This is a genomic window from Lentihominibacter sp. (assembly GCF_046951855.1).
Classification (GTDB): Bacteria; Bacillota; Clostridia; order Peptostreptococcales; family Anaerovoracaceae; genus Lentihominibacter; species Lentihominibacter hominis.
This window is the reverse complement of the sequence record NZ_JBKTXS010000009.1, coordinates 1-57671: the sequence shown is the minus strand read 5'-3', so window position 1 is coordinate 57671 and position 57671 is coordinate 1. Positions and strand designations below refer to the sequence as shown.

General features: G+C 40.0%; 56 protein-coding genes, 1 tRNA gene and 1 pseudogene. 22 read left to right on the top strand and 36 right to left on the bottom strand.

Features of this window, described 5'->3' with window-relative positions:
• Positions 1-14: 14 nt before the first annotated feature.
• The 5 genes from ACLR96_RS04040 to ACLR96_RS04020 form a co-directional block, all read right to left on the bottom strand.
• On the bottom strand, positions 15-1232 hold the full coding sequence (locus ACLR96_RS04040; protein WP_177269311.1) for a CoA transferase: 1218 nt from the start codon (positions 1230-1232) through the stop codon (positions 15-17).
• Positions 1232-2461 (bottom strand): CaiB/BaiF CoA transferase family protein, encoded by a 1230-nt coding sequence (locus tag ACLR96_RS04035; RefSeq protein ID WP_187524897.1) that lies wholly within the window; start codon positions 2459-2461, stop codon positions 1232-1234. Before ACLR96_RS04035 ends, ACLR96_RS04040 begins: the two co-directional genes overlap by 1 nt.
• A 30-nt stretch (positions 2462-2491) precedes the next feature.
• Complete coding sequence (locus tag ACLR96_RS04030) at positions 2492-2920, bottom strand: hypothetical protein (protein WP_177269315.1); 429 nt, start codon at positions 2918-2920, stop codon at positions 2492-2494.
• 15 nt (positions 2921-2935) lie between these two features.
• Positions 2936-4570, bottom strand: a complete 1635-nt coding sequence (locus ACLR96_RS04025) for an APC family permease (protein WP_177269317.1) — start codon at positions 4568-4570, stop codon at positions 2936-2938.
• Positions 4571-4793: 223 nt separating this feature from the next.
• Positions 4794-6164 carry a sigma 54-interacting transcriptional regulator gene (locus tag ACLR96_RS04020; RefSeq protein WP_177267614.1) on the bottom strand — a complete coding sequence of 457 codons (1371 nt, stop codon included), beginning with the start codon at positions 6162-6164 and terminating at the stop codon, positions 4794-4796.
• A gap of 199 nt (positions 6165-6363) precedes the next feature.
• On the opposite strand from ACLR96_RS04020, the gene ACLR96_RS04015 reads away from it, so the two are divergent.
• From ACLR96_RS04015 to ACLR96_RS04005, 3 genes are all read left to right on the top strand, one after another.
• Positions 6364-6912 carry a hypothetical protein gene (locus ACLR96_RS04015; protein WP_177267613.1) on the top strand — a complete coding sequence of 183 codons (549 nt, stop codon included), beginning with the start codon at positions 6364-6366 and terminating at the stop codon, positions 6910-6912.
• Positions 6913-6933: 21 nt separating this feature from the next.
• Entirely contained in the window at positions 6934-7530 is a 597-nt protein-coding gene (locus ACLR96_RS04010; RefSeq protein ID WP_177267612.1) for a flavin reductase, read from the top strand.
• 139 nt (positions 7531-7669) lie between these two features.
• Positions 7670-7744, top strand: a tRNA-Glu gene (locus ACLR96_RS04005).
• 55 nt (positions 7745-7799) lie between these two features.
• Here the strand turns inward: ACLR96_RS04005 and ACLR96_RS04000 are convergent.
• Positions 7800-8009, bottom strand: a complete 210-nt coding sequence (locus ACLR96_RS04000) for a ribbon-helix-helix protein, CopG family (RefSeq protein ID WP_412265211.1) — start codon at positions 8007-8009, stop codon at positions 7800-7802.
• Between the two features lie 116 nt (positions 8010-8125).
• Here ACLR96_RS04000 and ACLR96_RS03995 point away from each other — a divergent pair, with 116 nt between their 5' ends.
• From ACLR96_RS03995 to ACLR96_RS03975, 5 genes are all read left to right on the top strand, one after another.
• The gene (locus tag ACLR96_RS03995) at positions 8126-8332 is read left to right on the top strand and encodes a hypothetical protein (RefSeq protein WP_177267610.1); all 207 of its coding nucleotides are present in this window, start codon (positions 8126-8128) and stop codon (positions 8330-8332) included.
• Positions 8333-8522: 190 nt separating this feature from the next.
• Positions 8523-9353 carry an EFR1 family ferrodoxin gene (locus tag ACLR96_RS03990; protein ID WP_177267609.1) on the top strand — a complete coding sequence of 277 codons (831 nt, stop codon included), beginning with the start codon at positions 8523-8525 and terminating at the stop codon, positions 9351-9353.
• A gap of 22 nt (positions 9354-9375) precedes the next feature.
• Entirely contained in the window at positions 9376-9804 is a 429-nt protein-coding gene (locus ACLR96_RS03985; protein WP_177267608.1) for a GNAT family N-acetyltransferase, read from the top strand.
• Between the two features lie 94 nt (positions 9805-9898).
• Complete coding sequence (locus tag ACLR96_RS03980; protein WP_177267607.1) at positions 9899-10108, top strand: 4Fe-4S binding protein; 210 nt, start codon at positions 9899-9901, stop codon at positions 10106-10108.
• A complete protein-coding gene (locus ACLR96_RS03975) occupies positions 10105-10704 on the top strand; it encodes a 4Fe-4S binding protein (protein ID WP_177267606.1) in 600 nt (199 codons plus the stop codon). The genes ACLR96_RS03980 and ACLR96_RS03975 overlap by 4 nt, the downstream gene beginning before the upstream one ends.
• A 2-nt stretch (positions 10705-10706) precedes the next feature.
• On the opposite strand, the gene ACLR96_RS03970 is transcribed toward ACLR96_RS03975, so the two are convergent.
• Entirely contained in the window at positions 10707-11363 is a 657-nt protein-coding gene (locus ACLR96_RS03970) for a Crp/Fnr family transcriptional regulator (RefSeq protein ID WP_177267615.1), read from the bottom strand.
• Positions 11364-11511: 148 nt separating this feature from the next.
• On the opposite strand from ACLR96_RS03970, the gene ACLR96_RS03965 reads away from it, so the two are divergent.
• Both ACLR96_RS03965 and ACLR96_RS03960 read left to right on the top strand, forming a co-directional pair.
• Positions 11512-12174: a cytochrome c biogenesis protein CcdA gene (locus ACLR96_RS03965; protein ID WP_177267605.1), complete on the top strand. Its 663-nt coding sequence runs from the start codon at positions 11512-11514 to the stop codon at positions 12172-12174.
• A gap of 10 nt (positions 12175-12184) precedes the next feature.
• Complete coding sequence (locus tag ACLR96_RS03960) at positions 12185-12724, top strand: TlpA family protein disulfide reductase (RefSeq protein ID WP_177267604.1); 540 nt, start codon at positions 12185-12187, stop codon at positions 12722-12724.
• A gap of 80 nt (positions 12725-12804) precedes the next feature.
• Here ACLR96_RS03960 and ACLR96_RS03955 read toward each other — a convergent pair whose 3' ends face one another.
• The 5 genes from ACLR96_RS03955 to ACLR96_RS03935 form a co-directional block, all read right to left on the bottom strand.
• The gene (locus tag ACLR96_RS03955; protein ID WP_177267603.1) at positions 12805-13272 is read right to left on the bottom strand and encodes a pyridoxamine 5'-phosphate oxidase family protein; all 468 of its coding nucleotides are present in this window, start codon (positions 13270-13272) and stop codon (positions 12805-12807) included.
• A 27-nt stretch (positions 13273-13299) separates the two neighbouring features.
• Positions 13300-15735 carry an ATP-binding cassette domain-containing protein gene (locus ACLR96_RS03950; protein ID WP_177267602.1) on the bottom strand — a complete coding sequence of 812 codons (2436 nt, stop codon included), beginning with the start codon at positions 15733-15735 and terminating at the stop codon, positions 13300-13302.
• 2 nt (positions 15736-15737) lie between these two features.
• Complete coding sequence (locus tag ACLR96_RS03945; protein ID WP_177267601.1) at positions 15738-17975, bottom strand: ATP-binding cassette domain-containing protein; 2238 nt, start codon at positions 17973-17975, stop codon at positions 15738-15740.
• 235 nt (positions 17976-18210) lie between these two features.
• On the bottom strand, positions 18211-19719 hold the full coding sequence (locus ACLR96_RS03940) for a UDP-N-acetylmuramoyl-L-alanyl-D-glutamate--2,6-diaminopimelate ligase (protein ID WP_177267600.1): 1509 nt from the start codon (positions 19717-19719) through the stop codon (positions 18211-18213).
• Between the two features lie 122 nt (positions 19720-19841).
• A complete protein-coding gene (locus ACLR96_RS03935; RefSeq protein WP_187524906.1) occupies positions 19842-21407 on the bottom strand; it encodes a chloride channel protein in 1566 nt (521 codons plus the stop codon).
• A gap of 169 nt (positions 21408-21576) precedes the next feature.
• Here ACLR96_RS03935 and ACLR96_RS03930 point away from each other — a divergent pair, with 169 nt between their 5' ends.
• Positions 21577-22770, top strand: coding sequence for an NAD(P)/FAD-dependent oxidoreductase (locus tag ACLR96_RS03930; RefSeq protein ID WP_187524907.1), 1194 nt, complete (start codon positions 21577-21579; stop codon positions 22768-22770).
• A 29-nt stretch (positions 22771-22799) separates the two neighbouring features.
• Here the strand turns inward: ACLR96_RS03930 and ACLR96_RS03925 are convergent, their stop codons facing one another.
• The 5 genes from ACLR96_RS03925 to ACLR96_RS03905 all read right to left on the bottom strand — a co-directional run bounded on the left by ACLR96_RS03925 (position 22800) and on the right by ACLR96_RS03905 (position 27215).
• The gene (locus ACLR96_RS03925) at positions 22800-23687 is read right to left on the bottom strand and encodes a 2-oxo acid dehydrogenase subunit E2 (protein ID WP_412265202.1); all 888 of its coding nucleotides are present in this window, start codon (positions 23685-23687) and stop codon (positions 22800-22802) included.
• 1 nt (position 23688) lies between these two features.
• Positions 23689-25368: a class I adenylate-forming enzyme family protein gene (locus tag ACLR96_RS03920; RefSeq protein WP_412265199.1), complete on the bottom strand. Its 1680-nt coding sequence runs from the start codon at positions 25366-25368 to the stop codon at positions 23689-23691.
• A 191-nt stretch (positions 25369-25559) separates the two neighbouring features.
• Entirely contained in the window at positions 25560-26342 is a 783-nt protein-coding gene (locus ACLR96_RS03915) for an enoyl-CoA hydratase/isomerase family protein (protein WP_187524910.1), read from the bottom strand.
• Between the two features lie 84 nt (positions 26343-26426).
• Entirely contained in the window at positions 26427-27041 is a 615-nt protein-coding gene (locus tag ACLR96_RS03910) for a 4'-phosphopantetheinyl transferase family protein (RefSeq protein ID WP_412265196.1), read from the bottom strand.
• Between the two features lie 18 nt (positions 27042-27059).
• Complete coding sequence (locus ACLR96_RS03905; protein ID WP_412265194.1) at positions 27060-27215, bottom strand: hypothetical protein; 156 nt, start codon at positions 27213-27215, stop codon at positions 27060-27062.
• A 259-nt stretch (positions 27216-27474) separates the two neighbouring features.
• Between ACLR96_RS03905 and ACLR96_RS03900 the strand changes: the two genes are divergently transcribed.
• On the top strand, positions 27475-27936 hold the full coding sequence (locus tag ACLR96_RS03900; protein WP_187524913.1) for a TspO/MBR family protein: 462 nt from the start codon (positions 27475-27477) through the stop codon (positions 27934-27936).
• Here the strand turns inward: ACLR96_RS03900 and ACLR96_RS03895 are convergent.
• The 6 genes from ACLR96_RS03895 to ACLR96_RS03870 all read right to left on the bottom strand — a co-directional run bounded on the left by ACLR96_RS03895 (position 27926) and on the right by ACLR96_RS03870 (position 35640).
• Positions 27926-29971, bottom strand: a complete 2046-nt coding sequence (locus ACLR96_RS03895; RefSeq protein ID WP_412265190.1) for a DUF4118 domain-containing protein — start codon at positions 29969-29971, stop codon at positions 27926-27928. The two genes, ACLR96_RS03900 and ACLR96_RS03895, sit on opposite strands and share 11 nt — an antisense overlap.
• Before the next feature lie 76 nt (positions 29972-30047).
• Positions 30048-30695, bottom strand: a complete 648-nt coding sequence (kdpC, locus tag ACLR96_RS03890) for a potassium-transporting ATPase subunit KdpC (RefSeq protein ID WP_187524915.1) — start codon at positions 30693-30695, stop codon at positions 30048-30050.
• Positions 30696-30712: 17 nt separating this feature from the next.
• Positions 30713-32782 carry a potassium-transporting ATPase subunit KdpB gene (gene kdpB / locus ACLR96_RS03885; RefSeq protein WP_187524916.1) on the bottom strand — a complete coding sequence of 690 codons (2070 nt, stop codon included), beginning with the start codon at positions 32780-32782 and terminating at the stop codon, positions 30713-30715.
• A 42-nt stretch (positions 32783-32824) separates the two neighbouring features.
• Complete coding sequence (locus tag ACLR96_RS03880) at positions 32825-34561, bottom strand: potassium-transporting ATPase subunit KdpA (RefSeq protein WP_187524917.1); 1737 nt, start codon at positions 34559-34561, stop codon at positions 32825-32827.
• A gap of 21 nt (positions 34562-34582) precedes the next feature.
• The gene (gene kdpF / locus ACLR96_RS03875; RefSeq protein WP_187525119.1) at positions 34583-34660 is read right to left on the bottom strand and encodes a K(+)-transporting ATPase subunit F; all 78 of its coding nucleotides are present in this window, start codon (positions 34658-34660) and stop codon (positions 34583-34585) included.
• A 323-nt stretch (positions 34661-34983) separates the two neighbouring features.
• Positions 34984-35640, bottom strand: coding sequence for a DNA-3-methyladenine glycosylase family protein (locus tag ACLR96_RS03870; protein ID WP_187525120.1), 657 nt, complete (start codon positions 35638-35640; stop codon positions 34984-34986).
• A gap of 208 nt (positions 35641-35848) precedes the next feature.
• Between ACLR96_RS03870 and ACLR96_RS03865 the strand changes: the two genes are divergently transcribed.
• Positions 35849-36037: a ferredoxin gene (locus ACLR96_RS03865; RefSeq protein WP_187524918.1), complete on the top strand. Its 189-nt coding sequence runs from the start codon at positions 35849-35851 to the stop codon at positions 36035-36037.
• Positions 36038-36353: 316 nt separating this feature from the next.
• On the opposite strand, the gene ACLR96_RS03860 is transcribed toward ACLR96_RS03865, so the two are convergent.
• Positions 36354-37214: a KilA-N domain-containing protein gene (locus ACLR96_RS03860; protein WP_187524919.1), complete on the bottom strand. Its 861-nt coding sequence runs from the start codon at positions 37212-37214 to the stop codon at positions 36354-36356.
• A 500-nt stretch (positions 37215-37714) separates the two neighbouring features.
• Between ACLR96_RS03860 and ACLR96_RS03855 the strand changes: the two genes are divergently transcribed.
• Entirely contained in the window at positions 37715-38104 is a 390-nt protein-coding gene (locus ACLR96_RS03855; RefSeq protein WP_412265184.1) for a TnpV protein, read from the top strand.
• Positions 38101-38364 (top strand): DUF6809 family protein, encoded by a 264-nt coding sequence (locus tag ACLR96_RS03850; protein ID WP_412265181.1) that lies wholly within the window; start codon positions 38101-38103, stop codon positions 38362-38364. The genes ACLR96_RS03855 and ACLR96_RS03850 overlap by 4 nt, the downstream gene beginning before the upstream one ends.
• Positions 38365-38412: 48 nt before the next feature.
• On the opposite strand, the gene ACLR96_RS03845 is transcribed toward ACLR96_RS03850, so the two are convergent.
• The 9 genes from ACLR96_RS03845 to ACLR96_RS03805 all read right to left on the bottom strand — a co-directional run bounded on the left by ACLR96_RS03845 (position 38413) and on the right by ACLR96_RS03805 (position 49132).
• Complete coding sequence (locus tag ACLR96_RS03845) at positions 38413-40266, bottom strand: UvrD-helicase domain-containing protein (protein ID WP_412265178.1); 1854 nt, start codon at positions 40264-40266, stop codon at positions 38413-38415.
• Positions 40229-42334 carry an ATP-dependent nuclease gene (locus tag ACLR96_RS03840; protein WP_412265176.1) on the bottom strand — a complete coding sequence of 702 codons (2106 nt, stop codon included), beginning with the start codon at positions 42332-42334 and terminating at the stop codon, positions 40229-40231. Before ACLR96_RS03840 ends, ACLR96_RS03845 begins: the two co-directional genes overlap by 38 nt.
• A 98-nt stretch (positions 42335-42432) precedes the next feature.
• Complete coding sequence (locus tag ACLR96_RS03835) at positions 42433-43635, bottom strand: HNH endonuclease (protein WP_412265174.1); 1203 nt, start codon at positions 43633-43635, stop codon at positions 42433-42435.
• Complete coding sequence (locus ACLR96_RS03830) at positions 43625-45484, bottom strand: DNA adenine methylase (RefSeq protein WP_412265172.1); 1860 nt, start codon at positions 45482-45484, stop codon at positions 43625-43627. Before ACLR96_RS03830 ends, ACLR96_RS03835 begins: the two co-directional genes overlap by 11 nt.
• 6 nt (positions 45485-45490) lie before the next feature.
• Positions 45491-45721 carry a helix-turn-helix domain-containing protein gene (locus ACLR96_RS03825; protein ID WP_412265171.1) on the bottom strand — a complete coding sequence of 77 codons (231 nt, stop codon included), beginning with the start codon at positions 45719-45721 and terminating at the stop codon, positions 45491-45493.
• A gap of 419 nt (positions 45722-46140) precedes the next feature.
• Positions 46141-47055 (bottom strand): plasmid recombination protein, encoded by a 915-nt coding sequence (locus ACLR96_RS03820; RefSeq protein WP_412265169.1) that lies wholly within the window; start codon positions 47053-47055, stop codon positions 46141-46143.
• Positions 47056-47282: 227 nt separating this feature from the next.
• Positions 47283-47519 carry a hypothetical protein gene (locus ACLR96_RS03815; RefSeq protein ID WP_412265167.1) on the bottom strand — a complete coding sequence of 79 codons (237 nt, stop codon included), beginning with the start codon at positions 47517-47519 and terminating at the stop codon, positions 47283-47285.
• Between the two features lie 273 nt (positions 47520-47792).
• Entirely contained in the window at positions 47793-48941 is a 1149-nt protein-coding gene (locus tag ACLR96_RS03810) for an AAA family ATPase (RefSeq protein ID WP_177270474.1), read from the bottom strand.
• A complete protein-coding gene (locus ACLR96_RS03805) occupies positions 48938-49132 on the bottom strand; it encodes an ICEBs1 excisionase (protein WP_177270476.1) in 195 nt (64 codons plus the stop codon). Before ACLR96_RS03805 ends, ACLR96_RS03810 begins: the two co-directional genes overlap by 4 nt.
• A 194-nt stretch (positions 49133-49326) precedes the next feature.
• Here ACLR96_RS03805 and ACLR96_RS03800 point away from each other — a divergent pair, with 194 nt between their 5' ends.
• The 3 genes and pseudogenes from ACLR96_RS03800 to ACLR96_RS03790 all read left to right on the top strand — a co-directional run bounded on the left by ACLR96_RS03800 (position 49327) and on the right by ACLR96_RS03790 (position 51075).
• On the top strand, positions 49327-49926 hold the full coding sequence (locus ACLR96_RS03800; protein WP_177270477.1) for a helix-turn-helix domain-containing protein: 600 nt from the start codon (positions 49327-49329) through the stop codon (positions 49924-49926).
• Between the two features lie 111 nt (positions 49927-50037).
• Positions 50038-50109 (top strand): annotated as a pseudogene (locus ACLR96_RS03795) (Arm DNA-binding domain-containing protein); the annotation flags it as partial.
• Between the two features lie 18 nt (positions 50110-50127).
• Positions 50128-51075, top strand: coding sequence for a tyrosine-type recombinase/integrase (locus tag ACLR96_RS03790; RefSeq protein ID WP_412265165.1), 948 nt, complete (start codon positions 50128-50130; stop codon positions 51073-51075).
• A gap of 87 nt (positions 51076-51162) precedes the next feature.
• On the opposite strand, the gene guaA is transcribed toward ACLR96_RS03790, so the two are convergent.
• The 3 genes from guaA to cysK form a co-directional block, all read right to left on the bottom strand.
• Complete coding sequence (guaA, locus tag ACLR96_RS03785; protein WP_412265227.1) at positions 51163-52116, bottom strand: glutamine-hydrolyzing GMP synthase; 954 nt, start codon at positions 52114-52116, stop codon at positions 51163-51165.
• Between the two features lie 140 nt (positions 52117-52256).
• Positions 52257-53474 (bottom strand): MalY/PatB family protein, encoded by a 1218-nt coding sequence (locus tag ACLR96_RS03780; protein WP_177270481.1) that lies wholly within the window; start codon positions 53472-53474, stop codon positions 52257-52259.
• A gap of 52 nt (positions 53475-53526) precedes the next feature.
• On the bottom strand, positions 53527-54453 hold the full coding sequence (gene cysK, locus ACLR96_RS03775) for a cysteine synthase A (protein ID WP_177270483.1): 927 nt from the start codon (positions 54451-54453) through the stop codon (positions 53527-53529).
• 245 nt (positions 54454-54698) lie between these two features.
• Here cysK and ACLR96_RS03770 point away from each other — a divergent pair, with 245 nt between their 5' ends.
• The 4 genes from ACLR96_RS03770 to ACLR96_RS03755 form a co-directional block, all read left to right on the top strand.
• Entirely contained in the window at positions 54699-55844 is a 1146-nt protein-coding gene (locus ACLR96_RS03770; protein WP_177270485.1) for an aminotransferase class V-fold PLP-dependent enzyme, read from the top strand.
• 1 nt (position 55845) lies between these two features.
• Positions 55846-56880 carry a ThiF family adenylyltransferase gene (locus tag ACLR96_RS03765; RefSeq protein WP_177270487.1) on the top strand — a complete coding sequence of 345 codons (1035 nt, stop codon included), beginning with the start codon at positions 55846-55848 and terminating at the stop codon, positions 56878-56880.
• A 14-nt stretch (positions 56881-56894) separates the two neighbouring features.
• On the top strand, positions 56895-57089 hold the full coding sequence (thiS, locus tag ACLR96_RS03760; RefSeq protein WP_177270489.1) for a sulfur carrier protein ThiS: 195 nt from the start codon (positions 56895-56897) through the stop codon (positions 57087-57089).
• Positions 57090-57160: 71 nt separating this feature from the next.
• The coding region (locus ACLR96_RS03755) for a tocopherol cyclase family protein (protein WP_412265163.1) at positions 57161-57671 on the top strand (511 nt) is incomplete at its 3' end.

The window sequence follows — 57671 nt, the reverse complement described above, 5'->3', positions numbered from 1 at the left end:
TCATCACTTCCTGTTTATTTTTCCATACACCTGCTTTCCGCCGCGCCTACGATCTCTTCTTCTATCAGCTTTGCTACCATCTGATCTGTATAGCCTACAGATTTCATGATTTCAATCGTATTTTCACCCAGTAAAGGAGAAGATTTTTTTACTTCTCCCGGTGTCCTGCTGAATTTTATCGGGATTCCAAAGGCTTTATACTTTCCCACATTGGAATCCTCTATATCAAGCACCATATTTCTATGTATGAATTGTTGATTCGCTAAAGTCTCCAGTGGCAGCAGCAAAGGTGAAGCCGGAATATTATAGCTTGAAAATCTCTCCATGAAGTATTCTTTGCTTTCTTTTTTCATTACATTTTTCATCATGGCAGTAAAACTTTCAAAATTCCTGCATCTCATATCATTATCGGCATACAATGGATCATCTGTCAGCTCCGGCATGCCTATGGCCTTACAAAAATCCGGCCACATATCTTCATCATTTATTCCCACCGCTATGATTCCGTCAGCACATTCATATGTATCGTAGGGAACGATTTCCCTCGGCTTAGCATTGCCGCTTCTGCTGACAGGGCTATCTGTAAGGCTGTAAGCCAGTATAGCTTCTTCCACGGCTGCAAACATAGTATCCAGCATAGCCACATCCAAACGCCTGCCTCTGCCTGTAAGCTTCTTATCATAACATGCCAGTACAATGGCCAAAAACATTGTTATCCCGGTATAACTATCTCCCACCGATGCCCCCGACCTCAGAGGAGGACCATCCGGATATCCTGTTATCTCCATATACCCACACATACATTCAATCACATTGTCATAAGCAGTGTTTTTCTTCAAAGGACCAGTCTGTCCAAAACCTGTTATAGAAGCAAAAATTATCTCAGGATTTATCTCTTTTGCGGTTTCATATCCCAATCCCAATTTATCCATAGTACCGTATTTAAAATTTTCCAAAACTACATCTGATTCAGCATACAGCTTTCTTATAATTGCCTTACCTTCAGAATGGCTCAAATCTATTGCTATGCTCTCCTTATTCCGATTATATAAGGCAAAATATCCACTGTTTCCGTTATCTGCGTACGGTCCCCATTCTCTGGACTGATCACCGTCTTCTACTCTTTCCACCTTAATGACTCTCGCTCCGTAATCTCCCAGATTCATGGCACAGTACGGGCCACTGAAAGCCTGTGTGAAATCAAGTACAGTTATACCTTCCAATGGCTTCATTATAAATCACTCCTTTCACACATTACAACACCTTTTTCAGACATTTCTTTCAATTTATTTTTATCATAACCAAACTCTTCTGCAATCTTTGCGGTATCTTCTCCCAGTTTAGGGGCTGATTTTACTGCCCTGTCATCTACTCCCGATATTTTTATCGGTATCCCCGGCATCCTTATACGTCCTATAGTTTTATCTTCTACATCAAGCACCATATTCCTGCTGTTAAGATGCTCGTCTTCGAAAGCATCTTGAACAGTAAGTCCCGGACCGCTGGGAATGTTCCACGGCGCCAGCAGGTTTATTATTTCCTGTCTTGTCATATCCTTAAATTTATCTGCTATAATATCTCTTAAACCTACCCTGCCATTTTCAGTATAATAATTCTCTCCCCTGGCCTCATTACTGTTATATCTGGGATCATCTATGAATTCCTCCATTTTCATGGCTTTACAGAATTTCTCCCACTGTGAGTTTGTAGAGACTGCTGTTGAAAATATCCCGTCTTTTACCTCAAAAGTATCGTAAGGCGCAATGGATCGCGATCCGTTTCCCTCTCTATGGAAGGTTACCCCTTTCATGAATGCTTCGGCAAGACAGTCCTCAAGAGCTGTGAGCATACAGTCTGCCGACGCTACATCTATCTGCTGACCTTTTCCTGTTTCATTTTTTACCATGAGAGCCATGACAATAGATGCCGCAAAAAAATGACCTCCGAATTGATCGGCTATTCTGGATCCATGTGCAGTAGGACCTCCGTCAGGAAATCCTGTCACCTGCATAAGTCCACACAAAGCCTCTGAAGTAAGATCACATCCGGCACTGCTGCTTAAAGATCCCGTCTTTCCGAAACCCGTATGCGAAGCATATATTATTTCCGGATTCACTTTTCTGGCTGCCTCATAACCTATATTATATTTTTCCAGCTCTCCTGCGGCAAAAGAATCGCATACAACATCTGCTTTTTCTATAAGCTTCATGATAAAGGTCTGCCCCTCCTTTAATGTTTTATCCACGCATACGCTCTTCTTTCCTCTGTTCATATATGAATGATAGGCGCTGCCTCTTTCATTTTTCGGAAAACTTCCCCTTAAAACATCTCCACCTTTTGTATGATCTTCTATTTTTATAACCTCGGCCCCAAAATCTGCAAGAAGCATCGTTCCATAGCTGCCCGTATGTCCCTGGGTAAAATCTATGATTTTTATTCCATCCAAAATTTTAGTCATCATCTTCCTCCCTTCGTCTCGGCGTATGATCCTCTACTGAGGATCATCCACCACAAATACCACCGTTCCCTTTACTGTCAGCGCCGGTTCATCAAGTACATCAGAGCGATCTGTCTGCTGATTGTATTCCGAAGTCTTATACATTTCATATCCATAAAGCCTTGATCTTTTTCCATCCTCAACAGACCAGCAGACTATCTCCACGGCATCCAGCACATGTACAGGCCTTACAATATCTGACTCTATATGAACTATCAGACCTCCGTCTCCGTTGTCTCTGATATTGCATATTTCAGTACAGCAATCTATACACTTTTCTATCAGTTTGCATCCGGATATCATTTCTGCCGGATAGTGCATATCCTCAGCCCCGAAGGAAAGCCTGAACTTCAGAGCTTTTACGCCTAACCCCTTTTCAACCTTACTTAGCATGTTTCTTTTCTCTTCTTTTATCTTTGACATAATCAGAACCTCCTCTTAAGCATTTTTTCTGTCTATCTTATTTCCTGCAACTTTAAAAACTACAGCTATCACTGCATACAACACAGATATCACCAACATCGCGTTATTTATCCATTCCTTGATGGCCGCCCCGTCACTTCCCATAAATTTAAGTCCGCAATAAGCTTCTTCATAATAAGATTCCCATCCGACTTCATACCAGTCAAACCACCAAAGAGATCCTATAAGCCCTATAACTGCAATGATACCGAATACAATAGTTATCCTGTGAAAATCTCCAACCGCCAATTTCGTCCTCGGATTTATAGGATATTTCTCCGGATCATTGACATATAGACCGCCATACATTCGTTTCCATATGATATACATTATCGGTGATGAAATAAATGCGATCATACCTCCCAGATAATAATCTGCGCCGTTTAAGAATAAAGCAGCCACAGCTATAATCAATCCCGGGGCTATAAGAAGATTGACGAATTTATCTCCGCCTGGAATTCTGAATGGTCTTGGCATATCAGGTTCTCTCCGTCTCAATACTGCTGTTGATAAGAATACCAATACATAATCAACCATGAGAAGCATCACATCCATAGTCACCAAGACATCAAAATTGAAATTACACAAGAGTACGGAAACTAATGTGATAGATAATACACTTATATAAGGTACTCGCCTTTTTTTGCTTACTTTCGTCAGACTTTTAGGCGCAAGATTATCTACAGCCATACCATAAAATCCTCTGGATATGGAAATCATCTGAGTATTGAACATGGACAATTCAGCGCAGATCGCTGTAATAGTGAATACCGGTATTCCCCATGAACCTACAAGCGCCAGTACATGACCAAAAGATATACCGCCGTCAGGACTCCAATCCTGCCAGTTCCCTACAGAAGCCAGACTCGCTATAGTAGGAAGAATATAAGTAAGCGCTACGAGAGGCATTATTATAAGAAGCCCTCTGGGGATAACAGATTTATCCTTACATTCGGTAGCCAAAGTAGACATCGACGTATATCCGGAATACATCCACATTCCTGTCGCAAGAGTTGCTCCTATCGACCCTAAGAAAGTGTAATCGGCGCTATTGTATAGAGGGTCCATAGGATTCTGATTCCAATTCATGAAACCGATAACAGTTATAGCCAGAAATACTAAGAAAATAAATACGGAGAAAATAGTGCTTACTTTTCCGATTTCTTCGATTCCTAATAAATTAATGATTGTAAATACAAGAACGATGGATACCATAAATATAAACTGTGCGGTCTCAGTCATCCCCGGGATCAGCATTTTAGCATAAGATCCTGCCAAGACTACATATACAGTATTATCTATGTAACATGATAATGTTCTGCACCATCCTCCTTGAAATCCCCAGAATTCTCCGAGGCCTCTCTGAATCCATTTATAAAAACCTCCTGCGTCTGTAATAGCCGAGCCGAGTTCTGCCGAACACAGAGCCTGAGGCGCCGCCCACACAAAGGGCAGTATACACAGGATTATGATGGTGATACCCGGCCCTCCGTCCGGTATCATTTCATCTATGCCGAAGCACCCGGCCGCTACGAGACAATACATGATCATAACCGCCGTACGCAATGTGATATTATGTTCGGCTAAATTGCTTTGCTGTTGTTTACTCATGCCATTCTCCTTTCCTTTAATAAATCGGTGTTGAATCATTACACATACTTATTAGAGCAAATCCCGTGCCATACCACTAAAAAAATTTTACTCACTTCTTGAAAGTGTTGAATTTTCTGATTTTTATTTTTTTTCTGAACTATTTTCGGATTTGAAAATACGTATGACTGCACAAAAAGGAGCAGGATCTGATCATTCCTGATCAGATCCTGCTCCTTATAAATTAACGCAATCCATATTTCATTATTTTTCTGTTTAACGTAGCCCTTGATATTCCAAGCGCCTTTTCCATGTCCGATGGATTATCATACTGTTCCATATATTTTTCTATCAACTCTTTTTCAGTCTGTTCTATGGCCTCTTTAAGAGTCTTATTCTCATCCTTTCTTTCAGGATTTTCTTTTTCACCAAACAACATATGTCTTACATGATTTTCTGTTATGATATCTTCTCTTACTGTCAATATCAGCCTTTCTATAAGATTCTCCAGTTCTCTTACATTTCCCGGCCATCTGTATTTCTGAAGAATATTTAAACTGCTCAGAGAAAACTCTTTTTTTGTGCCATATTTACTGTTAAAGTTTTCTGCGAACAAATATACCAAAGGAACGATATCTCTCTGCCTCTTCCTTAAAGGCGGCACGCTTATAGGAAAAGTATTCAGCCTGTAAAACAAATCATCTCTGAAATCCCCCTCTGCAACTCTTTCTCTCAAATTCCTATTACTGGCTGCTATCACCTGTACATCTACAGGTATAGCCTGTTTTCCTCCCACTCTCATTATCTCGCTTTCCTGAAGTACCCTCAGAAGCTTTGACTGAAAATTAAGAGATACGTCACCTATTTCATCGAGAAACAAAACGCCCTTGTTAGCCAGCTCAAAATACCCTTTTTTCCCTTTCTCACTGGCTCCCGTGAAAGCTCCTTTTTCGTATCCGAATAATTCTGATTCCAACAAATTTTCCGGTATGGCTCCACAATTAACAGCTATGAAAGGGCCCTTGCTTCGGCTTCCATTTCTGTATATTATCCTCGCAACGATCTCCTTTCCCACACCTGTCTCCCCTTCTATCAAAACACGAGACCCAAACCTGGCAGCCGTTACCGCCAGCTCGACCACATTCTGCATAGCCCTGGATTCCAATACAAGATCAACCTCCTTAGACAATACAGATCTCAAATATTCCAACTCACTTTCATAAAGATCCATCTTTTCCTTATTTAAGCGAAGCTGTTCTTTCATTATATCCAATTCTTTCAGTTCCCTTTCACAACACACGACCATCTCTATCTCACCGTTTTCCATGTGTGGTATACCAGTCACCAATACTTCGGTTTCATCCCGCTGTATCCTTGTTATTTTTTGCTTTTCTCTTATTACTTCCAATGTAACAGAAGCATCATATATCCCTTGATCTACCAGTTCTTTCATGTTCTTGCCTATAATATCCTCACGCCTCTGGCATCCCAGAGCCTGAGTATTGGTTTCCATCACATATCCTTTTCCGTCAGTTATCCAAACACCGTCATCTATACACTCTATTATAGCTCTCACATATTTTTTCGTTTCTTCCGTTAAATGACCAAAATCCATAAATATTCTCCTTACTTCTGTCTATATCAATAATATGCGGCTTATATATATCATATAATCAATTTTAATCAGATGGTAATCCTCTCCCCCGGGCATAAGTCCTGGATATGCTTTGATTCCAAGTTTTTGTGTACTTTTACAGTGTTTGTGATATACTAAATTCATACAGTTTTAACAAATATATTAAGGAGATTTCATAATGAAAAAATTATTACCTTTGATTTTATCAATAGTTTTATGCTTTATATTTTCCTCATGCGGGAATACTTCCATAAAAGGAGATCTGAAAAGCTATTCCAATGCAGATAAATCATTTTCCATCGAGCTTCCCGCATCAAATGACGAATCATGGGTAATAAATGAAAAATCACCGTCAAGTATCCTTGACATATCTGATAATGAAGATACTGTAAATTTACGCATACAATGTATATCAAAATCCCAGATCCACTTAGTCGCTCCAGACCTTAACGGGTATAAAGATTACTCTCTTATGAATACGCTCGGAAATATCCTTGAAAATTCCGAACTCAGCGAAAGCACGGCAAGTGTCCCGGATTTTATAACAGAAACTCTTTCATATGATTTCAAACTATCATCAGACGCCCGCGGGACTGTACTCTTCATGGAAAGCGAAAAATGCTATTATACATATTTCATTATGGCAATAGACAAAGCATACACAAATAATGAAAAAGCACTAAAAGAGAGTATATTGAGCCTTGATGAAATAAACAAATCCTCATAGGGAAAATAAGAAAGGAACGATATGGACAACAGCGTAATGTTTAAAATCAGTTACGGACTATATGTCCTAACTGCCAGAGACGATGAAAAGGCTAATGGATGTATCATCAACACGCTCCAACAAGTAACTGCCACACCTAACAAAGTGACTATCGCCATCAACAAAACCAACCTCACTCATGATATGATAATGACAACAAAAAAGTTTAATATTTCTATTTTAAGTGAAAAAGCCACCTTCGATATATTCAAACACTTCGGCTTTCAGAGTGGAAAAAATGTAGATAAATTTGACGGCTATCCTGCCGATACAGGAAAAAACGGTGTGCCTTATATCAAGAAAGGAACAAACGGTTTCCTTTCCGGCGATGTTATCTCTTCCGTAGATCTTGGAACTCATACTCTTTTTCTTGCAAATGTGACGGACGGAGAAAACCTCTCCAATGATAATTCTGTGACCTATGACTACTATCAAAAACATATAAAAGAAGCCCCTCAGAAAAAATCAAAGGGATGGGTATGCAGAATATGCGGCTATATTTATGAGAATGAAAATCTGCCGCCTGATTTCATATGTCCCATCTGCAAACACGGCGCTGCTGATTTTGAAAAGCTTTAGCAATGCATTGCCAATACCCCCTGCTTCATATGAAATCAGAGGGTATTTTTTCAAATAATTACATTAATTTTCTTTACTTTTCAGCTCTGCACTTGAACAGCAGAAATAAATGTGATATACTTTTATCTGTAAAAGATAAGCTCTCTTGGTCAAGTGGTCAAGACGTCGCCCTCTCACGGCGGAATCAGGGGTTCGACTCCCCTAGGGAGTACCAAAAACCTTGAAACCGCAATGTTTCAAGGTTTATTCTTTTCATTTAAAATATCATGTCATTTCACACTATGATCATCAATCTCTGCGATATTAAGAGCTTCCTTCAGGAGTATCGTTATTATCTCGATTATCTCGTTTCTGGACAACTCTGTTTTACTCGCAAATGTATTCAATTCCTCATATAAGTCATCAGGTACTCTGATGGAAAATGTCTTATGCCCGTCTTCACCTTTTAATTTTTTCTTTGGGATTTTAATCTTTGCCACAACATATTCACCTCACATGAATTATATTGTGAATAGTTGTTAAATTATATGTTATAATTATATAACATAATTTTATGTTTAACACATTTTTAAAAGTGCCAGAAAGGAGTGATCATATGAATAAACCTGATTTTCTTCATGTCGCGAATAATACCTGGTCTGACAAAACTAAAACTCTTATTAAGCAACTTATATCCTCATCAAACGACGATTCTCAAAAAGAGTCCATACAGACTGCAATAGAAGCAGTCTACAAAGAAGGACTCAAAGATGGTGTCGCGCTCATATACTGGCTGCTTGGGGATGATTCCCACAACAACTAAATGCTGTCTGAAATACCTTTCATTGATTATTTACATTTATATAGTCTAACATTATAATAATATAAAGGGTACGACTTCTTCGGAGGAGTACTGATTCCCGGCCCTTTGAGACCTTATGGGTTTCAGAGGGTATTTCATTATAATTCCCGAAAAGCATACACGCCAACGATTGGAAGGAGCATCTATTATCATGAAGATATCGAAAATAAGAGCAATATATATAAGCCCTACAGGCAATGTCAAAACTGTAGTTCGCACCATTGCGGAAAAAACAGCCAAACTGCTTGATGTGCCCGTAAAAGAGGATGATTTCACACTTCCCGATTCACGATCCGGAATCAGAAAAGTACCTGCAGATGAACTGGTGATATTTGGCGTACCCGTTTATGCCGGAAGGGTACCCAATAAATTTCTCCCTTTTATACAGCAATTATATAAATCAGACGGAGCTCCGGCAGTCCCTGTAGTCTGTTTCGGAAACAGAAATTTTGACAACGCATTGATTGAACTGAGAAATGAACTTGAAAATAATGGTTTCCGAACTGTTGCCGGAGCCGGGGCTGTGACAGAACATGTATTTTCAGATGCATTGGCTCCTGGAAGACCCGACGCAAAAGACATCCGACTATTGGAAGATTTCGCTTCCGATATAGTCGGCAAAATTAAAAACATGGAACCGTCTCAGCTATCAGCTCCTATCGCCGTACGTGGAGACGATCCTGTCGGTCCCTACTACAAACCTCTGGGCATAGACGGCAAACCCGCAGTTTTTCTCAAAGCCAAACCAAAGACAAAGGAAACCCTTTGCATAAAATGCGGAATATGCATAAAATCGTGTCCTATGGGCTCTATCTCTGAGCAAAACCCTTCAAATATCTCCGGCATCTGTATAAAATGCCATGCCTGTGTAAAAAAATGTCCTCAAAAAGCCAAATATTTTGACGATCCGGCATTTATTTCACATGTAAAAATGCTTGAAGCTAACTATACAAAAGCTTCTAAAACGGAACTGTTTCTGTAAATATTGCAAAGAGGTGATCAAAATGTATTTTAAAAATGCAGCTATCGAAGATTTTGACAAAGCCTTCAGCTTCATCGAAAAACTGTGGACTTATAACATTTATGACAGGACAGAGACAAAGAAAGTCTATCAAAATATACTTGGCGATAAAAACAGCTTTGCTTTCTTTGTAATGGAAGAAGGGAATTATAAAGGATTTTGTCACTGCACCTGCTTCAATACATTCTGGCTGTCCGGTCTGACATGTTACCTGTCAGGAATAATTACAGACGAAAGCGTCCGGGGAGAAGGCTATGGCATCGCACTGATGGATGAAGTAAAACGCAGAGCAAAAGAACTTGGCTGCAGAGGAATCATCCTTGATTCCGGCCTCCCCAGAAAAGAAGCTCACAAATTTTATGAAAAATACGGTTTTGATAAGGGATGCTATGGTTTTGATCTGATATTCTGACCCATATACAATAAAACCTCGTATTGTGATTTTGTCACTGTCGTACCTCCCCTTTGCTGCTATGATAATAAAAATATTGTTGCAGGAGGTTTCTATGAACCATAAAAAACAAAAACGCTGCGCACTAATCGACAGAACTCTGTGCGTAGCCTGTGGATGCTGTACTAAAACATGCCCGGTTTCGGCAGTTTCCCTTTACAAAGGAATGTACGCTCTTATTGATGTTGAAAAATGTGTGGGATGCGGTAAATGCGCCAAAGCATGTCCGGCCAGCATCATTCAGATAAAGGAGGTATCGATATGACTCAAAAGAAGCATTGGTATGATTACCTGTGGATTTTTTCCTCGCTTTATCTCATACTTGGATTTTTCAATATCCTGTTTGCATGGATTGGTCTTCTCTGTTTCTTTATTCCCCTTATAATAGCTGTTTTTTGGGGCAGGAAGTCGTATTGCCAGCGTTACTGCGGCAGAGGACAGCTTTTTCAACTAATAGGAGGCAACTTCGGACTTTCAAGAAAAAAAGACGTACCGCAATGGATGAAATCAAAAATATTCCGTTATGGATTTCTCATATTTTTCTTTGCAATGTTCTTCATCATGCTTTGGTCCACTTATCTGGTATTTTCCGGCGGACAGGATCTGAATCAGGTTGTTACACTGATATGGACATTCAAGCTTCCATGGCACTGGGCCTATCACGGTACATTATTCCATCAGGGGGTAGCTCAGTTTGCTTTCGGTTTCTACAGTGTAATGCTTACCTCCACTGTACTGGGAATGCTTACCATGATATTATTCAAACCACGATCATGGTGCGTATACTGCCCGATGGGGACTATGACTCAATTAATATGTAAAGCTAAAAATCATAAATCGGTACCTGGCTGCGATATGTAAAATCATCGACTCATGTCAGAAAGCTTCTCCATATCAATGATCCGGATGCTTCCCCGCATGAGCTTCACTATACCTTCACTCTGAAAATATCTGAGCATTCGGGTCACTACTTCTCTGGCAGTTCCAAGATGTGATGCTATCTGCTCATGAGTTATCCTGAGAATATCAGTTTCCTCAATGATACACTCTTCAGCCAAAAAATCTGCAAGACGTTTATCAAAGCTTTTCCACATTATCTGCTCTACCAGCCACATTACATCGGTGAACCGAGAAGCCATTATTTCATTGGTATAATTAGCTATAACAGCAGAATTTTCCATAAGCCTTTGATATACTCCTATTGGCACTATCCACGCATCCGTATCCTTTTCAGCTGACACTGTTACATCAAACTGAATGCTTTTCATCACACATGAAGCTGTGAACAAACATATATCATGATCAAATAAACGGTATACTGTGATTTCCCTTCCCTCCTCTGAAAAGATAAAACTTCGGAGCTGACCTGAACGGATTACAAGAAGGCCGAGGCATTCTTCATCACCGCCATGTATCACAGTTCCTTTCTTCATCTTACGCAAAGTGACACTGTCAGTCAGTGCCAACTGTTCCTGTTTCGTCAGCTTACTGAAAACAGGAAAATATTCAGAAAAATTCATCACAATCATACCTCCGTAAAAAAATCATATCACAGCCTAAAGCGTATAGCAATTATGTCTCACAAAATATATCAGAGTAATATCACTGAACATATACATTTTTGTACTATACTGATTCGCAGAAATAATTATATGAGGAGAATATCAAATGCAGTATATCATTTCCTTTCTGGAAGGAATAATAACATTTATCTCACCTTGTCTGCTTCCCATGCTTCCTATATACATAACTTATTTCGCCGGCGGCGGAAAAAGAAATACCCATGCTACACTAAAAAATGCTTTTGGCTTCGTGCTGGGTTTTACAATTGTTTTTATAGCTATGGGAGCTCTTGCGGGAACAGTAGGCAGCTTTTTCAAAGAATATGCAACAGCTGTCAATATAATATCGGGAATTATCGTGATTTTTTTCGGGCTAAACTTTCTGGGTGTTTTCAAATTAAATATATTCAATGGTCCGTCATCTATGGCAAATGTAAGTAATCTGGGATTTTTTTCTTCCGGTCTTTTCGGTATGATATTTTCCGTAGGATGGACTCCATGTGTAGGCGCTTTTCTCGGTTCGGCGCTGATGATGGCTTCACAGCAAGGCCATACTGTCCAAGCAATGATAATGCTGACAGCCTATTCTGCAGGATTAGGTATCCCTTTTGTTTTGAGCGCCGTCCTTATAGATAAACTTAAATCCACATTTGATTTCATAAAAAAACACTATGCTGTCATAAACAGTATCTGCGGAGGGCTTCTCATATTCATCGGACTGATGATGGCCTTCGGCATGATCGGAAGGCTTATTACATTCTTGGGTTAGGAGATATAACATGAAAAATAAAAAAACACTTGTCATAACATTACTTACCTTTGCAGTCATTATTATAGGAGCTGCAGTTCTTTATAATTATCTGTCCGCAAAAGTATCCTATGATTCCATAGGAGAAAGTACTTCTTCCGCAGCGGATATCACAGTCACAGATGAAAGTAACCGCGAAGTAAATCTCTCAGATATGAAAGGAAAGCCTGTAATCCTTAATTTCTGGGCCAGTTGGTGCGGACCATGTCAGAGCGAAATGCCGATTTTTGACAAAATATACGATCGGTATAAAAATGATATCAATTTCATGATGGTCAATCTGACGGGAGGACGTGAAACCAAAGAAAGCGCATCAGAGTATATCAAATCTCAAGAATATTCTTTTCCTGTCTATTATGATACAAACGGCGAAGGTGCCATGTCATACGAAACATACTCTATACCGGTCACCTACTTTATAGATGCTGACGGAAATATTGCAGGATATGTAAAAGGAGCCCTCAGCGAAGAGACACTTCTTGAAGGCATAGATATGATATCCGGAAAATAAAAAAATTTTAAAGGCGGCTATACTGATCCTTTTCAGCAGCCGCCTTTATTTATTAAATCAATCCCGGCATACTGTTTATATCAGCAGCCCGCCTTTCCTGTAATATGATCTATGGTTATCTCGGCCATATAAATTTTGTCCATAGCCGCATCCAGATATTCCATACCTCCCTTTTCATATCCCTTGGAATATTTCTTCACTATATGGATATGTGTTTTCCTCATTTCTTCAGGATCATCTATTAGCCTTACTGTTCCAAAAGCAATCACACTGACATAAAGAGTATTATAAGCCTCCGGAATAATATTATCCTGGGATATCACAGTAAAACTTACTTTAGGATCAGCCTTAAGCAACTCCACCTTGTATCCTTCTTTGGAGCAATGAAAATATATTTTTCCATCGGCATAAGCATAACTTAAAGGCACCCCGTAAGGATAACCGTTATCACCCTTTACAGACAGAACACCATTGGTACAGGTATTCAGTATCTCACTCACCCTATCTTCATCCAGCTGCTGATCTTTCAGTCTCATAGCCCTAAACATAAAGCCCTCCTTTTCTTTTCTCATATCTTAATTGACATCTGTCCTACTGAGTATGGCCGCCGGTGTTTTCCTGATAGTCCTAAATACAGGCAAGAGTCCGAACAGAAAATTGAGTCCATATATAATAATCAGACATATGCCCATTGTCCACGGAGTTACCAGAAACAGATCACTGAAATATGCCATATGAGAAAGCTTATACAAGCAATAAGACATCAACGCAAACCCCGGAAGACTTGCTATCGTTGTTATGGCAAATATTTCACCTATAAACATCTTATATATATCCGATTTTTTCACGCCTATAGCCCTGTATACACCGACTTCTTTTACTCTTGAAAGGAATGATGCTCTTATTATAAGGTATATCTCAATAAAGGATATTATCAGTATCACACCTGACATAACAAGAGTCGAAAATATAGACGACCACATCTGTTTCCTGTACTGTGTCTCGCTTTCAGCATAAGTATCTTTCACATTGACTTTATCTTCCCTGAACTGCTTCATAGCAGCAGCCTTATCTACAGGACACATAGTCACGTTTGACTTGCTCCTTATTAAATCATACTTCACAGTATTATTATTTACAAGCATAAAATCACTGTCGTTTTTATCCTTATAATATCCTACTGCCTTGAGTTTTTTATCATTAACTTTCTGGGATATCTCTTTGTTCAAAGGCATATTATCCTTATTTTTTTCATTTACAACAACTTCATAATCATTGACAGGCCACCGGCCCTTAGTAAGGCTCACATCTGAGGTCTTCAAAGTATAATCTATCATTCCTGAAGAAGCTTCGGCAGCATCTCCTTCCATACCCGCATCTTCTTCCGACTGAGCGTTTGCCAGAATATTTACAAACATATCCCGGCTTGCATATATGCATGGGCTTTTCAAATCTGAAACTCCTACTATGGTGAAATCTGACATATTAGTTACCGGCACCACTCCGCCTACAAAGCTTTTCACAGTTCCGTAACCTGCAGACTTAGTCATCTGGTCTTCTATTACCTTATCCAGCACTAGTTTATCAACTACTATCTCACTGCTGTTTTCAGGAAGTCTTCCGTATATAATATCCCCTGCTGTAAGCTTTCCGCTGTCAGACAGAGATCCGCTGAGCTGAGCCGATGAATACTTGGTCTGAAAATAATCATCAAAGGGCATAGAAAGAGTAACCTTTGAATCTCCCGGCATTATATATTTTAAGTTATCATCGTTTTCATACTTCTGATACGTTTCTACGCTCGTCTTCTTGCTGACCAATGTTATATAGGACTTATCCACAGTCACAAACTCGTCATCGGTTATATTCATAACGCCAAATATATTACTGATAGAATATGTTATAAACATTGACGAAATCAGAAATCCCACAAGAAGGATTTTTTTAAGTATGTTATAATCCATAACCGTTTTAAATCCTTTCTTCAGCATCGAAAAAGGATTTAAAATGGAACGATACTTACGCACTCCTTTGGTTTCAAGCCTGTTTACATCAAAGTTACTCTCAGTCTGTTCCTCTCTTGTCATCTTCCTATAATGAGCATCTACAAACTCTATGCTTGAATTATCATCTACGACTTCAATCCTGTCTTTATCTGACTTGGCCTTTATATAAATATTACCGTTTCTGACTACTATATCAAGCTTTATATCGCCTTCACTGTCATTATAAAAATCTATATCATATCTGCCGTTGTTTAATCTTTTATGCTCTTTTATATCTCTGAGATATATTTTGTTTTCTACCCTATAGTCAAGACCTTCCGAATTATGATTGACCTCGTCTGACATCACTTTGCCGTCCAGAAGTTTTATAATTCTGGATGCATAAAAATCAGCCAGCTCTTCTTCATGAGTCACTAAAATAACCAGCTTCTCTTCTGATATTGACTTTATTATATTCATTACCTCAAGAGTATTTTTACTGTCCAGATTTCCCGTAGGCTCATCGGCTATGACCACCGCAGGATTTTTCACTATAGCTCTGGCAATCCCTACTCTCTGCCGTTCTCCACCTGAAAGCATATCCGCATACCTGTTTCTGTATCTGTACATGCCCACTTTTTCAAGAACATAATTTACTTTATCCTCTATTTCTTTCCGATCCTTAACGCCTACCATTCTAAGAGCTATAGCCACATTATCAAACACAGTCATATTGTCTACCAGATTATAATTCTGAAATATATATCCGATATTCAGATTCCTTATTTTGTCTACTCTGCCTGATGTCCTTCCTGTTATCTTCTGACCATTTACAAATACACGTCCTCCATTGACTTTATCCAGGCCCCCTATGACATTAAGCAGCGTTGTTTTCCCGCATCCGCTTGGCCCCAGAAGAGCCACCAGCCCTTTGCTTTCCATATGAAGAGAAGTTTCGTTTATAACATGGATCTCATTCTTCTTGCTTTTATTAAAATATTTATTAACATTCTCCAGTCTTACCATGATTAGTCCTCCTCTCTATATGTACCCATAGCCGTTTTCTTGAAAAGACTTCTGGCAAATTTCCCTGATATGAGATATGCCATTAAAGATAAAACAACATACAAAACTATATAGTCTGTTATCCTCATATATTGTACAAGATTAGTAATATACTGAATATTTATCAGGCCTGTATTTACTGATATGACACATGCCAAAAAAACAGCATAAGCTATATTCACAATCAGCAGCATTTCCACATCCAAAATCCTTCTTATATTTCTCTTGGCAAGCCCAAGCATCCTCAATATACTGAAATATGCCGATCTTGATTTTAATATGAGTCTTATCACAAAGTAAGCGATAAAGAACAATGCTACTATAAGGATCACAGTCATCGGAACTCTGATTATAGATGTAAGTTCATTGAACATGTTTATCAGTATGTCCTTAAGAGGAAGAGTTACATACCCCATCGTACTCAAAGCTTCCAGTGTCTGATCCATTTCCTTGACGTCCTTTACATATACGGAAGCTTGAAAATTCCCTTTATTAAACAGTGTATCATAATCGGCTTGATTCACATATATCGTTCCGTTATTGGAATCATAGTCCGACACGCCCGTCTTTTTTTCAAAAGTTTTTTTGTTATAAGTATCGGAAACTTTCAGATCCACTGACTGCGTATAAAATATATTCTCTGCCGTTACGGTTATCGTCTTGCCTTTAGCATCGCCTTTATCATAAAAATTATTTATCTCCTCCGAAGCAATGGCTTTTCCTGACTCCACATGACTGTTCGGTACTATTCTGTAAAAGGCATTGCCTTCCTGATACTGCTGTTCTTTGCCATTTATGGAAGTCCTGACAGTACTGTTATAATTATAAGTCTCTGTCAGCATGGTACTCATAAGCTGGTCCGACGCAAACAGATCTCCCGAATACATAAAGCTATTGCTGCTCTGCGGCTTATACGCAAAGCCTACTACCGTCACATTCAGTTCTTTATCCTCGCCCAGATTTATCTTGAAACTCTTTTCAAGAATCCTCTCCAACATTCCCGTATCAAAGTCATCCTTTACGGCAGTGAATATCACCTCATTATCTGCCTCAGGCAACCTTCCTGCAACCAGAGGTTCATCGAACTCACCCAATGACTTAGGGTAAACTTCATAAGAAAACTCATTGTCTTCTATGTAAAGAGGCACATCCAGAAGAATATCATTTGCTGATATGGACTCTACATTGGAAACGTTACTTATAGCCCTGAAATCATCTTCTGTAAAAGCTGAACCATCTGTTTTTTTCAGAACTACTCGGTCTTCACTGTAATTGTAAAAATACTCGTTATATCCCAGCTTATCCTCTTCTTCCTCCTGATTTCGAAAAGTTGTATACTGTGATGTCACAGAAAAAACCACAAACAGAAACACGACAAGCATAAGCATAAACTTTGGAAAAATATTAAAGGTATTCCTTACTCCCAATCTTACTTTACTTCCTGCTGTTATGTCCTTATCAATACGTTCAGATTCTGATGCCATCTGCGTGATCCCACTATCTGAATATACCGCCTGAGCATCTGTGTTTATATAAAGATCTTCTGCCACATTACCGTCATGCATCTTTATCTTTCTTGTGGCATATTGAGCAAACTGATCATAATTATGAGTCACAACGATTACCAGCTTATCATGAGCGATCTCACTTAGAAGCTCCACGATACCTTCAGCAGAAACGCTGTCCAGATTCCCTGTGGGCTCATCAGCAACTATTATGTCCGTATCCTTTGCCAGCGCTCTTGCTATAGCCACTCTCTGTTTCTGCCCGCCCGAAAGCTTTGATACTTTTGTCCTGGTATATGGTTCAAGACCTACACGCCTTATTATATCGGGAACTCTTTTCTTTATTTCTTCTCTGGAATAACCGTTTACAAGAAGAATCAACTCTACATTCTGATATACAGTATAACTGTTTACAAGATTGAAATGCTGAAATATGTTGCCTATATACTTTTTTCTGTACTCCTCAAAATCTGAAGCCAGATAATGACTCGTCTCTTTTCCGTCTATATACATTTCGCCTTCTTCATATGAATCCAGCCCTGAAATGACATTGAGAAGAGTTGTTTTGCCACTGCCGGACTCGCCGGTAATCACCACAAATTCTCCTATATCAAAGGTAAGATTGACTTTTGATATTCCGCTGGCGATCATGCCTTTACTGTAATAGTATTTTGAAACATTTTTTAGCTGTATCACTACAAAATACCTCCTTATAAATAGAATTATAACATATGGCATATATCAGTGCCATTAATTAACTGCTTACACTTTTTTAAGAATTTATTAAGGATCAGCAATAGGATAAATAAGCCTTGTACAAATGCTCTGCAAAAAATAAATAAACGGCATAGTTTTAAAACTGTGCCGTTTAATAAAACATTTCCGGTTTCGCCTTTTTATCATTAAGCAGACATAGTCTGAAAGGGTTTACTCAGATCAATCTCACAGCATTTTTCATCTGTCGTTTTCCGGTCCTTATCTCCGAGACTATCTCACGTATCGCCTCATGTTCTGAAAAATGGTATTTCACACCTTCTATTTCTACATAATCCTCGTGACCCTTCCCCAGCATTATAATCATATCCCCCGGTTGGGCATTTGTTATAGCATAGGCTATAGCCTCTTTGCGATCTTCAATCTCTATATATTTGCCGCTGCTTCTGGCAAGCCCTTCTTTAATATCATTGTTTATGTCAGATACTTTTTCAAAGCGAGGATTGTCGCTTGTCAAAATACTGAGATCAGCCAGCTGGCCGGTTACCTCACCAATATCATATCTTCTCACTTTGGAACGGTTCCCTCCGCAGCCATATACTGCGATAAGTCTTGTTGGCTTATACTGCAGCAGCGTTTCTAAAACGCTTCTGGTACTAACCTCATTATGCGCATAATCTATGATAACACTGAAATCCTTTGAAACAGGAATCATTTCAACACGCCCTTTAACCTGAACATCTTCAAGACCTGCAAGAATAGATTCATCGGAAATCCCCAGTTTACTGCATACAGCCATTGTAGTAAGCGCATTATATACGGAAAATTTTCCCGGGATGTGTATTTTTGCCTGACAATTCATCAATCCGGATGTTTTAAAACTCATTCCCAGACGCCCATCCTCATTGAGAAACTTTATATCATAAGCTTTAAGATCGGCCTCTTTTTCAGCTGAAAATGTAACTACGGAACATGTATGCCTCTGCAATATCTGTTCCGCATACTTATCATCTATATTGATTATGCCGGTATCGCACTGTCTGAACAACATGCTTTTGCAGCTGAGGTATTCCTCAAAATCCTCATGCTCAGCCGGACCTATATGATCAGGAGATAAATTGGTAAATACTCCATAATCAAAAATGATACCTGCAGTTCTGTCAAGTTTGAGTCCCTGAGAGGAAACTTCCATCACCATATACTGACATCCTGCTTCTACCATCTCAGCCATGGATTTGTGTATCTCATATGATTCAGGTGTAGTATTTTTCGCAGGAATAATCTGATCGCCTATCACAGTAGCTATAGTACCTATGAGACCGGCTTTTCTGCCCGCCTGTTCTATTACATCTTTAATGATATATGTGATGGTGGTCTTGCCTTTCGTTCCGGTCAGCCCTATAGTCGTCAGCTTGCGGGCAGGATAGTCAAAATATGCTGCCGCCATATAAGCCAGCGCTTTTCTGGAAGATTTTACCTGTATAACCGTTATGGCTTTCGGTACATCTTTTAAATCTTCAGTCCTCTCTACAACTATTGCCGACGCTCCCTTTTCCACAGCATCAGCAATATACTTGTGACCATCGGTAACTGCTCCTACCAGACACACAAATACAGAACCGGGGACCACCTTTCTGGAATCGTAAATTATATCTTCCGCGCGGACATCCAGCTCTCCCTGTACGATGGTATACTCAACATTTTCACAAAGCTTCCTCAACTGCATAATAAACCTCATTTCTTTGAAATTCCACTGTTCTGCCAATTATTCTTTATCGTATATTATCGTCTCATTACCTGAACCTTATTCTCATTGTATGAATTGACCGCTTCAGATGTTCTTTTCTGTCAAAATCCTCTGCACAGTTCCTCCATCTTCTCATGTACAGCGGCCATATCTCTCTCATCAGTCATAGTTACTATGATATCCCCGGCAATCAGCTTTGTCTTTCCTTTAGGGATAAGTTCCCTTGCTCCCCGCTGTATTGCCACAAGAAGACAATTATCGGGCCAATGAACATCCTTTATAAGACATCCGTCCGGCTTAGACCCTTTTTTGACAACAAAATTACTCAATATCTTCTGCTTTACATTATTATCATCCTGAGATGTATCTCCGTTCTTTTCTATCAATCTTTCCAAAAGGCTTTCATATATAGGTCTTGATCCCAGAAGTGTAGCCACTATGTAAGCCACTACAGAAATAGTTGATAATGACAGCATATGACTCATATTCCCCGTCATCTCAAAAATAAGAATTATACCTGTAAGGGGCGCTCTGACTATAGCAGAAAAATAACCCGCCATAGAAATCAATACAAAATTATTCACATATATAGGATCAAGCCCAAAAAATTCAACACCTGTCTTTGCGAATGCCCCTCCTATAAATCCCCCTATCACCAACAGCGGAAAGAATATTCCCCCAGGCGCACCTGATCCGAAACTTAACGCAGAAAACAGAAATCTTCCCACCAATATAAATACTATAGTCCCAAGCACCATATCAGTATTAGTAAGCTGTTCTATAAGGTCATGTCCACTTCCCAAAAGCTCAGGAGCCGTAAATCCCAACGCTCCTGCACATAAAAACGGAATCATTATCTTTACTGTATGCCCCTCTGTCTTTATCTTACCGTAAAGAGCCTGAGCTTTTAACGTAAACCAGTTGTAAAAAGCTCCCAAAACACCTAAGATAATACCAAGCAATACGATCATCCAATAATATCTTATCGGTATAGAATCAACTATTTCAAATCTGAACACCGAATCAGTCCCCAAAACCAGCGTACTTAAAATATCAGCCGTCAGTGATGCTGTCATCACAGAAGTAAGTACAGATACCGAAAAATTCTTATGTATCTCTTCAAGAGAAAACATTACACCTGCCAAAGGAGCATGAAATGCCGCTGCAAGCCCTGCGCTTGCTCCGCAAGTTATAAGAAAATGTTCCTCTGTCTTCCCCCTGTCAAGCTTTCTGGAGACGCCTTTTCCTGCCATGGCTCCAAGCTGTATAGACGGGCCTTCCCTTCCCAGAGCCAGCCCTCCCAGCATACATAAAAACCCTCCGGCAAATTTAGCAGAAAGTACCCTCCACCAGTTCTGCTGAAGCTTACCGACAACTTCACCTTCTACCTGCGGTATACCGCTTCCTGATATGAGAGGTTCATAAGATAACAGCTTTCCTACAACAAAAGCCATCAGCACAAGCACAGCAAACCAACCTACCATATAAAACAGACTCCGAGATGCAAAATCAATTATGGATGTAAGCCATCGCCCGGCATTTTCCAGAGCTATTCTGTACAGAATCACTGTCACACCGGCAACTGCTCCTACAAGAATACCTTCTCCCACAAGTATAACTCTAAATCTGTCAGCTCGTTTAATCGTTCCCGATATATCTTTTTTCACATCATCCTCCGCTCTTTTTTTTAAGTATACTCTATATTGGGGCGAAACGCCAGTATATGTACACCTCGATATCATTTCTCTTTTTTTCTGACAAAAACAGAAAGATGCAAACCCATCCATAAGCAGGCTTCCATATGTTATAATAGTCCAAGAAAGGAAAGATACTGATATGATATATGACTGTATAATAACAGGGGCCGGTGCCTCCGGACTTTTCTGCGCCGCCTCCGTAAGCCATCCCCTCAAAGGACTTATACTTGAAAAATCAAAATATCCGGGTCTCAAGCTGCTGATGAGCGGCAGCGGCCAATGTAATATAACACATGCCGGGTCCATAAAAGATTTCATCTCCTGCTATGGTGACAACGGACGCAAAATCAGAAAATGTCTTTATAAATACAATAATATCTCCCTCATGGAATTTCTTAAAAATAACGGAATCAAAACAATAACACGTGATGACGGTAAAGTATTTCCCGCTTCTATGAACGCTCATCACATACTTGATATGCTTTTGGACAAAACAGAAAAAAACGGATTTTCCATTAACTTTGAAAGTCCTGTGGAAAATATAACAAAATGTGAACAAGGCTGGAAGATCTTCTCCGGAAGCAATAACTTCATCTGTAAAACGCTGGTAATTGCTTCAGGAGGATGCTCTTATCCATCCACAGGTTCAGACGGCTCTATGTTTACAGTCCTTAAACGTGATCTGAATCTGACATCAACTCGACTTAAACCAGCTCTTGCTCCCATACAGGTAAAAGCCTATCCTTACGGAGAACTTTCGGGAATTTCCTTCAAAAACAGCATTGTTACCATTCTCAATAAAGGGTATAAGAATATACAGAACTGCGGCGGGCTTCTGTTTACTCATAAAGATTTTTCCGGTCCGGCTGTACTGAATGTATCAAAATATGCATCTGCCGGAGATGAACTCAAGATAAATTATCTCGGTTCTCTCAGCTATGAAGATGCACTTCTCAGACTGAAAAAAGCGGCTCATAAAACTAATGCCGAGCTGTCAACCGTGATTTCGGAGGAATTCTCACTCCCCAAAAGGTTTTCCCGCCTACTTGAAAAACGATACGGAACCTCATTAAAAAAACTCGCCGGTCAGCTAACCGGTGAGTCCTTTGAGATATTATCCACATCAGGATTTAACAAAGCCATGTGTACCTGCGGCGGTATAGAGCTCTCTCAAATAAATCCTTCTTCAATGGAAGCTGTAAAAAATCCAAACATATTCATAATAGGAGAAGCTCTCGATATCGACGGAATCACAGGAGGGTATAACCTCCAATTTGCCTATTCCTCAGCAAATGCCGCCGCAGATCGCATCAGCAAGTTGCTTGTTCCATAAAAACCTAATCCCCAAAACAGCAGCGCTTCTTATTCTTCTCTTCCTGACACGCTTGTGCTTACAGGTCTTTCCAGCAGTTCCGGCTGCTCCAATATCTGTTCCAGTATTCGCAGTGACTTTGCAAAATAAAATCCGTCAGCTATTCTCTCATCAGCTGTAGCTCCCAGAGTTACCACATCTCTCACAGATATGTTACCCTGAAGATCTATGACCTGCTCTTTATGTATCTTTCCTATAGTTATAACAATAGAATTAGTTCCGTAATTATTCAAATGATGGTAGGCAGCATTACATTTAATACTTCCCAGATTTGAAAGCAGCACAGTGGCATAATTGCTGTCTCCCCGACATATACTCTCCGGCATCCATCCGTGAAAATCCAGGAATCTGAAAATACACATAGCGAATCTCATAACACATCTTGGAAGTTTCGCCAGCTTATCCAACAGATCATTTATATCATTGCCGCCTTTCTCTCTGACTTGTGCAGCATCTCCTACAATCCTTTTTCTCATTTTTTCCAGAGTAGTCTCTCCTGTCACTTCAGTGATAAGCAAAGATTCCTCCGCATCATCTTCAAATTTACGTTTTACTATAAAAGCCAGCGTCATCTTATTTCGCTGGTAAAATCTTTTTCCTGATATGAATACATTAAGTTTCGGCCGGTGGTACATTATCTTAGCAACAGCTGTCGCCAGCACATGGAAAGGCGTTAGTTTCTCGGGATCATCCCTTCTGTTTCTGGCTTCTATATATCTCATCATATTTGTGACATCTATCGTCTCCTGTATATAGACCTCTGATTCACATCTCTGGGGCATCAGATACGGCATTATTCCATGAATACCGTCTATATCCTTTATCCATGTTCCGTCTTTTCTGTCGCCTCGTTTTCTTTTCTTCCGTGTCTTTTCCATGTCACCTTACGCTTTCATTTACTTCGTCCTCTAAAACCCTGTACGCAACTTTTCCCACTAATGTTTTAGGCAATTCTCTGCGAAATTCTATCTCAGAGGGAACTCCGAATCTGAACACCTTTTTTCTGCAGTTTTCAAGAATCTCTTCTTTTATTTTTTCACTAGGTTCTACGCCTTCTCTCAAAACAACAAAAGCTTTTACCTTATGCATCTTATACTTATCCGGAATCCCTATAGCGCAGGAATACATAACGTCAGGATGTGCATCTATGGCATTCTCCACCTGTGAAGGGTATATATTATATCCCGAAACTATAATGATGCGTTTCAGCCTCTGCCTAAAATATACAAAACCCTCCTCGTCCATCATTCCCATGTCTCCGGTATGAAGCCATATCCTGCCGTCGCCATGCGGTCTCAAGGTTCTTGCAGTCTCATCAGGATCGTCAAGATATCCTCTCATCACCGAAGGACCGCTTATACAGATCTCTCCGTCATGATTAGGCGGAAGCTTTTCGTTGGTGTCTACTTTTACTATCTTATAATATGTATCCGGAAAAGGTATTCCTATGCTGCCTTCCTTATAATAATCATATGGGGTCAGACAGCTGGCTGTCACACACTCTGTAGTCCCGTATCCTTCGCGTATCTGTATTGAAGAATTATGTTCCCTCAGAAATTCATCCACCTTTTTCTTCAGTTCTATTGACAGTGAATCTCCCCCACAAAACATTCCCCTTATAAATGACATATCAAAGCCCTGCAATCCGTCTGTTCTGAGAAGAGCTTCAAAAAGAGTAGGAACACCGGGAAGCACATTAGGTTTTTCCTTTTTTATAAGTCTGGCATAAGTCTCTACAGAAAACTGGGGAACCAATATACACGTACCCCCGTGAATCAGCGCAGTATGTATTCCTATGCCAAGTCCGAATCCATGAAAAAGAGGCATCACCGAAAGCATTCTCAATCCATCCAGTGAGAATCCCGCAGCTACTCCTGTCTGCAGCGCCAGCGCGTTTAAGTTGAGATTAGTAAGCTGTATTCCCTTAGTCTTTCCGGTGGTGCCTCCGCTGAACAAAATCACAGCTTCATCATCATATTTATTATCAGGCTTTTCAGGGGCGCCTTTTTTATGTCCCTCCCTGACAAAATCACTCCATTTAAATACTGTTCGGCTGTCATACTTTATTCTTCTCTTGCCTTTGACCGTCAAAGGATACAGCGCATTCTTAGGAAATGGCAGTTCATCCTTTATGTCCGCCACTATAATCTTTATAGACATCCCTGTATTTTCCACGGCGCTCTTTATCTTTTCATAAAAAAGGTTCAATGTGACTATAGCCTTACTGTCAGTTTTCGACAGATAAAACTCTATTTCTTCGACAGCTGACAGGGGATGTATCATCACCGATACTGCACCTGCTCTGTTCAGAGCATAAAAGCTGTCTACGGCCTGAGGTGTATTAGGCATGCATATAGTAACTCTGTCACCCTTTCCTATACCTATCGAAGAAAAACCTCCTGCCACCGTTTCTATCTTTTTTACAAAATCTTCATACCTTGTCTTTTTCCCCTGAAATTCATAGGCTGACACGTCAGGTTTATTCCTTGCTGCCTTATATACCTCTTCATACATCAATGTATAGGGATAATCTATCGTCTGCCTTAAATGCTTCTCCATATATTGATACCATCCTTTTTTGATCTCATATCAGTTTTTTTCTCGAACTTTGTCATTATATCACGGTTATGGGAATAAAAAAAGTGTGCATAATAGAATCAAATATTCCTATGCACGTATCTGTCTGCAAGTGATTTTTATCAGTCATATGACATACAGTCAGACGACATATTTTATCCGCTTTGATATATTCACGAACGGTTTCTGTATGGCTTATGCGGACGCTTTTGCAGAAATGCAGATGTTGCTTCCGCTCTGTCAGGGCTGTCATAACACTGCGTAAACAATTGTCTTTCTAATTCAAGCGCATCACAAAGAGGCAGCTCAAGCCCCTGTTTCACCGACTGCCTCATGAGCCGTATCGCATTAGGAGACTTATCTGCTATAATACCGGCCACCTCCATTGCTTTACTCATGAGATTCTCTTTTTCAGTTATATATTCCACCAGATGAAGACTATAACATTCTTCTGCGCTCATTATCCTTCCCGTCAGCAAAATATCAGATGCACATGAAGGTCCTACCAGTCTTGGAAGAAGCTGCGTGGCTGTCCAGCAAGGGATGCCGCCAAGGTTCACAGTAGGGATACCTATTTTCGCTGTTTTCGCAGCAACGGTGATATCTGAAGCAAGTATAAGTTCCATTCCTCCGCCCAGCGCATAACCGTCAATAGCTGCTATAACAGGAACCGGACTGTTATATATAGACATTGCACAATCCTGCCCTCTCTTTGAAAATTCATAAGCCGTTTCCTTTGTCAGAAGACTTTCTTCCTTTATATCTCCTCCTGCTGTAAACGAACGGTCAATAGAACTATTCAAAATAATCGCATATATATCCGGATCTTTGCCTGCCGCCCTTATTGAATACGTCAATTCTTCCAGTGTTTTTGACCGAAATGCGTTCAAAACTTCAGGGCGATCCAACGTGATGATGGCTACATTTCCTTCTTTTTTCATCAATACATCATCCATATGAATACCTCCGTATCTTTAAAGTAATATTGACTTTACTATATCATGAAAAGACTGTCACTCCAATAAAGATTTTTCCTATCTTTATCTGATACTGTCACCTACCTTTGCCAGATAATCATGCATATGAGTCTCATCAATCTTGATAATACTGATATCTTTGTTCACAGTACATACAGACAGAATATAATTCCCGACTGCCTTTGAAAAGATATTCTTTCCAATACAATCGTGCCATCCATCCCACAATACATGAGCAAAATCCTCTTCATCCAGTCTTTCTGCATATCCGTCTGCCGACTGCTTCCCATACGCTTCCATACATCCTTTGCATCTTATCTCTCTCTGAGACATATCTTCTTTTCCTTGTTCTATATCCACTCCTATATCCAACTCAGAAAAACCACAGGCCGAGCAGCTTCCGCTGTGCGAAAAATTAAAACAGATCCCATTGACACCTATATACGGTTTTCCTCCTTTGTGTATACATATCTCCGGAACAAAACGCGATCCATATATATCATATATTCCAAATGCAAACAACATATATACTGCCAGTGACAGCTGTTTATCTTTTGCCTCTGAATACCGATCTATTTTACATCTTCTATCTTCAGGACAAATACGATAACATCTACTGTACAAAGATCCGGATAATTCAAATATACTGCAGTCAATTAAATAAACTATCGTTCCCATTCCCAGTCTGCCTTTCTATCATTGGGTCAATTCATCTGTCGAAAAGCAAAATATATCTTTGCTTTTCACTATAATTATACCTTCAATTGGACTGCCCATTCCGTCTAACGCCTTTAATTGATGATCTCCATTAATATAGTCATGTGAAACAGCTTTAAATTCTGCAACATCCATGGCATACCTCCTTTTATTCGATCTAATTAGTTTTAACTAACTAAATGATAAAACGATTTTTTGCCAAAGTCAACAAAACCTGAAATAAAATCTTGCAAATCCTGCACGGATTTTATCCCAGGTTTTATCAGATCGCTATCCCTGCTATTCTGCAATTTCATTACTTACCATAATTTGCTGTTGTTTCCCCGCCGAATTCGCAGCAGCATGAATAGAAAATATTTTAAATCATATAATAACCATATTGTGAGGTGTTTTTATGAAAATACATTGGAAAAGATTAATAATATGTATACTTATACCACTATCCATAGGAAGCATTGCCGCAATAATAACCCGAGGCGGAAGTGAAACTTTCAGCGCCATCGACAAGCCGCCGCTGTCTCCTCCGGGGTGGCTTTTTCCGGTGATGTGGACCATACTTTACATTCTGATGGGAATCGCATCTTATCTTGTGATGAATTCCTCCAAGCCCCACGGTTCTGCCGCCGCTTTCTATATGATACAGCTTGTTTTTAATTTCTTCTGGCCTATTATATTTTTCAATTTTGAATTATATCTCATATCATTTATATGGCTTGTCCTGCTGTGGATACTCATACTGATTACCATGATTTTATTCAGTAAAATATCAAAACCGGCTGCATGGCTTTTACTCCCATATCTTCTTTGGGTAGCTTTCGCAGGGTATCTGAACTTCGGTATTTATATCATGAATTAACTTCCTTGCTTTCATCCCTCTTTGCCGTCTCTATTCGTTCAATACGTTCAAGTACAAATGCCGCCTCATTTAATATAGCTGATATTATATCATATTTAAAACTTCCTATCTCACGTCTTTCCTCCAGTACCATACCTACGACTGCCAAAACTTTTTCGCCATCCATAACCGGCAGATATATAGCCTCCGCATCCGGAAGTGTATGAGTCGTACATCCGGCACGATGACCATTTTCAAATACCCACGAAACAACTGACTGTTCTCTTATATCAGTATATTTTTCTTTAAGTTCTTCATAAATATCACTATCAAGATCTTTTCTGAAAAAAATATACGGATCCTGACAGATTCCATCCACTTTAGTATAAAACAAAACTGTAAGCATCAAAAGTTTCTGTATCTGAGAGGCCAGTTCTTCACCGACTTCCTGCCTAGAGAAACTCCTTCTCAGCTGTCTGCTGTTGTTGAGCAAAATTTCCGTTCTGTAAACTCTTTTAGCATTAGCTTCATTTTGTCTCTGCACTTTGGAAAGCGACCATGAACTTATGAGTCCCACAGAAAGCAACATAGCAAACGTCAAATAATATTCACTGTTATCAGCTGCCATACTATGAACAGGCATTACGAAAAAATAATTGAATGTAAGTACTCCTACGACAGACTGCAGTGTCGAACAAAGATAGCCTCTTGTAAAAATGGAAGTAACCATTATTCCAAACAGATACACCATTATAATATTTGCTTCCGAAAAACCCATATTCCTCAGGCCAAGCCCTATGGCAATGCTTAAAACACAGATCAATGCAGTAAGAAAAAAATCTCTGATTCTTGCATTTTTAAAATATCCTATCACACGGCTATTCAGTGAAAGCCTTCGTCTTCTTCTGCCATCCTCATCAGATACTACAAGTACGTCCAGACCGGGAGCATGCTGCATTACACTGTTGGACAATGCTCTGCTGTTTTGCCTAAATGAAGATCCATGATTGGTCCGTCCCATTACAATTTTAGTTACATGGCTTATCTTAGCATATTCGGCTATCTGTCTGGCTATATTATTGCTGAATACAGTCACCACTTTTGCGCCGAGTTTTCTTGCAAGTTTTATATTGGCATCGCGCTGTCGTTTATTCTTTGATGTCATATTCTGCAGCACTACGTTTTCAATATAAAGTGCTGTAAAATTAGCATGAAGTGAATTAGCAAGTCTCGCCGCCTTTCTTATTACCTTGCCGTTTACAGGTGACGGAGATATGCATACCATCACATGCTCTTCGGGAGAAATATTCATATCCCCGCAGGCTTTATTCTCTTGCTCCGCAATCATATTCACTCTATCTGCCATACGCCGCAAAGCCATTTCCCTCAAAGCCGTCAGCTTGTTCTTTTTAAAAAAATTATTAAGAGCCCTTGCAGATTGAGTTTTTCGGTATATCTTTCCTTCTTTCATTCTTAAGATCAACTCTTCAGGTTCGATATCCACCATTTTAACTTGATCTGCTCCGTCAAAAACACTATCAGGTATCCGTTCTTTCACTTCAACCCCTGTTATATTTTCAACTACATCATTCAAACTCTCAAGATGTTGTATATTCACAGTGGTATATACATTTATACCATGATCTAAAAGTTCCTCTATATCCTGATACCGTTTTTCATGTCTGCATCCCGGAACATTAGTATGAGCAAGTTCATCTACAAGTATAACTTTCGGTTTTCTCAAAAGAGCTGCATCTAAATCAAATTCTCTGAACTTATGCCCCTTATACTCTACCATTTTAAAAGGCAGCTGTTCTATCCCTTCCATCATTTTAACAGTATCCGGTCTGTCATGAGGCTCTATATACCCAGCTACTACATCTATACCCTCTTTTTTCAAAACATGTGCCATTTCCAGCATGGCGTAAGTTTTCCCTGTACCTGCAACATAGCCCAGAAATATTTTAAGCTTCCCTCTTTCATACTTTTGCTCAATTGCTTTTTCCGCTCTTATTCTTTCAAGGAATTCTTCAGGAGCGGCTCTTCCGTCACTCATATATACCTCCTTTCTGAAATACAACAAAATAGGCAAATAAGCAGATATGAAATCTGCTTATTTGCTTTGAAGGTGTTTATATTTCTCCGATTTTTTCGGCTATTGCTAAATTACATTTAAGCACATTTACTCTTTCATGACCGAATACTCCCAAGACTTTTCCCGAAGTATTTTCTTTCACTATCTTCTCCAGTTCTTCCTCACTCAGACCACTGGCCGCAGATATTGCCGGGATTTGTATTTGAGCGGATTTCGGAGTGATATTAGGATCAAGCCCCGATCCTGATGCAGTCAGAAGATCTGCCGGGATATCACCCATTTTCACTCCCGGATGTGTTTCCAGAAATTCCTGCATATCTTCTTCTACTCTTTTCTTAAGTTCTTCGTTTGAAGCTCCATAATTGAAATTTCCGGATGAAACTCCGCCGTACTCTCCATTCTCGGCTTGCTCTCTGGTATATGTATTATAGTTTACACTTGATACACGTCCCTGAAAATATCTTTGATCACCTGAAAAATCCTGCCCTACTATGGCTGATCCCACTGCTTTCTCAGGATCCTCAGTCTTTTCTCCGGAGGCAGTTATCATACTGCCGTTTGCCTGATTAGGGAAGATCGCCTGCCCCAAACCTGTCATTGCAGCAGGATAAGCCAAGCCACATATCACAAGCATTATGGCAGTAAGTATCAAACCGCTCCTTAAATATTTAAGAAATGTTTTCATTTTTTTCTCCTCCTACTTTACATACCCAGCATCGCAAGCAGCGGTGTAATGAGTATGTCTATCAGTTTTATTCCGACAAAAGGTACGATTACTCCGCCAAGGCCGTATATACCGAGATTCTTTGTCAGCATCTTCTGAGCACTCATAGGTTTATATTTGACACCTTTCATTGCTATAGGTATCAGACAAGGAATTACTATCGCATTGAATATCAGCGCAGACAATATGGCTGACATCGGAGTAGAAAGCCCCATTATATTAAGTACCTGCATTTGAGGAATCACCATTGTGAACATCGCCGGAATAATAGCGAAATACTTAGCTATATCATTAGCTATACTGAAAGTAGTGAGTGATCCTCTCGTTATAAGAAGCTGTTTTCCTATTTCGACAACCTCAAGTATCTTTGTAGGGTCAGAATCAAGGTCTACCATGTTTGCAGCTTCTTTTGCTGCCGATGTACCGGAATTCATAGCCAGCCCTACATCTGCCTGAGCCAGCGCCGGAGCATCGTTAGTGCCGTCTCCAGTCATAGCCACCAACTTTCCTTCTGCCTGTTCTTTTTTTATGGCTTCTATTTTATCTTCAGGCTTGCATTCGGCGATGAACCCATCTACTCCCGCTTCTTTAGCTATAGTAGCTGCCGTAAGCGGATTGTCTCCTGTACACATGATTGTCTTTATTCCTATGCTTCTCAATCTCTGAAATCTCTCTACAAGACCCGGCTTTACCGTATCCTTAAGATAGATAACGCCATATATCACATTATCTGCAGATACTACAAGCGGTGTGCCTCCAAGAGACGATATTTCTGAAATTATACGGTCAAGATCCTCCGGAATCGTTCCCCCGTTTTCCTTTACCATCTCTTTGATGGCATCTCCGGCTCCCTTTCTAATCTTCAGGCCGTCTTTTGTATCTGCTCCTGACATTCTTGTCTGAGCAGTGAATTCTACGAATTCCATATCTTTTCCGGCCTGCTTGGTATCTACTGTAGTTCCCAGCTGCATTCCCAGTTTCAGTGTTGATTTTCCTTCCGGAGTAGGATCACACAGAGAACTTAATACTGCAAAATCTATCAAATCTTCTTTTTTCTGCCCTTTTACAGGGTAAAAATCAGCTGCCAGTCTATTACCAAATGTTATGGTTCCTGTTTTATCAAGCATCATGGTATCAACATCACCACAAGCCTCTACAGCCTTACCTGACATAGCTATTACATTGAATCTGGTCACCCTGTCCATTCCGGCTATACCTATCGCTGACAAAAGCGCTCCAATAGTAGTAGGAATCAAACATACCAAAAGAGCTATCATAGTTGAAACCTGTATCTCTGCTCCAGAATATCCTGAAAAAGCGTAGAGCGTAACTACTACTATAAGGAATATTATGGTAAGTCCAACCAGAAGGGTATTAAGAGCAATCTCGTTAGGAGTTTTCTGTCTTGACGCCCCTTCAACAAGAGCAATCATCTTATCAAGGAACGATTCTCCCGGTTTTGATGTTATTCTGATTTTCAGCCAATCGCTGACAACTGTTGTTCCTCCCGTTACTGATGAAAAATCCGTTCCCGCTTCTCTCGTTACAGGAGCTGATTCTCCAGTAATGGCAGATTCATCTACAGAAGCAATACCTTCTATAACTTCACCGTCATTAGGAATGACTTCTCCTGCTTTTACAATAACTATATCGTCCATTTTCAGTTCTGAAGCGTTCACTATGGTTTCGTTTCCGTCTTCATCTATTAAACGAGCCTTTGTATCATGTTTCGTATTCTTAAGCGATGCCGCCTGTGCCTTTCCTCGTCCTTCGGCTACCGACTCTGCGAAATTAGCAAAAAGTACAGTGATAAAAAGGATAACACACACAATACCGTTATATGTTCTAAGATAACCCAGAGAAACGTCATCTCCGAAAATACCCGGAAAAATGGTCATCACAAAAGTGAGGACAAATCCCAGTTCGACAACGAACATCACGGGATTCTTTACCATGTACCTCGGGTCAAACTTTTTAAAAGCTCCGATAATAGAGCTCTTCAAGATCTCCCGGGTTATGAATTTTGTCTTCTGATGTTTATTAGACATGCTTATTACATCCCTTTCTTATAATTTCATCCAGTTAATCATTTAAAACCACACTGTCAAATGCTCAGCGATAGGTCCCAGTGCCAAAGCCGGGAAGAATGTAAGGGCAGCGAAAATATATACTACCACTACCACTATTACAGCAAATCCGACAGTATCTGTGCGCATAGTTCCTATAGAAGCTTTTACGCGTCTCTTTGCCAGCAGCGATCCTGCTATAGCTAACTGCGCTATTATAGCTATATAACGGCCGAAGAACATGGCAAGTCCTGTAGTAACATTCCAGAACATACTGTTATCAGCAAGTCCCTCAAACCCGGAACCATTATTTGCAGCTGATGATGAAAATTCATAAAGTACCTGTGATAATCCGTGGAATCCCGAATTCGTTATTCCTTCAAGTCCTGCCTGTGTTACTACAGCAAGAGCCGAGAATCCCAGTATGAGAAGAGGATGAACTATAAGACAGATAGCCACAAGCTTCATTTCTCTTCCTTCTATTTTCTTTCCCAGGTATTCAGGCGTACGTCCTACCATCAGTCCGCACAGGAAAACGGCAAGTATCACATACATTATCATATTCATGAGCCCTACGCCCTTACCGCCGAATACACAGTTAAGCATCATATGCAGAAGTGGTATCATACCGCCTAACGGCGTGAGCGTGTCGTGCATATTATTTACCGTACCTGTCGTAAAGGAAGTCGTAGTAGTAGTGAAAAGCGCTGACTGGTCAATACCAAATCTAACTTCTTTACCTTCCATACTGCCCATGTCCTGACTGAGTCCCACAGACTCGAGTATAGGATTTCCTTTGAGTTCAGATATGTAACATACAGAAAGACCTATGATAAATATAACGCTCATAGCGATAAATACTGTCTTTCCCTGTCCTCCGAAAATAGGTTCTTTTACCCTGATTCTGTTTTCCTCACCAGGGGCAAGGCTTTCTTGTTTCCTGTCCTTGCACATCTTTCCAAACGTAAGTACACATGCTCCCGGAAGAATCATCATCGAAATCAGTTCTACCATATCCGTTATGATAGTAGGATTCTCAAAAGGTGTAGTGGAGTTTGCGCCAAAGAATCCGCCTCCGTTAGTACCCAAATGCTTTATGATTTCAAGAGATGCAACAGGCCCTGTGGCAAAATCCTGAAGTTTTCCGGTTATTGTTTCTACCGTAAAATTTGCTCCGAATGTCTGCGGAACTCCCTGCCAGATGAGAACAAGTCCGAAAATTATACTAAACGGAACAAGTATTCTGGTAGTTATCCTTATCATATCCTCATAGAAATTCCCCAGACCTTTTTTCTTGCCTGCAATACCTCTTGAAAACGCCATACATGCAGCATAACCTGAAGCTGCCGATGTAAACATCATAAAGGTGATAACCACCATCTGACTTAAATATGTAAGACCTGATTCACCTGAATAATGCTGTAAATTCGTATTGGTCATAAAACTTATTATAGTATTAAATGAAAGATCAGCAGGCATGCCTTCAATTCCATTAGGATTCAAAAACAATACGCTCTGTATCCTCAAAATTAAATATCCCACGAAAATCATTACCGCATTTGTCATCAAAAGATGTCCAGCATATGATTTCCATGTCATACCGCTTCTGTCTATGCGGCATATTTTATAAATCCCATTATCGATTCTATTGAAAACAGGATCTGCGAACGTTCTTTTTTTCGTCGCAATGTGGTACATATATTTCCCCATGGGAATGACCACTATAATGAAAATCAATAGTGTCAAAATAATCTGCAACATTGTTTGCCTCCCCTAAATAAATTACAGTTTTTCCGGATGCACCAATGCGTATACGAGGTATACCGACAAAGCTGCTATCACGATTCCTAAAGCTATCATTTTTATTCCTCCAATTTAATTAAAATCCTTTATTCGCTTTCTGTATTCTCACTTTTATCCACTTGCCTTCCGCACCAGTTAATAAATAACTTCATAAGCCCAAACCCGGCAAGCAGTGTAAAAATCATTAACACGTCTGACATTTCCTATCCCTCCTTACGGTGCATATATTAGCAGAACAGGTAAAAAGACGAAATTAAAAAAAAGGGAATGGCATTAAAATTGTATAAATACAGACAAAAAAACTGCTTCGCCAAAACATCTGTTTCTGCGAAGCAGTCTTATCATTGCGCTTATAACCTGCAGCCATATGACTACCCTTTTTATTTCTTGTGCTTATCTGCGGGAGCATAATCTCTCATGCCTTCGACAGTCCCTCCCGCCACTGCCCACAAGTATAAACTCGCTACACTGCAGTAAGGACTGAACCGTTTTCTATACCGTTCGAACCTTTCTCTCGTAATTTCTCTATGGTGATAAAGCATCCGCAGTCCGCGCAAAATCGCCAGATCGCCAAAACTAAAAACATTCGGCCGCTGAAGACAAAAAAGCAATATCATTTCCGCCGTCCAAACTCCTATTCCTTTAAGTGCAGAAAGCTCTTCTATAACCTCAGCGTCATCTTTCTTCTTTATTTTCTCAGGATCAAATTCTCCACTCATTACTTTTTCTGCAGCACTTAATATGTAATCTGCCTTTCTGAATGAAATCCCAAACCTTTGAAGTTCATCTCTGCCACAAGCCAGAACAGTTTCAGCACTCACCGTTCCCAGACCACAGATCATCCTATTCCAGATAGACTCCTGAGCTTTCGTAGAAATCTGCTGACCAACAATATGATGGACGACAGAAGAAAACAAATCAGTATCCGCCTGACGATAGATATGCCCTACTTTATCAATCACTTCTCCAAGCCTCTTGTCCTTTCTCTTCAAATAATCTATCTCCGTTTCACCATATTGAAAAAATACAGCTTCCATCCTGTCTGTCATTCTCATGCTCTCTCTTTCACTTCTTGTAATGCCCACTATATCATTAAAAATCACAATCATCAATTTAAATCTGACTCTTTTCTGAAAAATTCATAAGCAAAAAATAAAAACCTTTTAAAAACTGTGAATATATGTCTAAAAACAGGTTACCATAAATTATAAACGTACCAAAACAGATCATAAGGAGGTATTGACAATGAAAGCAAGAGTCGATCAGGATGCCTGCATCGGATGCGCCATGTGCCCCGATATCGCACCGGAAATATTCAGAATGGATGATACAGGAAAAGCAGAAAGCTTCAAAGATGTAGACAATAAAAACAAAACCGAAGTACAACAAGCCATAGACACATGTCCCGTAGAAGCTATATCATGGGATGAATAATAACATAACCAGAATAAACATATAACGAGCTGCAGGAATAAGTAATATAAAACTTATTACTGCAGCTCGTTTTGGTAAACTTATCTAAAATATCATGAGATGAGATTTATTCCCACTCGACAAAACCTAATCAATTTTGTTTAGAGATTATTTTCTGTCGTGTTTGTAGTTCTTTTGATTATTTGATATATCCATATTATCCTGCCTATATGAGCTAATGTTATCGTTTTGTTATCAGCGTTGATAACACACACTCTGTAACTGCGGATAATAGCAATATCTTCCGACTCAATTATAAGCAGTTTTACTTATAAAATCAACTATTTGTTTCTGTATCTTCAATAAGATTTTTCTTTAGTGCCTCAATCGTATCTTGGTTCTTTTTCAAAAGTTCCAATTGCCTATATGCTTTTTCCCTTAATATTTTTAACCTTTCAATTTTGGGCACTTCTTGTCTTATTAAATCCGCATTACTATCTTCCAGATTGATAAGCACAACTAATTCTTCTGCCGAAGCAAAATCTCTGATATTCGGTGTTTTCCCGTTTATTCCTTTTTCACTTCTCCATTGTGCCGCCGTCTTTCCAAACAAAGCCATATTGAGAATATCCGCTTCAGAAGCGTATGTATATGCCATTTCCTGCGGAGATAATGTAGGTGTTATCAAAAATTCTTTTACCGCATCTGTATGAATACGATAATTTATTTTTGATAGTTCTCTCTTTACGTCCCATCCAATCGCTAATCTGTTTGCTTCATCTTTCTTTAATCGCTGATAATCCTTGATAATATAAAGTTTAAATTCTGGAGAAATCCACGAAGCAAACTCAAAAGCAATGTCCGTATGAGCATAAGTGCCACCATATCGTCCTGATTTTGATACAATGCCGATTGCATCTGTTGCTTTTATCCATTGCTGCGGTGTCAGCGTAAACGCATTATCTCCTGCTTCTGCTTTAAACCTATCGAATTCGATAGGTTTAAAATTAGGATTGTGGATTTGTTCCCACAATCCCAAAAACGAAATCGTGGAATGGTTACGCATCCAATTTGCTACCACAATAAAAGCATTATCTGGATTTTTATATTTAGCTATATCTGTCAAAGAGATATAAGCATCTTCGTTTATAACATCGCCCATTACTCTAATCTCTACCCCGTTAGCATCAATCTTCATATTCTTTATTTCTTATCCCCCCTTCTACTAATCATTTTCTTCTACACTTTTCACTTATATCAAAGTATATCACACATCATGAGATAAATAAATCTTCAATCACCTTTCCTTCATGCTGATAACAGAACTCGGTATAAGCAATAAAACACAAAAAATATATAAATGGCAGGCAATCTTATAGACTACCTGCCACATAAAATATCCTATATCAAATTTTGTTTATTCCCACTCGAGAGCCAGACCTTGATTTCTCGTGATTTTATGCACTAAAAGTGCGCTTTTTATCCACACATTTCACATATTTCACGCTATTCGTAGCATCTTTGCGAATTTTGTAGCCGTTTTGTAGCCACGGGATTATGACGAATTTTCGGTTCAAGTCCACTTTTTCATCCGATTTTTCCATTATCCCAACGAATAATTCACACACCTCCGCTGGCTGATTCACCTCAAAGCCACTCGCAACTATTTCAAACAAATAATACACGGAGGTTAGCACTATGGAAAAATACATCTACGACAACAGCAACGGACTTTGGTATGAACTACAAGGAGATTATTACATCCCTTGCCTGGTTCTGCCAGACACCGAAGAACGCCCTATCGGTGTCTGGGGTAGGAAGCACTTGGATTACATCAAGGAGCACCGCCCAATACTGTACGCCGATCTGGTTCTCAGCTGCAGGCTGCACAGCTATCTTGCTGACATTGATACTCAGGCAAACGCTAAGCTCGCTCTGCTGACAAAGCAGATGGCAGAGAAAGAAGGAATCAATGAACATCTGAAAGCGCAGGATCAGATGGTTTGGGTCAGAGCCATGAACAGCATCCGCAATCGTGCAGAGGAAGTTGTCCTCAAAGAACTGATCTACGGGGAGGAAACAGTATGAGAATCCTCGAAGAATTCTGGTACGGTAATATTGAGCCGACCGACTATGACTCCTCCACTTGTAAGGAGTACAAAGAAGTGCTTCGTTTGATTACCAAGAATGAAGAAAAGCTTCAGGCATCTATGACGGATGAGCAAAAAGAACTGTTCTCCCGCTACACGGACGCAGTTCGTGAATATCAGACCATGGCAGAGAGCCTGTTGTTCCAGAACAGTTTTAGGCTTGGTGCCAGGATGATGCTGCAGATCATGGAAGAATAACAATACCGACAATCAGCCGAGCGGTATTAGCTGCTCGGCTGATTGCTTTCATTCGATAATCTTTGCAACTCCAGGCCTTTTTAGCAGTTCAAAGAACTCGTTAATTTGAGTGTGTGATTGTTTGGGATATCTGCTTGAATAGCGGTATTTACAAAACGTAAATAAAATTTCTTTCTTCGCACGAGATAGCGCAACGAAAAATGCACATCTGTCTTCTTCAGGTTGATTTTTAAAATTCCAAAACGCAGAATCTTCCAAACCAACAAAATAGACCACGTCATATTCTAAGCCCTTACTTTTATGGATGGTCATAATCGGTACAGAGTGTAACCCCTCAAAATTTTCTATAGAAAGCAACCAATCCATCTGTGTTGCTTCAAGTTCATCCCACATATAATTTTGAAATTTATTTAATAAATCATTTAAATAAGAGCCTTGGTTATAAGCAGGAAAAGTCGCTTTTATGCGTTTGCCTCCCCAAAACTGAACTGCATGCTTTAGCAAATTGTGAAAATCTTTCTTGCATGTAACAGAGTTCATCATAACATTTAGTTGTGTTATTTCATCACTGAGAGCATCTTGCATTTTGAAATAGTCATCTTTTGATTGTATAGAACCTATATTCCAAAGATTGGTTGTCGTCGATACGACGAATTCCCAGTCATGCGGATGCTTTCTATCAACTGCTAAACGAAGAATTGACAGCAACATTTCTACGACAGGTTCTTTAATTAAGTTCTGATAGTCATCTTCTATGCGAGCATAAATCTGATATTTACTGAGCTCCTCTATGATTTTTGCTGCATAGTCTGCTGGTTTTTGCTTGCAGAGAATACATAATCTATTAGGTTCAATTCCTGATTCAATCTGGTCGAATATATGTTTAGACAATATTACCGCTTCATTTTCTTCATCTTCGGCAATAAGTAGTGCAACCTCACCATCATCCGGTTTCCATGCGTCAGAAACATAGACCATACTATCTGCTTCGTTTAGGGAAGCATACATCTTCCTCTGTAAATCTACAAGCCTTGGAGATGAACGATGATTCATGACGAGCTTTTTAGTATCAGCACCAAACTCTACTCGAAAATCATCAAAAACAGTTTTCAGTGCTCCAGCCCACACCATAATACGTTGTTTATTATCGCCGACAGCAGTCAATATTGACTTCGAATCTAAAAAACACTGTTTTACCAATTTATATTGCAAATTGGTAGTATCCTGGAATTCATCCAAAAACACGTGTTTATAAGTACTCTGCAGCCCCCTCTTAATCTTGGGATTTGTTCTAATAATGTATTCTGCAAGGATACAGATCATTTTAAACGAAAGGGTTGACTTGTAACCATCAAAACCCTTTAACAAGAGTTTCCAGACCGCTTCTCCTAAACCATTTTTTAGAAATGGTAACTCTGTAGAGGAAAGAACCTGTTCATAGTATGTTCTCAACTTATATGCAGGCAATTTTTGCGGGTTATTAAATCCCGCTTTCTTAAAAGCGGCATCTATAATATTTGCATCATTGACTAAATACGATTTATCAGGTCTTAGGTTTTCTGGAAGTGCGAAACAAAAATGATCCAGTATGCTTTTCGAAAATGCATCATATGTCATTGACACAAAACGAGCCTCGATTTCCTTTCCGCATCTTTTTATGACTCTTTTTTTAAGATTATCTGCAGCATCATTTTTAAAGCTTATTGCTAATATTTTCTGCGGGTCTCTGCATGTGTTGGTTTGAAAAAGATAACTTGCTTTTTGCGCCAACAATTCTGTCTTTCCCGCCCCCGGACCAGCAATAACAAGAACATTGTTCTTCGCTTTAACTGCTGCATTAGCATTTTTTTCTAAAATAATGCCATCACATGGCATCCATTGTTCCGGCGCAACAATTTTCATGTGGGATCTCCTTCAATGCTTTTTCAGCGGCAGTAATCATCCTTTCAAATACAGCAGGTATACTCGAAATCTGCATTTCATTACTAATTTGCGCAAATGCTTCAATATGAGTAGCTGGTTTCCCTCGATTAAGGAAGAAATAAGTATACCACACCATCAGTCTTTTTTGTTCTTCGGAATATGTCTTTCCATCACCACCACACTGCTTTAATGCGTGGCGCACATCATCATCAATGCGTTTGATATATTCCGGATAAGGAGTGGGGAGTTTTTCAATATCCTTAATATATTTTTGTTGGTCTTTTCCTTCTTCTTTTATCATCAAACGTGGACCTTCTTTTTCACCTAACAAGCCTTTATAAATATCTCCATAATGTTCCAACATCAAAAAGTCAATATCTAATGGCGTTGAAAAGAAAACATTATATTGTTCTAAATAGTCTATCCAACTTTGCAAGGATTTCGAATCGCTAACATCCCAATCACGCATTCCCTCGAATTCTTGCTCGGATATAACACCAGAATCCGTCTGCAATAATTCTGCTTTGTCATAGCCGTTTTGAATTAGTTGTTCCAGGACATATTTAATTCGTCCCCAGCCTCCACCTTCTCGTTCTCTGTCAAAGTCAAGCAAAGTAATGTGAGGGATATTCAAATCATTAAGCAGTCGCCAAAAATGATTTACATGCCTACCGCCAAGAGGAACAACTGATACGCCGCTCGTATCGACATCACCTTTTTGGGCATTCCATATTTTGGGTAATATGATTTCTTCGCTATCTCCTTCACCCAAAATTACGAGCTTAGCAAAATACAATTCCGGATATGCTTTAACAGCTTCTTTGATAAACTTGTACTGATCAGCCAATTTTTCTTTGTTGGGCAATGTAATTGAATGGACCTTGGTAGTACAATCGTTTGTATTAAGACGGAAATACCTTAATTTTTCAGGATCGAATCGCTTGATAATTGACGTGGAATGGGAAGTTAAAACAGTCTGAGCATTGTTCTTCAAAGCTATTTTCTTTAAATTTGAAACCAATTGTCCTATTAGGTGTGGAGCAATATGGTTTTCCGGTTCTTCTAATGCAATAATTGTTAAAACAGGAGGCTTGTGATTAAACGACATATGTTCTGGGTCCGTATCAATTTCTTGTTGAATTTTTGCTTCAACATCAAGAATACTATCAACCAAGGAGATATAAAACAAAGAACGCAATCCATCGCTCATATCGTCAATAGTACATTCTTTCCCCGTTACCGTAGGCAAAAATACGACCTCTGATTTTTTGATAGAAGAATCAATATCTGTACTATTGAAACGCAACTGAGCATTTGAGTATCGTGTGTCCGAATCATACGATTCCCATTGTGAATGTATAGATGTTCCAAGAATTGATACACCTTTTTCTTCTAAAAATTGATCATTTAATTCCTTTATTTTGGCTTTGACTTTTTCTTGTATAGTTGAACTCCAGTTTATACTGTTCATAATCTGGTGCATCATTGTACCAGAAGCATTTTTTAATTGTTTGGATGGATCCCTAACTGCAGGTACATATATTACTCGAATACGGTCCAAATCTTTTCGAGATGCAGTTGATTTAAATTCTTCCGTAATTTCCACACTTTCTGGGCAAGTAATATAATAAGCCCTACTTTCAATCGCTCCTTCTGCATTACTACTTTTTTCCCAGGTCGCCTCTAAACGAATGCGTAAATATGGAGTTCCACCCGGATTATCTACAACAAGACTCTTGAAAAATGTTGGAACAGAAAAAATGCCTTCTTCTCCGTTCTCTAATTCATCAAAAGTAAATACCGCCTCGATATACAGCTCCTGTGATTCCATATCCTCTGGTTTCATATCTTTCGGAAGGTGGAAATCACTACGTTTCAGAATTCGGTCCGCACTATTGTCTGAGAACAGACAGTTCAATGCTAATAATGCTGCGGTCTTTCCAGTACTATTATTTCCTATAAACGATGTAATGTCATCAATTTTGATTATCTGTTCATCATTGCCAAAACAACGATAATTATGTAGTTTTAATTTTGAAAGTTTCATCCTTTCCTCTCCTTTAAATAAACATTTAAACATTACCTGTTCATGATACAAAACAGTCGAACATTTAATTTGTTCGACTGTTTTGCAAGCTGAGCTTCTTATCCCACCAGTCGTCTCTGCTCCAAATACCACAAAAACCTATCAGTTAAAAATTCTGGCGGCAAAACTTTATATTTCGTTGTTTCATCAATAAACTTCATATGACGCTGATCAATGTCATTTCTCAATAAAAGGCCACCATGGTTATCGAAGGAAATCATGCCTTCGTCAAACATCTTGTGATGATTTTCGCACAGCCACAAACCGTTATCTCCGTCCAACGCATATTCTAAGCGTGTCTCAATAGGAATTGAATGCATTCTCCTAATTGCAGCAACAGGAAGAATGTGCGCACCTTGAATCAATTCTGGAATTTCGCAATTACAAAGAGCACAATGCTTATTACCAAGCTTATTAAACAAATTGTAGATATAGCGAGGAGAACGCAGGCTTGTCTCCTTGCCATCATAGATTCGTTTTTCAAGGGTCATATCAGTTGGAACAACATCAATGATTCCCATCTGTTTTATGACATTTAAGCTTGCTTCAGGCAACTCTTTCAAGTCACCTTCCAGCACTTCATAAAGTTTAATACGTTGTCCCTGCTGCCACAGACTGGACAAGGCATAACAAATCAAACTGGTTTCATATTTGTTGGCACCGTATGTTTTTCCGTAAATCTCGATTTCGCCTGCGTGACCTTTTGTAATAAAGGTGGAATTATTACTTCTGTTTCTTCCTGCATTGATTCGTCTGTTGAATATAATATCCTCAACAGAATTGAAGGCTTGAATTCTTCTCAGCAAGCTCCCACTCGCATTCAAAAATTCAAATCCAATGGTGTTCATCAGTCGGTAAATCAAAATCTGATAATCCGTCTCCGCATTTCCCGAAACATTTAAGAAGTAATAATACAAACGTTTTTTAGGATACGGATTGCTATAATACAAATTGAATGCAGTAGGAACACTCTGGACACTGGAGTTTCTCCCTCCAATTTCCAGTTCTGAAAAACTGATGTAACTAACAACATCCTTATACTGCATGATAGCCATGCGACCTTTATTGTATGATTTTTCCAAGAACATATCTTGGTAGTCATTGTCTACATACACATGCGTGAACGCTGTTTGACCAGTAATTCGATAACACACGTCCCTCAACACTTCTGGGGTAGCAACATCGCTGAAGTAGACCCCTGTATTTTTTGACTTCTGAAGATTAGTTTTAATCACAAAATGTGGTATATTTCTATATTCCATAATTTACAATCAAAACCTCCTTTCTACGACTTCCAGAAATGCCAATAATATCGCCAAGTTGAATAAGACGATATCCTCTTTTGTTTATCCAATCTAACAGCTCTTGGTTGGTCGCTCCCTTATGTTCAACAACATAGGACAACATAAAAGGTACTCCAGATTGGTTCAGATCATCAGCAAATGAAAACAATTCTGCTTCAAGCTCCTTGTTCCACCCATCAAAACCTCTTTTTCCGTCATTATAAGAACCAGTAGTCAAATTATATGGCGGATCAAAATATACGAAAGTAGATGGGGTCATTTGGCTTCTTAATTCCTTGTAGTTTTGGGAACAAAACTCATAATTCCCCTCTTTAATTTGTCTTGAGAAACAAATCATTTTTTCTAAAATCTTATCATTGAACCATCGCATTCCCACAGGATTATTAAAATCATGCTGGCTGTTAAAGCGGATCTGCTGCTGAAAACCATAAAGAATAATGGTAAATAGCAGTCTGGGATCTCTTTTTTCTGTTGGAAGAGAATTGTAATAGCTCCTTGCTTCCAGATACGCCGGACCATTTGCTTTTTCCAATCCAAATTTTTTGATAATACGTTTTACATATAGCAAATAGTCATATGTATCATATTCTCTAAATGAGCGAATCAAGTTCGCAACCAGATAATTCAAATCATTATAGATGACCTTGTTTGCAGAAATATTGATTCCAACATTAAAGCCACCGCCAAATGCATCTATGAACGTATCGTAGTTTTCGGGCTGAAATTTCAAAATATCCGGAACAACCTTTGCCTTGCTGCCGATGTAATTCAATGGACATTCAAAAACAACATCACGAATATCTTTCTTCTCTACAAAGAAAAGATATTCAAAATGCTTATTCTCATTCTGGGACTTCCAGTTTTGGTACTTCTTATATGCTATTTTCTTGCAAACAAAAGTTTCTGGCTTGCCGTAGCGCTTCATTGCTGCCTCTATGTACTCCTTAGACATGAAGCCATCATTGTTATAGCTTAAGACAATGTACTTCGCCTTTGTTTTTGCAAGAATACGGTCAAAAAGAATGTTAGCTTTATATTCTTTTGACCAGTCAGAACGCATTGGAGCCGTGCTTCGGGAACCTGTTACTTTACTGATAGAGGGATTATCATCAAGCACCAATGTTTCCAAAAGATGATACTGTGTGCCATATTGATTTTGGGTATAGGGAGGATCCAAATAGAGAATGTCACACTCGACTTCTTCAATGATGTCCTCAATTTTTGCATTATATGTTCTTATCGATTTATATTTGGCTGGACGGAAGTCAACCTTGCTGAACACAATTCTTTTTGTAGCTCTTGAATCCCATTTCTTAAGAAATGCTCCATAAACACCCGCTGTATTTGACACGTCAGAAACAGATTCAATGAGACAAGCAATCAAATAACAATATTCTTCTTCAGAAAGAAGGTCTTCATTTTTCCAATCTTCAATTTGCTTTCTAAAATAATCAATTCTTCCAGCATTTTCAGGAGTAAAGTACATTCTTGCACTCTCTGTAGGTGCATAGTTTTTATACATAAAGCCCTGAACTGAGTTCTCATTTGAATTCAGATATTCAAATGGATCAAACCCCAATCTTTCAAATGTGCATACAGGTGCGCAAACACGCCCCTTTGCATATATTACAGACCATGTCAAATTATCATTTATGATGATGTCATAGTATGATTTGAAATAATCTGCAACAGAGCCAGAACCACAAAAAGCATCAAATAATACAAATCCATCTTTCAACAATCCTTGTGATTCGAGCAAATCACTTATTTCAGTCAATATTGACTCTTTATTTCCTAAATATCTCATTGGCTTTTACTCTCCACTATTGGTTGTTATTTGTTCTGGTGACTGAAATTCTAATATATCGTCAACATTACAACCAAACAGGGAGCATATCTTTCCGATACTTTCCAGAGATACTGATTCTTCTTTCCCCATTTTAGCTAAAACATTAGAACTTATCTTCGCTTCTCGAATTAAATCTGTTTTTTTCATCTTTTTATCTATCAAAAGCTTCCAGAGCTTATCATAACAGACCTTCATATGCCACCTCCATATTAGTTGTCGGTTTTAATCATAATACCACATATACGATTAAATCTCAATATTAAAACAAGAAATTAAAATAAAAATCACGATACCATGATATTAAAACAGACCTCCATGCAATGTAACATGGAGGTCTGTGATATTTACCATCTGTTATACTTGTGTTACTTAACTGTATCTTTCTCCACGGATCTTCCTTTGTGCTTGGAAAAATACGACCACAGGTTATTCCGTGAAATCACATCCTCATAGGTGCGAATCCTCTTACGAAGCCGATCGTTCTCCTGCTCCAGTTCATTGTTGCGAAGCTGCCCACGGACGGACTTGTATTGAGCCAACTCATCCTTGGTCGCAGCAAGCTCTGTAACCAGCGATTCGATCTTTGCTTTCAAATCAGCAATAGTTTTCTTGGCTTATCGTAGGAGCTTTTTTAGCTTGCCTTCCTGCTTTTCCTGCACCACATATTTCTGTGCTGCGGTAACAAGGTTCTGAAAATCCGCTTTCTCGACTGCCACTTTGGATGATAGCGGCAGGGGCTTGGCTTCGATCTGCTCCACAGCTTTGATAGAAATCTGTTGCTGCTGAACACGCTCGATGGTCTGCTCCAGTTCGGCAAGCTCATCTTTACGTTTTTCTCGCTTAAATTCGAGAACACTCAGATGCTCCTTGTGTTCGCCTTTCTGCTCCCATTCGATACCATGCTCCAACATGATTGCTGCAAGAGCTTCTTTCTCTTTTTGCACCCATAGGTCACGCTCTGTCAGAGAACGACCCTCGCCGGTGATGCCCTGATCGGCAAGAGCCTGTTTCAGTGATACACGAGTGGATAGTCCTCGCTTGCTTCCGGTGGTGAACGGGATGAAGTCGATGTGCAGATGGGGTGTTGCTTCGTCCATGTGCAGATGAGCTGAGAATACATGGAGATGTGGATTGCGTTCAAGGAAACTGTGATAAAACTTGTCCAGGATTGTTTTTGCCAGTTCACCATTTTCTCCGGCAGCAGCCATATTGTCTTTGTTACCAACTTGGAAAATCACTTCATAAAACGGCTTTTCCTGATCTCCATTACAGATTTTTTCGTAGTAATTTTCAACACGACGATCTTTGCGTTTCTGCTTAGCATTGTATTCGGCTTGCGCTTCATCGAACAACTGATGGTACGCTTCTTCAATCGGTGTGTAGCAATATTCGATATTCAGATGGGTTCGTGTCTGGTCTACATTTTCTGCAATATAGGTGCGGCGGTTGTGGGCAACCACTCCGTCACCGGACATAGCACTGATTGTTCTTTTTATAGCTGTCACCTCCAAAATTCCTGTTCTTATCAAGATACGTTTCGCCGCTCGGCGGCGGGTTTTGTTACTTTTGTCAAAAGTAACGCTAAAGCACTTTTGACACTACGCATCAAAAGCGCATTGCGCTCTCCGAGGGAGTATGCGGCTCCTGCGGGAGCCTTAGCTGCTTTTCTCGGCTTGTATGTGGTACACAATCCTCAAAAATCAGCATGGTCAGCATCATACTCCCAAAAGATTTTGCTCGTTGTTGCCGCCCATTGTCAGCGCAAATCTAACAATCTGCTCTGACAGTCCATCTCAAAATCTGCGGATTTCTCGATGGGGACGGGAGATGCGTTGGAGCTTTTGTTTCTGCTCATTATGATCAGAACCACCTTTCCTTGTCTGTCGATAACAGGAACGTGGCACGTTCCTGTCTCTGTCATCAAAGGGAAATTATCAGCGAAAGCTACCCGGCACACCACGCTCATCCAGATAGCGTTGACGGGCTGCTTCACGCTCCTCCGGGGTAGGGGCAGTCTTGTACTTGGCATACAATTCGTGCCTTACCATAGCTTCTAGCTTTTGTTCCAGACCATATCAGATTTCGTCCTCATAATCGTCCTCCATCATCAAATGGTACTGAAGCAGAGCCAGAAATAATTCATAGGGAATCTGTACATTCTTCATTCGTTCCTTTCCCATCCTTTCCGTGACGGTTGTGACGATTGTGACGGTATTTTTGATACCGCTCCTGCTGTCATTTTAATCGTCACAACCGTCACCAATCGTTACACGGTCTTTCTTGTCAGGCTAATAAAACTACCGTTGCGAGTGCGCTTTACGGAATACTCAATCTGATATTCGTTCAGCAATTCTCCAGCCTTAACATTGAGCCTGCGGGTCAGGATGTTAGGCTGTATCTCATCTTGCAGTAATCCAGCCAATTCCGTTGCGCTGCCGTTCCATACCGGATTGTCCTCTGTAATCACAGCAGCAACCTTATCCAGCAATGGGTCTGGCGGATTTTTCCATAACTCTGTTTCCGCACGGTCGAGCATCCATATCAGCTTCTCGGAATCCCTTTTTAGATAGAGCTTTTGATCTGGCTGATCTCTGCCGACAATTTCAAGGGTAGCACTCAGATCAGTTTGCTTTTCCTTCTGCATCAGGAATGCTCCATCCGCACAGCCAAGCAATCCTGTCGTACCGGAAATCATCTCAAATTTATCTCCGGCCTGTTGCTTTCGTGTGTGGTGTACAAGTAATAGACACATACCGTTTTTATCTGCAAACTGCTTCATGCGCCCGACAATCTCATAATCATTGGCATAGCTGTAATTGTCGGTGCTGACCTCCCGAATTTTCTGTAAGGTATCAATGATAATCAGCCTTGTGTCCGGATGTTCCTTAATGAACTTTTCAAGCTGTTCACCAAGACCTGCACCGAGCTGCTTGGCATATACGGCGAAGTGCAGGCTATCTGTACCCTCTACACCGAACATTCGGGACATACGCTCCTGTAACCTCTGGTAATCGTCCTCTAAAGCAAGGTATAAGACCGTACCTTGGTGGACATCATAATTCCAGAGCTTTTGTCCGGTGCTGACATGGTAGGCAAGCTGTGCCATAAAGAATGATTTGCCCACCTTTGGTGCTCCGGCAAACAGATACGTTCCGGAGTAGAGCAGACCGTCAATGACAGGCGGTCTGCTCTGATATACTGTTTCGTACAACTCATTCATAGACACCGTGTGTAGATATGCCGGATCATTCATTCGTTGCATCTGGCGAAAAACTTCCTCCATACTTTCATCTACGGGATTGATTTCTTCATTCCCAATTGCTATAATTTCATTTGTTACATAGGAAAGCGACTGTTCCCCATCTGCGCCAACAGATGGAAGCGGGACGGTCGTTTTTTCATTTTCTTGCCTCAATTGTTATCACCTCCGATTTCCAGACCGTAAAACTTCTGCTTAAAGAACTGGATTGGGCATTTTCCTGCGATGGTATGATAGCCCATACTTTTCAACTCCTTATTCAAATCTCTGATGATTTGATAAGACTTGCTGCGACTGATGTCCAATACCCGCTGCACCTCTTCTGCTGTAATAAACTGTGCTCTCATGGTTACCTCCTGTGTCCAAAAGTTGATTTGCGTATTTTTTATTCATTCATTTTTGTTGTGTTTTTGCAAATACGCACTTTTAATACGCCTTCATTATACGAATAAACGCTGCTTTTGTCAACACTTGCGGAATAGAAATATGCACTTGAAATTCATATTTCTTTGTGATATGATAAATACGAGGTGAATCAACTATGGACAATTTCGATTACTCCGCAATCGGCCAGCGGATAAAAACACTGCGAAAACGCAAAGGGCTGAATCAGACACAACTGGCAAACCTGCTCGGTAAATCTCTGCGTACCGTACAAAAGTACGAAACCGGAGAAATCGAGGTTTCCATTGATGTCGTAAATGCACTGGCAAAACATCTTGATACAACGCCGACTTTCATTCTTGGCTACGAAACCAATACGGCGCCGATCAGAAGTCTTGCCGACATAATGAGCTTCCTGTTTGAACTGAACAAGGTTTCTTCTCTCAAATTCGATGTAGATGTAAAGAAACCGCCCCGCAGCAATGAGTGGACTTGCTCCATCCGTTTTAACGGCAAAGAAATGGATGCAGACCATAATGCGGATATGTGCCTGTTCTTAGAACAATGGGAAGAAATGCGTGAGGATATGCGCAGCTACAACTGTTCTCCTGCAGCATTACATAGCTGGCAAGAGCAGACCCTTGCGTACTATGCTGGGGCTTCCGTGGAATGTGTGGAACCGGAAGAACTTGACGAGGACGAGCGTTTGGCTCGTCGCAGAGCCTATCTTGAAAAGGAGTTCGGTTCTGAGAAATAATTAAGGTCTGACATTGGGAAAGAAAAGGAGAACACAATGTCAGTAACAAGAGATACGAACACTGGAAAATGGATGTCTCAAATCCGTGTAAAGGATTGAACAGGAAAGGAGATCCACAAAAAGAAAAGAGGCTTCAATACAAAGAAAGAAGCCTTACAATGGGAAAATGATTTTATTAACCAGTCAAAGGGCAGCCTGGGCATGAACTTCAAGGATTTCGTCGAAATCTATATGAAGGATGCAGTTCCTCGCACCAGAGAAACTACTTATGCCAACAAGCGCTATCTGTTCGATAAGAAAGTCCTCCCGTATTTTGGAGAAATGCCCGTCAACGAAATCAAACCTACCGATATTCGTAACTGGCAAAATGAGTTAATCAACTACCGCCAGAAAAATGGCAGAGGTTACGCACCAACTTATCTGCGAACCATCAATAACCAGCTCACCGCAGCCTTCAACTTTGCAGTGAAGTTCTACGGATTGAAAGAGAACCCCTGTCACAAGGCAGGAACCATGGGTAAGAAAAACGCCGATGAAATGCTGTTCTGGACGAACGAGGAATTCAAGGTGTTCATTGAAGCCATGGAGAGCAGACCTGTTGGCTACACCGTATTCATGGTTCTGTATTACACAGGACTGCGTGTAGGCGAGCTGTTAGCTCTGACACCGGAAGATATTGATTTCAACAGGCAGATCATTTCGGTCAACAAGAACTATCAGCGTCTGAACGGCAAGGACTACATCTATCCGCCTAAGACCGAAGCTGGCTATCGAGAGGTTGTTATGCCGAAGGTGCTGGAAACCTGTCTCCGTGAGTATATGGCTACTATCTACGATTTACAGCCTACAGACCGCATCTTCCCTTATGATAAGGGCTGGGTTGGCAGACAGATGAAATACGGCTGTGACAAGTCTGGAACCCAGAAGATCAGAGTGCACGATGTTCGCCACACCCACGCCAGTCTGCTGATTGATATGGGTTGTACACCGCTTCTGGTTGCAGAGCGTTTAGGCCATGAAAGGGTGCAGACCACCATGGACACCTACAGTCACCTGTATCCTAATAAGCAGACGGAGGTAGCTAATCAGCTTGATGTTATGGCGGCTAAAGCCACAGAAAAAGAAAGTGGCTACAAAAAAATCGGCTAATGTAGCCATTTTGTAGCCAGTAAAAACAAGAATCCCGAAAAACCCAGTGTTTTCAAGGGTTTTCGGGACTCAAAAGCCTATTTTAACTTATTCCCACTCTATCGTCCCAGCCGGTTTCGGTGTCAGGTCATAAAGCACTCTATTAACACCTTGAACTTCATGAGTAATCCTCTCGGTTATATGCTGAAGTAATGAGAACGGTACGTCTTCAACTGTCGCTGTCATAGCATCTACTGTATTGACGGCTCTGATTATAACGGGATAAGCAAACGTTCTCGCTCCATCTTTCACACCTACAGATTTAAAATCAGGAACTGCGGTAAAATACTGCCAAACCTTACCCTCCAGACCATTCTTGGCAAATTCCTCACGAAGTATAGCGTCTGATTCTCTGACCGCTTCAAGTCTGTCCCGAGTTATAGCTCCAAGACATCTTACTCCCAGCCCCGGACCCGGGAACGGCTGACGAAAGACCATATTGTCAGGAAGTCCCAAAGCCTTTCCCACGATACGCACTTCATCCTTAAAAAGCAATCTCACAGGTTCAACCAGCTCAAACTGCATATCGTCAGGCAAGCCTCCCACATTATGATGAGCCTTAACGCCGTCACTTTCTATAATATCCGGATAAATAGTACCCTGAGCCAGGAATTCTATTCCTTCCTGCTTACGGGCCTCCTCCTCAAATACTCTGATAAACTCTGCGCCTATTATTTTACGCTTCTGCTCAGGATCAGCAATACCCGCTAGCTTATCCAAGAATCTGTCAACTGCATCTACATATATCAGGTTAGCGTTCATCTGATTCCTGAACACTTCGACTACCTGCTCAGGTTCTCCCTTTCGAAGCAAACCATGATTCACATGAACACATACAAGCTGTTTTCCTATGGCTTTTATAAGAAGCGCAGCTACTACTGATGAATCTACGCCGCCTGAAAGAGCAAGCAGCACTTTTTTGTCTCCTACTTGCTTCTTTATTTTCTCTATCTGCTCTCCTATAAAAGTATCAGCCAAAGCCTGAGTCGTTATCCGCTTCATAGATTCAGGGCGTTTATTATTATCCATATCTATTCCTCCATTTTAAAATTATTCCGTTACAGCATCACAAAACATATGTAGCTCATTGCTGTGTCAACATCATTATAGCATATTTTTATCTGAAAGTATCTAATCACTAATCATATGGTTCTGCAATTATTTGAAACTGCCTTGGCCATTCGGCAAAGACCTTCTTTCACTAAAGCCCTTGGCATGGCTAAGTTTATTCTGACAAAACCATCGGCATTTCCTACAAACAATTTATTGCCGCTCTCTACAAGAACACCTGCTTCCTGGGCAAAAAATCTTGAAAGATCACTGATATCTATACCGCATTTTCTGAGGTCTAACCACAAAAGATAAGTCGCTTCCGGAACTTTACATATAGCTCCATGAATGTTTTTTCTTATAAAATCCACTGCGAAACGAAAATTACCGTCAAGATAGGATTTCAGTTCATCAAGCCACGGTCCTCCCTTTTTGTATGCAGCAAGGTTTGCTTCAAGAGAAAGAGGATTCACCAAACCGCCGAGTTTATCACTTCTGACAAATTTTCTTCTCAAGCGGTCATCCCTTATAATTATATTCGAAAACATCATTCCTGCTATATTGAAAGTCTTGCTTGCCGCCATACAGGTAATGAGTTTCCCGTACTGCGGCATTATCTTCCCCATGGGTATATGATGTATATCCCTTCTCGTAAGGTCACAGTGTATCTCATCTGAAATTATCCAAAGATCGTTTTTCTCAACTATCTCTCCTATTTTTCGAGCCTCTTTGTCAGACCATACCCTTCCGGTAGGATTATGAGGATTGCACCATATCACCAGTTTTACCTTTGGATCTGCAGCCTTCTTTGCAAAATCATCCACGTCCGCAAAAAAATCGCCATCTTTATTCAACATATCAGAACTTACGAATTCACGATTGTTATATCTACATGCATGCTTGAAAAACCCATAAGCAGGAGTAAGAAACAACACCTTTTCATCGGGCTGTGTGATATTTCCTACCAATTCATAAAGAGCCGGTACTATTCCCGGAGAGAAAACCAGCTGTTCAGCGGGGAAACTCCAGTCATATTTAACTGAGCACCACCTTGCAAAAGTATCACGATACTCTGCTCCGAAAACACCTGTATATCCAAATATCCTCTTGTTTACCCGATCTCTTATTGCTTGACAAATCTCAGGAGCTACTGCAAACTCCATATCGGCCACCCACATCCTTATCATTTCTTCATCAGGAACCGGGAGTATTATATCAGGATCTTCAGGAAATATATATGATCTGAAACCTTCCACATTCTCACAGCTTGTATTCCTTCTGTCAATAATCTCGTCAAAATCGTATTTCATCGCGGCCTCCAAACCAATTCAAGACAATATATTACATATTCGATCCTACCAACTAACCAAACAGCGGCGTTGAAAAATATCTCTCAGCCGTATCAGGAAGCACCGTTACCACAGTTTTACCCTTGCCCAGTTTCCTTGCCAGTTTTATGGCAGCCGCTACATTAGTGCCGCTTGATATTCCGCACATAATGCCCTCCTTTGATGCCAGATCCTTTGATGTTTTTATAGCTTCCCCATCTTTTACTATACAGATATCATCATATATTTTCTGATTCAGTATCTCCGGTATCACACCGTCTCCTATGCCCATCTGAAGATGAGTTCCTATGGAGCCCCCTGAAAGTATAGATGCATGTTCGGGCTCCACTGCCCAGATCTCTATATCAGGATTTTCTTCTTTGAGCCTCTCACCGATTCCTGTGATGGTTCCTCCTGTTCCTATTCCCGAGCAGAATCCATGTATCGGTCCGTCCACTTGTTTTAAGATTTCCTCAGCCGTCTGATTCCTCTGTATCTGTGGATTAGCAGGATTTTCAAACTGCTGTGGCACAAACACTCTCGGATCTTGCCGCTGCATCCTCAACGCAGTTTGAAGACATTCTTCTATACATTCACCGATATTGCCTGCATCATGCACAAGAATCACCTCGGCTCCATAATGAGCCACAAGCTTTCGTCTTTCCTCACTTACTGAATCAGGCATTATTATTTTCGTCTCATATCCTCTTACAGCCCCTACAAGCGCAAGCCCTATGCCCTGATTACCGCTGGTAGGCTCTACTATTACCGTATCCTTATTTATGAGACCCTTTTTCTCGGCATCCCGTATCATGTTATAAGCTGTTCTCGTCTTTATAGAGCCTCCTACATTGAGGCCTTCAAATTTAACAAGTATCTCAGCGCCTTCTTTATCTCCCATATGCCCGAGTTTTATTATAGGTGTATTCCCCATTGCTTCTAAAATATTGTTATAAATCATCGTGTTCTCCCCTCTGACGTTTTATTATATCAAATAGGAGTGACTTTTGCCATAAAAACCATTCTCACGTATTTTATACCGGTTATTATTTTAATATTTTTCTCGTTACAGTAAACAAGTTATGTGTTAAAATAAAATATAATTCAGAATAAAGTCGGCTTTGCCGATTATTTTGGCTATAAGCTTTGTTATATTCAGTTAATATCACAAATCGATATTTTATAAATAATAAAGGAAGGCAAATTATGATTTATTTAGATTATGCAGCAACATCCGGAAAAAAGCCGATGACAGTATACTCCGCTGTCAATGACGCATTAATAAATGCTTCAGGCAATCCCGGAAGATCCGGTCACAAGATCTCCTTGGCTGCAGGAGATATAGTAGCGGAAACAAGATTTCTGTGCAGCCGCCTGTTTCATGCAGAGAATCCTGAATCTATCATATTCTGCTTCAACGCGACAGATGCTCTAAACCTTGCCATACAAGGCTCTGTAACAAAAGGGGATCACATTATCACATCCTCTCTGGAGCACAACTCGGTTGCCAGACCTCTCGAGCACTTAAAAGATGCGGGAGTCGAAGTAACCAAAATAAAAGCATCCCTCGAAACAGGTGTTAATCCTGACGATGTCGCCGCTGCAATAAAAGAAAATACTAAACTGGCAGTATTCACTCATATTTCAAATGTAACAGGAACAATCAATGATATTGCTGCCATCGGAAAAATATGCAGACAGCAGAGGATATTATTTCTCGTAGACGCTTCTCAGTCCGCGGGGGCTTTAAAAATAGATGTACAGGAAATGAACATAGATATGCTGGCATTTCCCGGACACAAATGTCTTTACGGCCCCCAGGGAACCGGAGGTCTTTATATAAAGCCGGGCATAGAACTGAAAACTTTAAAACAGGGAGGAACAGGGAGCCGATCAGAAATGCTTCACCAGCCTGACGACAGACCCGATAAATATGAAAGCGGTACATTAAATGTTCCCGGAATAGCAGGTCTTGGAGCCGGTATAAAATTTATCATGGATGAAGGAATTGACAAAATACATGCACGTGACAAAGAACTGACGGATATGCTTATAAACGGCCTCATAAAACTACCCGGCGTAAATATCTACAGTCCATTGAACCATGATCGAGGGCCTGTAGTATCTATAACCATAGATGGCTTTGAATCACAGGATGTCTCCATTTACCTCGATCAGGTATTCAATATAGCAACAAGAAGCGGTCTTCACTGTGCTCCCGATGCTCACAAGACCATAGGAACGCTTGATACAGGAGGAACTGTTCGCATCAGCCCGGGATATTTTACTGATGACGAAGAAATCGAAGCTTGCATAGAAAGCATCGGTATTATAAGCAGAGGTGAATTATAAAATGGATAACAGCAATACTATATCACGATATGTAAGACAAGAGATCTTTGCTGGTCTCGGGAAAAAAGGTCAGGAAAAAATAAAAAAAGCCCGTGTAGCTATCATAGAAATGAGTTCAATAGGCGCTGCTGTTGCCAATAATCTCGCCAGAGCCGGTGTCGGATACATACGGCTTATAGACGGAGATTATATAGAAACAGCAGAACTTCAAAGACAGACGATATTCACTGAAAAAGAAGCCGAAGACGAAACTCCCAAGGCTATTGCAGCTTCTGAATATCTCAGATCCGTCAATTCCGAAATCACTATAGATCCGGTTATCACAGATATAAACAGCGGAACAATAGATAATCTCATAGAAGATGTAGATCTTATAGTTGACGCCACAGACAGCATGGAGGTTCGACTCCTTCTCAATGAAGCCTGCCACCATCTTAAAAAGCCATGGATATACGGAGGTACTTTGGCGTCATCCGGTATGACTATGAATATCCTGCCCGGCAGCAATCAGCCATGTCTGAAATGTTTTCTCGGTGAAGAAGAATACTCTCCCGGAGAGCAGCCTACATGTGCTACGGTAGGTATACTCAATTCTGCGGCAAGTATGGTTGCCGCTCTTCAATCAGCTGAGGTGCTTAAGCTCCTTACAGGTTCAGATGCTGTACGCCATGATCTGGTGTCTTTTGATGTATGGGAAAACTATTTTGAATATATTCCGGTAGACAAAGATCCCGACTGTCCTGTCTGCGGTAAAAAGGACTATGCCTTCTACGGCAAAGTCACAGGGTCACAGACAGCTACAATGTGCGGAAAAGATTCTGTACAGGTGATCCCTAAAAAAGAAGGCGAAATCAGTTTTGAAAAATACGCTGAAAAACTCAGTTCTCAGGGAACTGTAAAATATACAAAATATACACTTGATTTCAATGATGGAAATATAGAAATAAAATTATTTAAAAACGGCAGGGCCATCATAAAACATGTAAGCGATGAAAAGCGCGCTAAGGCCGTATATGCCGAATATATAGGACTTTAAAAGGAGGGGTGACAATGAAAGTAATATTAAATCAAAAAGAAACTGAACTAAGCGACGGTATGAGTATCGCTGATCTGATGAAAGAACAGAAAATGAGCCGTGCCATGGTCAAGGTCAATGACGTACGTATCCGACCGGCAGACTACGAAGCCACCATAGTCTGCGATGGAGACAAAGTTGTACTCAGAAGAGTAGTCGCAGGCGGCTGATAATAGAATAATTTCAATCCTGAAGGGAACAATAACTGAAACAAATTTTTTTAAAAAGCGAGATATATCACATGAATGATTATTTCTGCGGGTGGTATTTCAAATGTCAGTCTGATTCCGAAACTCTTGCTGTCATTGCCGCCAGTCACAAATCAAAAATTAAACGGTACTGTTCTCTTCAGGTCATTACTGATGAAGCTTCATTTATAGCAAAATTCCCCTATAAATATATACAACATCAAAAATCAAATCTTCACATTAATATCTCAAAAAACTATCTTGGTGAAAACGGGATGACCTTTGATACAGTCTCACCTGATCTTGAAATATCCGGCAATATAATATTCGGAGACCTGACTCCCATAAAATATGATATAATGGGACCTTTTTGTTATGTCCCTTTTATGGAATGCCGCCATAGCGTAGTGAGCATGAAACATACCGTTAACGGAAATATCTACCTAAACGGCCACCGATATGATTTCATTAATGCTAAAGGATATATTGAAGGAGACCGCGGACGTTCTTTTCCAAAAGAATATGCCTGGACACAATGCTGTTTTGAAAGCGGTTCCCTTATGC

What these genes read in the sequence shown, in the direction of transcription:
- ACLR96_RS04015 (WP_177267613.1), top strand. Translation starts at nt 6,364, where the DNA reads ATGAAAAAATTATTACCTTTGATTTTATCAATAGTTTTATGCTTTATA.
- ACLR96_RS03780 (WP_177270481.1), bottom strand. Translation starts at nt 53,474, where the DNA reads ATGAAATACGATTTTGACGAGATTATTGACAGAAGGAATACAAGCTGT.
- ACLR96_RS03765 (WP_177270487.1), top strand. Translation starts at nt 55,846, where the DNA reads ATGGATAACAGCAATACTATATCACGATATGTAAGACAAGAGATCTTT.
- ACLR96_RS03955 (WP_177267603.1), bottom strand. Translation starts at nt 13,272, where the DNA reads ATGTTTAGGGCTATGAGACTGAAAGATCAGCAGCTGGATGAAGATAGG.
- ACLR96_RS03910 (WP_412265196.1), bottom strand. Translation starts at nt 27,041, where the DNA reads ATGGGAACGATAGTTTATTTAATTGACTGCAGTATATTTGAATTATCC.
- ACLR96_RS04040 (WP_177269311.1), bottom strand. Translation starts at nt 1,232, where the DNA reads ATGAAGCCATTGGAAGGTATAACTGTACTTGATTTCACACAGGCTTTC.
- ACLR96_RS03920 (WP_412265199.1), bottom strand. Translation starts at nt 25,368, where the DNA reads ATGGAGAAGCATTTAAGGCAGACGATAGATTATCCCTATACATTGATG.
- ACLR96_RS03835 (WP_412265174.1), bottom strand. Translation starts at nt 43,635, where the DNA reads ATGGAATATAGAAATATACCACATTTTGTGATTAAAACTAATCTTCAG.
- kdpF (WP_187525119.1), bottom strand. Translation starts at nt 34,660, where the DNA reads ATGATAGCTTTAGGAATCGTGATAGCAGCTTTGTCGGTATACCTCGTA.
- ACLR96_RS03915 (WP_187524910.1), bottom strand. Translation starts at nt 26,342, where the DNA reads ATGGATGATGTATTGATGAAAAAAGAAGGAAATGTAGCCATCATCACG.
- kdpC (WP_187524915.1), bottom strand. Translation starts at nt 30,695, where the DNA reads ATGAAAACATTTCTTAAATATTTAAGGAGCGGTTTGATACTTACTGCC.
- ACLR96_RS03790 (WP_412265165.1), top strand. Translation starts at nt 50,128, where the DNA reads ATGAACTTCAAGGATTTCGTCGAAATCTATATGAAGGATGCAGTTCCT.
- ACLR96_RS03960 (WP_177267604.1), top strand. Translation starts at nt 12,185, where the DNA reads ATGAAAAATAAAAAAACACTTGTCATAACATTACTTACCTTTGCAGTC.
- ACLR96_RS03845 (WP_412265178.1), bottom strand. Translation starts at nt 40,266, where the DNA reads ATGAAAATTGTTGCGCCGGAACAATGGATGCCATGTGATGGCATTATT.
- ACLR96_RS04035 (WP_187524897.1), bottom strand. Translation starts at nt 2,461, where the DNA reads ATGATGACTAAAATTTTGGATGGAATAAAAATCATAGATTTTACCCAG.
- ACLR96_RS03860 (WP_187524919.1), bottom strand. Translation starts at nt 37,214, where the DNA reads ATGAAGATTGATGCTAACGGGGTAGAGATTAGAGTAATGGGCGATGTT.
- ACLR96_RS03895 (WP_412265190.1), bottom strand. Translation starts at nt 29,971, where the DNA reads ATGAGTGACGGAAGAGCCGCTCCTGAAGAATTCCTTGAAAGAATAAGA.
- thiS (WP_177270489.1), top strand. Translation starts at nt 56,895, where the DNA reads ATGAAAGTAATATTAAATCAAAAAGAAACTGAACTAAGCGACGGTATG.
- cysK (WP_177270483.1), bottom strand. Translation starts at nt 54,453, where the DNA reads ATGATTTATAACAATATTTTAGAAGCAATGGGGAATACACCTATAATA.
- ACLR96_RS03965 (WP_177267605.1), top strand. Translation starts at nt 11,512, where the DNA reads ATGCAGTATATCATTTCCTTTCTGGAAGGAATAATAACATTTATCTCA.
- ACLR96_RS03865 (WP_187524918.1), top strand. Translation starts at nt 35,849, where the DNA reads ATGAAAGCAAGAGTCGATCAGGATGCCTGCATCGGATGCGCCATGTGC.
- guaA (WP_412265227.1), bottom strand. Translation starts at nt 52,116, where the DNA reads ATGAAGCGGATAACGACTCAGGCTTTGGCTGATACTTTTATAGGAGAG.
- ACLR96_RS03805 (WP_177270476.1), bottom strand. Translation starts at nt 49,132, where the DNA reads ATGAGAGCACAGTTTATTACAGCAGAAGAGGTGCAGCGGGTATTGGAC.
- ACLR96_RS03980 (WP_177267607.1), top strand. Translation starts at nt 9,899, where the DNA reads ATGAACCATAAAAAACAAAAACGCTGCGCACTAATCGACAGAACTCTG.
- kdpB (WP_187524916.1), bottom strand. Translation starts at nt 32,782, where the DNA reads ATGTCTAATAAACATCAGAAGACAAAATTCATAACCCGGGAGATCTTG.
- ACLR96_RS03995 (WP_177267610.1), top strand. Translation starts at nt 8,126, where the DNA reads ATGAATAAACCTGATTTTCTTCATGTCGCGAATAATACCTGGTCTGAC.
- ACLR96_RS04010 (WP_177267612.1), top strand. Translation starts at nt 6,934, where the DNA reads ATGGACAACAGCGTAATGTTTAAAATCAGTTACGGACTATATGTCCTA.
- ACLR96_RS03930 (WP_187524907.1), top strand. Translation starts at nt 21,577, where the DNA reads ATGATATATGACTGTATAATAACAGGGGCCGGTGCCTCCGGACTTTTC.
- ACLR96_RS03925 (WP_412265202.1), bottom strand. Translation starts at nt 23,687, where the DNA reads ATGGAAAAGACACGGAAGAAAAGAAAACGAGGCGACAGAAAAGACGGA.
- ACLR96_RS04025 (WP_177269317.1), bottom strand. Translation starts at nt 4,570, where the DNA reads ATGAGTAAACAACAGCAAAGCAATTTAGCCGAACATAATATCACATTG.
- ACLR96_RS03870 (WP_187525120.1), bottom strand. Translation starts at nt 35,640, where the DNA reads ATGGAAGCTGTATTTTTTCAATATGGTGAAACGGAGATAGATTATTTG.
- ACLR96_RS03770 (WP_177270485.1), top strand. Translation starts at nt 54,699, where the DNA reads ATGATTTATTTAGATTATGCAGCAACATCCGGAAAAAAGCCGATGACA.
- ACLR96_RS03825 (WP_412265171.1), bottom strand. Translation starts at nt 45,721, where the DNA reads ATGAAGGTCTGTTATGATAAGCTCTGGAAGCTTTTGATAGATAAAAAG.
- ACLR96_RS03985 (WP_177267608.1), top strand. Translation starts at nt 9,376, where the DNA reads ATGTATTTTAAAAATGCAGCTATCGAAGATTTTGACAAAGCCTTCAGC.
- ACLR96_RS04030 (WP_177269315.1), bottom strand. Translation starts at nt 2,920, where the DNA reads ATGTCAAAGATAAAAGAAGAGAAAAGAAACATGCTAAGTAAGGTTGAA.
- ACLR96_RS03850 (WP_412265181.1), top strand. Translation starts at nt 38,101, where the DNA reads ATGAGAATCCTCGAAGAATTCTGGTACGGTAATATTGAGCCGACCGAC.
- ACLR96_RS03840 (WP_412265176.1), bottom strand. Translation starts at nt 42,334, where the DNA reads ATGAAACTTTCAAAATTAAAACTACATAATTATCGTTGTTTTGGCAAT.
- ACLR96_RS03905 (WP_412265194.1), bottom strand. Translation starts at nt 27,215, where the DNA reads ATGGATGTTGCAGAATTTAAAGCTGTTTCACATGACTATATTAATGGA.
- ACLR96_RS03900 (WP_187524913.1), top strand. Translation starts at nt 27,475, where the DNA reads ATGAAAATACATTGGAAAAGATTAATAATATGTATACTTATACCACTA.
- ACLR96_RS03855 (WP_412265184.1), top strand. Translation starts at nt 37,715, where the DNA reads ATGGAAAAATACATCTACGACAACAGCAACGGACTTTGGTATGAACTA.
- ACLR96_RS03880 (WP_187524917.1), bottom strand. Translation starts at nt 34,561, where the DNA reads ATGTTGCAGATTATTTTGACACTATTGATTTTCATTATAGTGGTCATT.
- ACLR96_RS03970 (WP_177267615.1), bottom strand. Translation starts at nt 11,363, where the DNA reads ATGAATTTTTCTGAATATTTTCCTGTTTTCAGTAAGCTGACGAAACAG.
- ACLR96_RS03830 (WP_412265172.1), bottom strand. Translation starts at nt 45,484, where the DNA reads ATGAGATATTTAGGAAATAAAGAGTCAATATTGACTGAAATAAGTGAT.
- ACLR96_RS03990 (WP_177267609.1), top strand. Translation starts at nt 8,523, where the DNA reads ATGAAGATATCGAAAATAAGAGCAATATATATAAGCCCTACAGGCAAT.
- ACLR96_RS03975 (WP_177267606.1), top strand. Translation starts at nt 10,105, where the DNA reads ATGACTCAAAAGAAGCATTGGTATGATTACCTGTGGATTTTTTCCTCG.
- ACLR96_RS03940 (WP_177267600.1), bottom strand. Translation starts at nt 19,719, where the DNA reads ATGCAGTTGAGGAAGCTTTGTGAAAATGTTGAGTATACCATCGTACAG.
- ACLR96_RS04020 (WP_177267614.1), bottom strand. Translation starts at nt 6,164, where the DNA reads ATGGATTTTGGTCATTTAACGGAAGAAACGAAAAAATATGTGAGAGCT.
- ACLR96_RS03800 (WP_177270477.1), top strand. Translation starts at nt 49,327, where the DNA reads ATGGACAATTTCGATTACTCCGCAATCGGCCAGCGGATAAAAACACTG.
- ACLR96_RS03950 (WP_177267602.1), bottom strand. Translation starts at nt 15,735, where the DNA reads ATGGTAAGACTGGAGAATGTTAATAAATATTTTAATAAAAGCAAGAAG.